Origin of the sequence: Kribbella albertanoniae, from assembly GCF_004348455.1 — a bacterium.
Lineage (GTDB): Bacteria > Actinomycetota > Actinomycetes > Propionibacteriales > Kribbellaceae > Kribbella > Kribbella albertanoniae.
The window spans coordinates 1-44,132 of record NZ_SMKA01000039.1; the positions used below are offsets into that span (position 1 = coordinate 1).

Genomic DNA, 44,132 nt, shown 5'->3' on the forward strand with positions numbered 1-44,132 from the left:
GTGCGGGGGTGCGGGTTAGACGGTGGCGGGGGTCCGGTGCCGGGGTCCGAGATCGCGGCATTGACCTCGGCTGAAAGCGTCCACGGTGGTTGATCGCCGCATCGGCCGACCAAAGACAGCCTGGCCGGCACTCCGACGGCTGAGGGGCATGATTGCTGCAGGCAACCGACCTGCGGGTCGCTTGGGGTTGACGGGCTGTGGTTGCTGCCGCAGGCTCATGCGGCTTGTAGCTGCACCGCCGCTGTGGTTGCTGCACCGGATCATGCGGCTTGCGGGAGACTTGTCGCTGTTGCTACAACCCCAGGGCACAGCTGACGGGTGGACTCGGCCGACGAGGTCCGCGGTGGTTGATCGCTGCTGCGGGCGACGAGGACGGCAGGCTGGGCGATGCAGTGACTGAGGGATCGGTTGCTGCGGGCAACTGCTTGCTGTTCGCGGGCTGTGGTTGATGGCCGGCTGATGCGGGCTGTGGTTGCTGCTGATCCACCGGTGCCTGGTGCCGCTCGGAATCTGCTGTCCCGTGATGGCTGGATCTGCTCCGAGCCGATGACATGCCATGTCCACGTAGGTCGGGGCGATGTGCATCGTCCGGAAGGGCTTGCCGCGCAGGTCGGGGTGTCCGGCTCGTGACTGTGCGGGCCATGGCATGCCGATCCAAGGGGCGGTGGCGTTGGCTGGGCGGCCGGTCGTGGACGTCGGCCGACATCGCTGGGCATGGGTAGGACCGCGGGCCGGCCTGGGGCCGGCTGCCGCGGTGGCGTGGGTGGTGGGTATTGGTGGTGGACCTGGGGCTGGTGGAGATTACGGCGGCCCGGTAGTTGGGGTGGTGTTGGTGCCCCAGGGATCGAAGTCCCTGGGTGCGTGAGCGAGCAGCTGGGCCCGGAAGGCCTCGCGCTCGGCAGCCCGTACCGGATCGGGAAGGATGCGGGCGGCCGGGAGCCGACCGGGGTGCTCGTGAGTCGGGTTGCTGCTGGCACGGGGTGTGCTTGCACCTGCGCTGTTGCTGATATCGGCCGTGCTTTCGCCCCAGCAGTTAGCGGCGGCGCTGTCCGCATCGTCGCGGCCCGCGCTGGAGTCACCGAGGTCGACACCGCCGCTGGCACCGGCGCTAGCGCCGGCACCGGTCGTGCTCGCACTGGCACCGCTGCTGGGGGCAGGCGTGACCCAGCCGATCAGCGCGGCGAGCGCGGCACGGTCGGGCACCGGTGGCGGGTCGGCCCAGGACGGGCGGGTGACGTGGACGCCGGCTGCGGTGATCGAGACCGCCCATTGACCGTCGTGGACCGCGCGGTGGTGAGCAGCGCACAGCAGCGCGAGGTTCTGCAGGCTGGTGGGGCCGCCGCTGGCCCAATGCACGAGATGGTGGGCGTGGCACATCCACGGTGGTGCCTGGCACACCACGCAACCCTTGTCCCGCTTGTTCAACGCGCGGCGGATGTAGCGGTTCACGAAGCGTTGTTCGGTGCCGACATCCAAGGGCTGGGAGTCACCGCCCAAGACGATCGGGAGGACCGCGGCGTCACAGGCGAGGAGCCGGACGGCGCCAGCGGACAGGTTGTCACCGAAGACCAGTTCACCCACCGCGCCAGGTCCGCTGGCCGTGCTGCCGCCGAACGCGGCTGGGGCTGCGGCGAGGGCGGCTTTGAGGTCGTTGAAGTCGATGGTGACGGTGATGTGCGGAACACCGGGGTGGTCGGGGTTGCCGGCGGCGGCGTCCATGGTCGCCTTCAACGCGTCGGCCTGCCGCTGGTCCTGGGTCCGCGGGTCACGTTCCCCGTCGATCGTCTTGTGTGGCTTGGACCCTTGGTGGATCTGGGTCTTGAGCTGTTCGCCGCTGGCACCGGCGAAGAACCCGGTGAACTTCACCCCACCCGCGGTCTGCCGCAGCCGCAGGAACTCCTTGCTGGCGGCTTCGTCCTCGGCCGGTTCAGGGCCGTCGGTGTCCAGCCTCGACAGGACCGTCTGGCCGAACTTGGCGAGTTCACGGGGGTTCGAGATGCGAGCCATCTTGACCAGCTGCTCCTCAGCCACAGCCAACGTCTCAACCGGCGTACTCGACGGCGCCTTCTCCAGCGTCCCCACGACGATCTCGGCCAGGTCAGAGCGCACGACCGCGGAACGCGTCGGATCGGCGGGATCAGCCATCGCGGCCGCCACCACCGGGTACTTACGCAGAGCCGCCGTGAACGCGAGATCTTTACGGACGTCGGCGCGGTCGAGCCGGTAGCGTTCCGAGACCAGCTCGACGGTGTCCCGGGCACCCATCTCCTGAGCTGCGCCCATCTCTTCCAGCCGGCCCATGGTCTGCAGCTCATCGGCCTTCAATAGGGCCTTGGCAGCCTGAATGGTGTCCAGACGCGTCAGCAGTTTCGCTGACACTCTGGGTGTACACCGGGGGCATCGCCAAGATCTCCATACCCCAAAGCCTAGCCACCCCCACCGACAGTTTTCGAGCCAAGAACCCTTATATACAAGAGATGTGTGGGCTGTTTGTGGGCTGGTTGCACACTCAACTTGCCCACACCTCAGTCGAGACACGCCTTAGTTTGAACGCACGCGGCCGGCTTCCGGCGAACCGGTCTCGGCCACGACGATGGCCACCACCCACAGGGCAAGCGCGATGACAGGCGCTCCGGTCCAGTGCACCTCGGATTCTGATGAGTCCGGTTTGAAGATCAGCATGAGGCCCGTGACCACCAGCCCCACAGGTGCACGAACGAGTGCGAGGCCGGTCGTCCGCGAGCTGACCAGCGCCATCACCACCAGCGCTATGTAGGCGATCAGCAAGAACAGTCGCAGAGCGACCATCGGTGAGCCGCTCCCTTCACTCGTAAACCAGCCGATCCCGCTGTACACGTCAAGGTGTCCCCCGTCGCGGACGGTCAGCCAGGTAGGCGCAAGGACGACGAGTTGCGCTGCCGCGACGGCAAAGCCCATCAGCCGGAAGTCCTGCGGCCTGAGCTTGTTGGCAGCAAGCGTCTCCCCAGCCTGCCGAGCGTCAGCATCGTCGGCTTGACTCACCATGATCTCCTCGTCACATCGGTTGCCCTCTCAGCGGGGCAGGGAGGCCCCAAAGCCGGTTGGTTGGTTGGGCAGTTCGGGGATGGCCTCAAGCCCAGTGCTGTCCGACAGCATTGGGGAGCGTTACCCCCCGAAAACGACCGGTAACACTCCCCAGCCTCACGCACCATGGCTCCCCGAACCGGTTTGGGGAGTTGATTGCGACAGCCTCGGGTGACGCCGGCCCAGGTCGCCCAACCGACCGGCCTTCGGGGAGGCCACAGCGATCGGTCAGCAGCCTGGACTGTCAGGTCGCGGCGAGGCGCTGCTTTTCTTTGGCGATGTCGAAGTCGGCGGCCGGCCATTGTGGGTCGAGGCCCTTCAGGGTCTCCAGGAGGAGGGTGGTGACGGCCCAGTTGCGGTACCACTTGCGGTCGCTGGGGATGACGAACCACGGCGACTGCTCGCTGTTGCAGCGCTCGATCGCCGCGTGGTAGGCGTCCATGTAGTCCGGCCAGAGCTGGCGCTCGTCGACGTCACCCGGGTTGTACTTCCAGTGCTTGGTCGGGTTGTCGAGGCGCTCCTCCAGCCGGAGCTTCTGCTCCTCCGGCGAGATGTGCAGGTAGCACTTCAGCAGCGTGACACCGCTCTCGGCGAGCTCGGCCTCGAAGTCGTTGATCTGGTCGTAGCGCTTGTCCCACACGTTCGGTGCGACCAGGTTGCGGACGCGCGCGATCAGCACGTCCTCGTAGTGCGAGCGGTCGAAGATCCCGATCATCCCGTGCCCCGGGACGGCCTGCCGGATCCGCCAGAGGAACCCGCGGCGCTTCTCGGCCGGCGTCGGGGCCTTGAACGAGGTGATCTTCAGGCCCTGCGGGTCCATCAGCCCGGCACCGTGGCGGATCACACCGCCCTTGCCGGAGGTGTCCATCCCCTGCAGCACCAGCAGCACACTCCGCTCAGCGCCCTTGCGGCCCTCGGCGAACAGCCGCTCCTGCCAGTCGGAAACCTCGGCGCCGAGCGCCTCCAGCGCCAACTTGCCGTCGTCCTTGACGCCGGTGAACCCCGTCGTCGCCCGCGGATCGTAGGTCGTCAGATCTACCGGGCCTTCAGGGACGCGCAACTGCTCGAGCAGCCCCCCGGCTGTCTCCGCCTTAGCCTTCTTCTGCTTCGCCATCTGCCCATCTTGCCCTATCGGTGCCGCGGTCCCTGGTAAGGACGACGGCGACGCCACAACACGAACTCGATCACGGCGATGGCGATCGCACAGACCACGACCGCGCCGGCCGCCCAGAACAGGCCACCCAGCACGGCCAGGCAGTCTCCGGATTCATCACCGCCGCACATGGTCCGGTCGTAGTACTCGATCCCGACCCGGAAAGTCCCGTACACCAGCACCGTCGTACCGAGGAGGTGGGCGACGAACCGCAGCCACCCGGCCGCTCCGGTGCGCGCCGCCTGCGCCGTGGCGACCAGCACGATCGCGAGCAGGAAAAGGATGAACTCGAAGGCGCCCAACTCGAACTCGTCGTGAGCCCAGACGAACCGGAATCCGCTGTTCAGGTTCCCCAGCACGATCAGGAGCACGCTCAGCACCGCGAGTTCGATCCCGAGCAAGGTGCGGGCCTTCGGCAACGGCCAGGCGGCGACCACCGCCGCGATCCCGACCACCGCCGCGACGTACCCGAGCGGCAGGTTCCACTCGAGGAAGCCGTGCCCGTCGAAGTCGTCGAAACGGATGAAGCCGCCGCCGGCCAGCAGCGCGATGCCGACCACGAGCAGAGCGGATGCGATGATTCCGCGGTCCTTGAGCATGGCCTCAGCGAAGCACGGCCGGAGGTTCAACAGCTCACGACGTGCGCGACAACGCGATCAATCGAGACAAAGCCCTGAGGTACTTCTTCCGGTAGCCGCCCTTGAGCATGGCCGCGGAGAACAACTGATCCAGCGGTACGCCGCTCGCCAGCAACGGCAGGTCCCGGTCGTACATGCGGTCGGCCAGCACCACCATCCGCAGGGCGACGTTCTCGTCGTCGAGCGGCCGGATGTCGGTGATCGCCACCGCCTGCACGCCGTCGAGCAGAGCGCCGTACTTGCTCGGATGCAGCTCGGCCAGATGGTGGTGCAGGTCGACGAAGTGATCGCAGGAGGTCGCCGGGCGCTCGGCCGCGGTCTGCTCGACGCGCTCGTCGGTCCACGGTTCGGGTGCTTCCGGGAGGCCGCGGTGGCGGTAGTCGGGGCCGTCGATCCGCCGTACGTCGAAGTTCGCGGCCAGCGCCTGGATCTCGCGGAGGAAGTCGATCGCCTGGAACCGGCCCTCCCCCAGCTTGTCGGGCAGCGTGTTCGAGGTCGCGGCGAGCCGGACACCGGCCGCGACGAGCTGGCCGAGCAGCCTCGTGATCAGCATCGTGTCGCCGGGATCGTCGAGCTCGAACTCGTCGATGCAGATCAGCCGGTACGACGAGAGCGCCTCGACCGCCGCCCGCAGCCCGAGCGCGCCGACGAGGTTGGTGAGTTCGACGAACGTGCAGTACATCTTCGGACCGGCCGCCTCGTGCCACAGCGACGCGAGCAGGTGCGTCTTGCCGACCCCGAACCCGCCGTCGAGATAGACCCCGGGCTTGCCGACCTCCGGCGTACGACCGCGCAGCCGCGACCACAGCGACGGAGCCTGCCGAGGCTGGGCCACGTGCTCGGCACGCTCGACCAGTACGGCGAGGGCTTCGGCCTGGGACGGCTCCTCCGGATTCGGCCGGTACGTCGCGAACCGGGCGTCGGCGAATCGTGGCGGCGGCACGCATTCGGAGAGCAGCCGATCCGAGCTGACCTCCGGCCACCGCTCGCTCAGCCGTATCACCATGCCGCCAACCCTAATGCCCTGCGTAGGGTTGGCCGCATGGACCTACGACCGCTCGGCACCACCGGACTGACCGTCTCCTCCGTCTGCGCCGGGGGCAGTGGGCTGGGCAGCATGCCCGCCGTCTTCGGGTACGACGTCTCCGCGGCGCAGGCGATCGACGTCATCCTGCGCATCTTCGACAGCCCGATCACCTGGATCGACACCTCGAACGGCTACAGCGACGGCGAGAGTGAACGCCGCATCGGCGAGGCGATCCGCCAGTACGGCGGCCTGCCGGAAGGGTTCCTGGTCGCCACCAAGGTCGACGCCCGCGGTTCCGACTACTCGGGTGACCGGGTCCGCGCCAGCGTTGCCGAGAGCAAGGAACGCCTCGGCCTCGACGACCTGCCGCTGGTCTACCTGCACGATCCCGAGTTCCACGACTTCGACTCCATGCGCGACGCCGTCGACACGCTCATGCAGCTCCGCGCCGACGGTGAGATCGGCCATGTCGGCCTGGCCGGCGGCAACACCACCGAGCTCGCCCGCTACCTGGACCTCGGCGGCTTCGAGGTTCTCCTGGTCCACAACCGCTGGAGCCTCGTCGACCACTCCGCGGCCGCGTTGCACCAGAGAGCGCTCTCTGAGGAAACCGCTCTCGTGAACGCCGCGATCTACGGCGGTGGCATTCTCGCCAACCCCCACAGCACCACCAAGTACGGCTACCGTGACGCGCCACCCGCCGTACTGCGAGCCGTGACCGCGATGGACAAAGCCTGCCGCGAACACGGCCTCGACCTGTCCACTGCAGCCCTCCGCCACTCGGTCGACAACCCGAACATCACCGGCACCGTCGTCGGCATCACCAAACCCGCCCGCATCGAGGCCCTCATCACCGCGCTGGAAGCCGACCTCCCCCAGGAGCTCGTCGATCGGCTCGACGCGCTGCTGCCGGATCCGCAGTACTGGCTTGACCTCAAGTGAAGTTGAGGTCATAGCTTCCTCCTCATGAAGACGATTCAGCTGCATGAGTTCGGGCCGGCGGAGAACCTGCGCTACGAGGAGGCGCCGGATCCGGTGCCTGGTCCTGGGATGGTGTTGATTCAGGTGGAGGCGGCCGGCGTGCACCTGCTCGACACGTTCCTGCGGGCCGGGGATTTCGAGGACAGTCCCTTCACGGCTCCTGAGCTGCCGACGATCCCGGGGCGGGAGGTTGCCGGGGTCGTGCGGGAGGTCGGGCCGGAGGTGGACGGCTCGTGGGTTGGGAAGCGCGTCGTGGTGCATCTCGGGATGGTGCCGGGTGGGTACGCCGAACTGGCGGTCGCGAAGGTGGAGTCGCTGTACGAGCTGCCTGATCACGTGGACGGCGTACAGGCTGTGGCTGCGATCGGGACCGGCCGGACCACTGCCGGGATCCTGGCGCAGGCGGCGCTCACCTCCGACGACGTCGTACTGGTGACTTCGGCCGCTGGTGGGATCGGCGCCTACCTGATCCAGGCCGCGCGCAATGTCGGTGCCACGGTGATCGGGCTCGCGGGTGGGCCGGCCAAGGTTCAGCTGGTGCGGGACCTCGGTGCTCAGTACGCCGTGGACTACAACGACCCGAACTGGGCCACAGCTCTACAGGACGAGATCGGCGGCAAGCGCCCGGTCACCGTGATGCTCGACGGCGTGGCGGGGCCGAGTGGGTTGCTAGCGCTGGACCTGGTCGCGGACGGCGGGCGGGTGCTGACGTTCGGGTGGTCCGGTGGTGAACCGCTGCCGGTGGACTCCCCTGATCTGTCCACCCGCGGCGTCTCGGTGACCGCTGCGCTCGGCGACATCCGCAGCCGGCTCCGGGAATTCGAGAGCGCGGCCCTCGACGAGACCGTCGAGGGCCGCTGGAGAGCGCTCTCGACCACGTTCCCGCTCTCCGAAGCACCCTCCGCTCATCGGGCGCTCGAAGAACGGCGAACCGTGGGCAAGGTCGTTCTCCTGCCTTGATCCGCACCACACCGTGGCCTTCTCCCACCTCATCAGGAGAAGGCCACGGTGTGTGGGACGGGCCGCGGAAGACCTGGTGGGTTCCTCCGCGGCCCCGCTTGTTAATAGATGGTGTAGCTGAAGGTCGCCTTACCCGTGGCGCCGCCGGAGTCCTTTCCGGTCACTGTTGCGGAGTAGGTGCCACGAGTGGTCGGCATCCCGGTGATCGACCCGGACGAGCTGATCGTCAGGCCGGGCGGCAGACCGGTGGCGGTGAAGGTGATCGGCAGACCGGCGCTCGACGTCGCGCGGATCTGGAGCGGGAAGCTCGACCAGCCGACGAACCCGAACTGGTTACCCGGGTTCTGCACGGTCACGGTGCCGGTCTGCGATCCGGTCACCGTCAGCCGGTACGTCGATTCGTGGCTGACCGCTCCGGTCCCCTTGACCACGAGGTCGTAGGTACCGGCCGCCGTCGACGCCGACGCGGCGATCGTCAGCGTCGACGACGAACCCGACGTCACGCTGGTCGGCGAGAACGTCGCAGTCACCCCGCTCGGCAGCCCGCTGGCAGCGAGTTGCACCGACTGCGGGTCACCACTCGTGGTGGCCGTCTTCACGGTCGTCTGCACCGAGTTGCCCGGGGCAACCGATCCGCTGGCCGGGTCGAGGCTCAGGCTGAAGTCGCTCCCCGTCGGCGGTTCACCGATAGCGAGCTTCCAGAGCCCGTACGCCGCCGCGTCGGCACTGCGGTCGAGCACAGTCGCCGCGATGTTCGTCGGGTACTTGTCACAGGCCGCGTGGTAGCAGGGGTCGTACGCCGAGCCAGCGGTGCCGCCCCACTTCTGTGCCTGCGCGCTCGTCTTGCGGGCACTGGCCCCGGAGGCGACACCGCTGGTCGGGATGCCGGCATTCTTGAAGGACGCGTCGTCCGAACGTCCCGCACCTTCGGTGTTCTCCTCGGGAGCCAGGTTCAGCCCGTCGTAGAACGCCTTCAGCACCTTGCCGGCGTCCGTGGTGATGTTGTTGACGAAGTAGCCGGCGTTCGTCGAGGCGACCATGTCGAAGTTCAGGTAGGCCTTGATCTTCGACCGATCCGCCGTCGGCAGCTGAGCGACATAGAACTCCGAGCCGTTCAGGCCCTGCTCCTCGTCGGTCCACCACGCGAACCGGACGTGCTTGACCAGCGTCGGCTGCTGCTGCGCGAGTGCCAGCGCCACCTCAAGAATCGCTGCCGATCCTGAAGCGTTGTCGTTGCTGCCCGGACCGGCGCTCACGCTGTCCAGGTGCGCACCGAGCATGATGACCTGGTTCGCGTCACCACCGGGGTAGTCGGCGATCAGGTTGTCCGACGGGTACTGACAGTTCGTGCACCGCTGCTTGGCCACCGTGAAGCCGGCATCGCGCAGCTTGCCCTCGATGTAGCTGACCGACGCGGTGTAGCCCGCACTGCCGGCCCGCCGGTGACCGCCGTTGTTGTCCGCCGCCGTCTGCAGCGCCTGCAGGTGTGCCTTCACCTTCTCGACGTCGATATTCGGTACGTCGGCGGGCGGGGCGGATCCGCCGACAGTCAGCCGGTACGTCGCGGTCCGGTCGACGTCCACACCATCACCAGTGATACGGACGTCGTACGCACCTTCCGGCGTACTCGACGTCGTACTGATCCTCAACGTCGACGAGTTGCCGGACTGAACCGAGGCCGGGTCGAACGACGCGGTCGCGCCGGACGGCAGCCCACTCGCGGTCAGCCGGACGGTCTGTGCGGAGCCGCTGCCGATCACAGTGTTCACGGTGGCGGAAACGCTCTCTCCGGGCTTCGCCGAGCCGCTCGCGGGCGAGACGGACAGGGTGAAGTCGTTGCCGGTCGGGGCGCAGGAGGCCTCGCCGGACTGGGCCGGGACCGAGACGGCGTCCCAGGCAGCCTTGACCTTGCCGTGCCAGGCGCAGCTGCTGTCCAGGTTCTTCGCGGCATTCAGGGTGACCGAGCGCCACTTGCCGTAGGACATCCCCGACGTCTTCGACAGCATCGCGTTGTAGAAGATCTTGCCGGCGTCCTTGATCCCGATCCCGGTCAGCGTCGTGTTGTTACACGTCGGACTGGTCGGCTTGCCGTTGCCGGGATTGGTGCCCTCGGCAAGCAAGTAGAACCAGTGGTTCATCGGTCCGGCCGCGGCGTGCACCGAGCTCGGCAGGCTGCTGGAGTTGCAGTCCGGGTGCCCGGAGACCTTCGACGGCTGGTACATGTACCGGATCGGGCCGTTGCCCTGCAGGTTGATCTTCTCGCCGACCTCGTAGTCGGGAGCGTCGTTCGGGTTGTTCAGGTACGCCTCGGTGAGCGCTCCCCAGATGTCCGCGACCGATTCCTGCGACGGGTGCCCGGAGATCCCGCCGGGGGTGTTCGCGTCCAGGCCGTGGCCGTACTCATGGGCGACGACATCGATACCGGTGATCCAGTTGTTCGCGTTGTTGTAGCCGAAGACGACACCGTCGGGGTTGTACTGCGAACCCCAGTAGGCGTTGATGTCGCCGAGCCCGACGAGTGCGTCGGCCCACTTGCCCTGGTTGTCCAGGCCGTTGCGCCCGTACCAGCTCTTCAGCATGTCCCACTCGCCGGCGGCGGTGTTCATGACATCGACACAACCGGCCTCGCGGTCGGTCTTCGACGTGCTGCCCCAGGTGTCGTCCGGGCCGGAGAAGGTCGTGCCGGTCGACTGGTTGCCACACCGCAGCGAGGGACGGGCCGGGTCGACCATCGTGTACGTCGATCCGGACTGCGTCGTACCGATGGTCAGGTTCGGCCCGTTCCAGATGCCGGTACCGGTGCCGGCCGCGCTCTCCTCGATCGCGTGGACGACCTTGCCGCTGCGCGCGTCGACGTACACCTTCTGGCGGGTCGCCTCGCCTTCGTCGCGGCCTTGGACGCGGGCCTCCCAGGCGAGCACCGGCTTGGCGCCACCGGCGTACACGACCAGCGTCGGTTCACCAGGAACCGGCTCGGCCTTGTCGATCGACTTCAGCGCGGTCTTCCGGGCGGCTGTCTTGGTGACCGTGGGTGTGCGGTCGAGGGCGATCGGCTGCTGCTGGGCAACGGTGATGCCCTTGGCGTTTCCGGCGGCGTCGGTGGTGATGACGAAGTCGCCGCCGATCACGGCCAGGTCCTGGTACGTGCGCTGGTAGGCGACGTACTGCAGACCCCACGGGGTGCTGATGTCCTGCTGGCGGATGAACCGGTCCCCAGAACCGGCCTTCAGCTCAGCAGCCCGGCCTTCGACCAGGCGGTCAGCGGTGCGGATCGCAGCGGCCCGTGGATCGGGCCTCGATGCGGCGGCGCTCGCGTCGGCATCGGCCGCCGGGAGCTTGGTGGTGATCACAGCGGTGGCCAGAAGCGCGAGACTGAGCACGCCTCCGACCGTCGCTGTACGCAGGGCAGTGCGTTTCACTGGGACACGTCCTCACTGGATGGGGGCGGGGACCCCGCCACCGGCCGCTGGGGCTGCAGTCCGGGCCGGCCGGTGGCGGAATGAAGAGGGCGTCGGCCGCCGGGCAGGGCGGGCAGGTGAACGTCCGATGTCCTCTGTCCGATGACATTGACACCTCTACGTGATGGCTGTGATATCCCAGCAGGGCATAACCTCGCCGCTATGGAGCTCGAACTTCGCCATCTCCGCGTGGTCTGCCGCCTTGCGGACACCGGCAGCGTCTCCAAGGCCGCCGCAGCACTGGGCGTATCCCAACCATCGTTGACCGCTCAGCTGCACCGCATCGAGGAGGCGGTCGGCGGATCGCTGTTCGAGCGCGCGTCGACGGGCGTCGTACCGACTCCGCTGGGCAAGCACGTGCTGAGCAGGTCGCGGGCGATGCTCGCGGACATGGACGAGCTGGTCGGCTCCAGCCGGCGTTATACCTCCGGATCCGGCACGCTCCGGCTCGGATCATCGCGCACGGTCATGTTCGGGGCCTGGCTGTCGCGGCTGGAGAGAGCGCTCTCTGACCGTGAGATCGCGACTCAGGTGGATTCCTCGAGCGCCGTTCTCACCGATCTGCTGGCCGCCGACGTACTCGACATCGCGATGATCGGACGCGCCGAGGACGCCTACGCGCCGCAGTGCCCGCCCGGGATCCGCGAGCAGACGATGGTCTTCCCGGAACCGTTCGCGATCGCACTCCCGGCCGATCATCACCTGGCCGGTGCCGACGAGGTGAAGCTCGCCGATCTGGCCGACGACGTCTGGATCTGCCCGCCGGCCGGCAAGGAGGACGGGGAGCTCGCCTATCTCCGCGAGGCCTGCGAGGACGCGGGATTCACCCCACAGTTCCGGTACGGGAATCTCGACACGACCGAGATCGAGCAGCTGATCGGGGCCGGGCGCGGGATCTGTCTGGCCGCGCCGACCGTCCGGGAACTCCCCCGCACGGTCGTGAAGCCGCTGGCCGGCCAGCCCCTCTCCTGGCGCCGTACCCTGCGCTGGCGCGTCGACAACGTCAGCCAGGAAACCGTGAACACGGTCCATCAGGCGTTCATCGACACCTACCGCGAGACCATCGCCGAGAACAGCTCCGCCCGCGATTGGTGGAGCGCCCACCCCGAGGCGCATCCGACGGTTATCGATCCGGACTAGGTACTCCGCGGCGCGTACATGATCACCACCACGCCGACGAGACAGATCGCCGCGCCGATCAGATCCCACCGATCCGGCCGGAACCTGTCGACCACCATCCCCCAGGCCAGCGACCCCGCCACGAACACTCCGCCGTACGCCGCAAGGATCCGTCCGAAGTTCGGATCGGGCTGGAACGTCGCCACGAACCCATAGGCGCCCAGGGCAACGACTCCCCCGGCGATCCACCACAACCCCCGCTGCTCGCGCCACCCCTGCCAGATCAGCCAGGCCCCACCGATCTCAGCCACCGCCGCCAGCACGAACAGCACGATCGACCGCAGCACGCTCACCGCGGCAGCCGATCGGCAAGCCCATCCAGTACGGCGGTCTGGGTCGGAGGGACCTCGATGCGCAGGTTGATCCGGCCGGTCGACTCAGTAAGGGTGAAGGTGAAGAACGAGCAGCAACCGCTCTCTCGGGCAATCAGATCAACCACGGAGTCGTGGGACTCGGCGCCGAGCACAAGGTCGAGGATCTGTGCATCGATGCGATCGGCCGCGACGAGGTGATCGGCGAACAGCTGATCGAACTCGGCAACCCGCAGCGGCTGCTCGGCGGTCGGAAGTGTGCAAGCGTCCGGAACCCAGGTCATGGATCGACGGTAACCCCGGACCTGGGTACGGATGTCAACTATTCGGGCTCGTCTGTCCACGTGAGGGTGAAGACGATGGCGCCGAAGCGGAGCTGGTCGCCCGGGCGGACGCGGACGGGCGTGGTGATCCGGCGGCCGTTGTGTTCGGTGCCGTTCATCGAGCCGAGGTCCCGGACCATCCAGCCGTCGCCAACATGGCGGAGCTCGGCGTGGTGACGAGAGACCGAGATGTCGCCCAACCGAAGCGTCGCGCCATCGCCGCGGCCGATCCGGACGGTCGGCGAGCCGGCCGCCGGCAGCGCGAGATTCGGCACCGGTACGGCGGGAAGCTCGCGCCGGGCGAGCGGGATCCCGAGAAAGTCCTCGAGCCGGCGCCAGACGTCGACCCGCTTGATCCGGCTGCGCGTGGTGCGCATCCAGCCGGCAAGGCGAGGTTCGGGCCGGGGCAGGTCGGTCAGCACCGAGTCGAGCTCACCACGGCTCTGCGCGCGCAGCACGAAGTTCATCCGCCGGATGAACGTGTCATGGGACAGCCGCCCCGACCCGGCCCCCTCCCGCAGCACGGCCAGCGCACGATCACGCTCCGCGTCGGACGGACGCGCGTTCACCAGCGAGAGCGGACCCATACCGAAATTGTCAACGCCGACCGGCTCACTGTCCACCGGCGGACCTCCCGGGTGGGTCAGAATGGCGGGATGGACCTGCCTGTGATGCCGCCGGTGAAGCCGATGCTCGCGAAGCCTGTGAAGGGGATCCCGCGCGGGGAGCTGAGCTACGAACCGAAGTGGGACGGGTTCCGGTCGATCATCTTCCGCGACGGGGACGAGGTGGAGATCGGCAGCCGCAACGAGAAGCCGATGACGCGGTACTTCCCGGAGCTGGTCGAGGCGATCAAGGCGAACCTGCCGGAGCGCTGCGCGATCGACGGCGAGATCGTGGTGATCGGCGAGTCCGGCGACCGGCTCGACTTCGAGGTGCTGCAGCAGCGCATCCACCCCGCGGCGAGCCGGGTGAACATGCTGTCCGAGAAGACCCCGGCCCGGTTCGTCGCCTTCGACCTGCTGGCGCTTGGTGACGACGACTTCACCGAGCGGCCGTTCAGCGAACGCCGTACCGCATTGCTGGCAGCGCTCGCCGACGCGAAGGCGCCGATCCACATCACGCCCGCCACCACCGACTACGACACGGCCGGGCAGTGGTTCGAGCACTTCGAGGGCGCGGGGCTGGACGGGCTGATCGCGAAGCCGCTCGACGGGCTCTACGTGCCGGACAAGCGGACCATGTTCAAGGTCAAGCCGGAGCGTACGGCGGACTGCGTGGTCGCGGGATACCGCCTGCACAAGAGTGGTCCCGACCGGATCGGTTCGCTGCTGCTCGGTCTCTACAACTCCGACGGGACCCTCGCGAGCGTCGGCGTGATCGGTGCCTTCCCGCTCGAACGCCGCAAGGAACTGTTCGTCGAGATGCAGGAGCTCGTCACCACCTTCGACGACCACCCCTGGGCCTGGGCCAAGCAGGAGGAAGGCACCCGAACACCACGCAACGCCGAGGGCAGCCGCTGGCAGGCCGGCAAGGACCTCTCGTTCACGCCGCTGCGCCCCGAGCGCGTGGTCGAGGTCCGCTACGACCACATGGAAGGCGTCCGCTTCCGCCACACCGCACAGTTCGTGCGCTGGCGTCCGGATCGCACCCCCGAGTCGTGCACGTACGAGCAGCTCGAAGAGCCGGTCAAGTTCGACCTGGCCGACGTACTGACGAGTGCGACCAGCTGATGAACCCTCTCTACGGTCTGTACACCCGGCGGTTGCGCCGCCAACTGATCGGCCTCCCCCAGCCGCAGCACGTCGCGATCGTGATGGACGGCAACCGCCGCTGGGCCCGCCAAGCCGGCCACGACGACGTCCGCCTCGGCCACCGCTTCGGAGCCCAGCACCTCGAACAGTTCCTCACCTGGTGCGCGGGTGCGGGCGTTCGATGTGTGACCGCCTGGGTCGCGTCGGCCGACAACTTCAGCCGCCGCGACTCGGCCGAGGTCGACTACCTGATGCAGCTCACCGAGACCGTCATCGCCGACCATGTACGGCGGGATCCCCGCTGGCGACTGCACGTCGCGGGGCAGCTGGACCTGCTCCCCGATTCGACCGCCCGCGCCCTGAAGGAAGCCGTCGACGCCACCCGCGACCGTGACGACGCCGGCGATCTGACGATTGCCATCGGCTACAGCGGCCGACTCGAGGTGGTCGATGCGGTCCGCGGCGTACTGGAAGAGGCAGCCTCCTCCGACCGTTCGCTCGCCGACGTCGCCGCCGACCTGACCGAGGACGACATCAGCCGCCACCTCTACGTCCCCGGCCTCCCCGACCCGGACCTGGTGATCCGCACCAGCGGCGAACTCCGCATGTCCGACTTCCTCCTCTGGCAAGCCACCCGCTCCGACATCGAGTTCTGCGACCTCTACTGGCCCGCCTTCCGCGAGATAGACCTCCTCCGAGCCCTCCGAACCTACGGCCGCCGCAAAACCACCCCCACCTGACACCCCGCATCCAGGGCCCGAGCTAGCCGAACCGGCAAGATCGGAAACTGAAACGATCCAGGTGGGCATGTGGGTGCCGAGTGGGGGCACTATGGATGCATACCGACAGGTAGTGACCCGGAGGTGCGCGATGTACGACGTCGTACTGCTCGTGGAACAGGAACTCTCGGAGCCGGACGCCAAGCGTGTGGTCGAGTTGCACGAGGACATGCCGGAGCAGGTGAGGTACCACGTGCTCGTGCCGTGCCACAACGCGGAGGCCGGAGTGGAGGCCTCGATCAGCGCACTGGGGACCGCGGATCTGTACGGGCCGGGGTTGGCCACTCAGCGGCAGGATCTGGCTGAGGCGCAGAAGGCGATCGACAGCGAGGCCAAAGGATGCAGCGGCCGGAGTGTGCAGCGGCTGCGTGACCTCGGGAAGGTCGCTGAGGGCGGGATCTCTCATGAGCGGCCGATCGATGCGCTGATCGCGACCGTCGAGGCGACGCACGGCCAGGAGGTCGTGATTCTGACCCGGCCGCATGTCGTTGCGGAGTTCTTCCACCTCGACTGGACGAACTCGGCCCGCCGGCACCTCAAGGTCCCGGTCCTGCATCTGCTCGAGCATTCCTCGCAGAAGGAGAATGCTTCCTAGTGTCTTAGGAGTGCTGCGTAGGTGATGCCGGCGGCGAGTGCGCCGATCAGCAAGGACAGCGACGTGCGCAACACGCGGTCGCCGACCTTGCCGTAGTGCTCGCCGTCTTCGGAATGGTAGGCAACTTTGTAGCCCGCGTACCCCGCCACCAGGACCAACGCCAGCTTGATCACGCAGTTGCCTCCCGTTCCTGACGTGTCAGATCAACGGTAGCGCGGTCTCTGCGAACTGGGTGTGATACAGATCGGCGTACTCGCCGTTGCGCGCCAGCAGCTGTTCGTGCGTGCCGCGTTCGACGATGTTGCCGTGGTCAACGACCAGGATGAGGTCGGCATTGCGGACCGTCGACAGCCGGTGCGCGATCACCAACGACGTCCGGCCTTCGAGCGCGGTGTCGAGCGCTTGCTGGACGTGCACCTCGGACTCGGAGTCCAGGTGTGCCGTGGCTTCGTCCAGTACGACGATCTGCGGTGCCTTCAGCAACAACCGGGCAATCGCCAGCCGCTGCCGCTCACCGCCGGAGAGCCGGTGACCGCGATCCCCGACAACCGTGTCCAGGCCGTCCGGCAACGAGTCGACGAGCTCCCACACCTGCGCCGACCGCAGTGCCTCGATCATCTCGTCATCGGTGGCATCCGGCTTGGCGTAGATCAGGTTCGCCCGGATCGTGTCGTGGAACATGTGCGCGTCCTGGGTGACATACCCGATCCGGTCGTGCAGGGACTGCAGCGTCACATCCCGTACGTCGGTTCCCCCGATCCGCACGGCTCCCCCGCTGACGTCGTACAGGCGGGCGACCAGGTTCGTGATCGTGGTCTTGCCGGCACCTGAGGGGCCGACGAGTGCGACCATCTGGCCGGGCTGGACGACGAAGTTGACGTCCTCGAGCACCTGAGCCGACACCCGCTTGTCGAGCACAGCGACCGACTCGAGGCTCGCCAGAGAGACCTGCTCGGCGGTCGGGTACGCGAACGTGACGTGGTCGAACTCAACACTCGCCGCATCGCGCGGGAGGTCTTGAGCGTCCGGCGCGTTCTTGATCATCGGCTCCAGATCCAGCACCTCAAAGACACGCTCGAAGGAGACCAGCGCTGTCATCACATCGACGCGGACGTTGGACAATGCGGTCAGCGGACCGTACAAACGGCCGAGCAGCGCGACCAGGGCGAGCAGGGTCCCGACGGTCAGGGTCTGACGGACGGCCAGGTTGCCACCGACGCCGTACACGAGAGCTGTTGCCAGCGCCGCAACCAGGGTCAGCGCGGTGAAGAACACGCGGCCCAGCATCGCGATCCGGATACCTAGGTCGCGGACCTGACCGGCGCGCTCACCGAACTCGCGGTTCTCGATCGCGGGCTGCCCGAACAGCGTCACGAGCAGGGCGCCGCCGACGCTGAAGCGCTCGGTCATCGAGGTCGACATACCGGCGTTCAGGTTCATCTGCTCGCGGGTCATCGCGGCCAGCCGCCGGCCGAGGATACGCGCCGGGATCAGGAACACGGGCAGCATCAGGATCGCGACCAGGGTCAGCTGCCAGCTCAGCACGAGCATCGCGCCGACGACGAGGATCAGGCTGATCACGTTCGAGACCACGCCGGAAAGTGTGGAGGTGAAGGCCTGCTGGGCGCCGATCACGTCGTTGTTCAGCCGCGAGACCAGCGCGCCGGTCTGGGTCCGGGTGAAGAAGGCGACCGGCATCTGCTGGACGTGCGCGAACACCTTCGTGCGCAGGTCGAAGATGAGGCCTTCACCGATCCGCGCCGAGAACCAGCGCTGCATCAGCCCGAGCACCGCCTCGACCACGGCGAGCCCGGCGACCACCAGGGCGAGCGCGGTGACGAGTCCGCCGTTCCCCTTGATGATGCCGTCGTCAACGATCTTCTTGAACAGCAGTGGCGAGGCGATCACCAGGAACGCCGCCACGATCACCAGCAGCAGGAACAGCGTGATCTGCAGTTTGTACGGCTTCGCGAACGCGGCGATCCGCCGCAACGTCCCCTTGGCCAGCTTCTGGTCCTTGACCGACGAGTCCATCCGCCGCCAGCTGGCGGCACCACCCATCGGCATCCCGCCGCCCATGCCCGACATCCGGACTCCTCCCTGTTGAACCTGCACAACACTTCAGGTCGCGTCGTTCTTCCAACCTGCAACTAAAGGTTGCACATCGCCGTCGGCTCCCCTAGAGTCATGTGCAACAAAAGGTTGCGAAAGAAACGGTGGAACCGATGACGCGAAGCATTACACGTGAGCTCCGGATCGACGCCTCCCCGGAGGTCGTCTACGAAGTGATCAGTACGCCGGAGCACCTGCGCGAGTGGTGGCCGGACGAGGCGGATGTGAAGGCCTCCCCCGGAGCCGTCGGCACGATCTCGTTCGGCGCGGAGAACGTCGTACCGCTGACCGTTGTCGAGGCCGACCCGCCCCGGCGGTTCTCGTTCCGCTGGGCGCACCCGGTGGACGAGGCGGCCAGTACGGCGAACTCGCTGCTGGCGACCTTCGACCTGATCCCGGACGGCGACGGCACGCTGCTGCGGTTCGCCGAGACCGGGTTCGACGAGGCCGGTCGCTCGGACGACGAGTTCAAGGAGCACACCACCGGCTGGGACTACTTCCTGCCCCGGCTGACGCCGTACGCCGCGCGGGTTGCCGGCGCGTAATGGCCGTCGACAACGAGCTCTGGTCCGCCATCGGGGATCCGACCCGGCGGGAGATGCTCGACCTCCTGCTGGCCTCCGGCGGCGGTACGGCGACGTCGCTCAGCGACCGGTTGCCGGTCACCCGGCAGGCAGTCGCGAAACATCTCGCCGTACTGGAACGGATCGGGCTCGTGCACGCCACGACCTCCGGACGCGAACGCGTCTACACGGTCGACGAAGACCAGCTGGCCCGCGCGGTAGCGCAACTCTCGACCGTCCGCGATGCCTGGGACGGCCGCCTGCAACGCATCAAGCGGATGGCAGAAGTCATCCAGAAGACACGGAAGAGGACATGATCATGGTGGACATCCTGCACAGAGTCGGGGCCGTGGGTTCGGTCGACGACGTCTACAAGACCCTCAGCACCGTCGACGGCCTGGCCGCGTGGTGGACCGAGGACACGACCGGCGACAGCGCGGTCGGCGGTGTGCTGAAGTTCCGTTTCCCCGAAGGCGGCTTCGACATGAAGGTGATCGAGAGCGAGCCCGGCAAGCTCGTGCTCTGGGAGGTCGTCGGCGGGCCCGAGGAGTGGATCGGTACGCACGTCCGGTTCGACCTCAGCCAGGAGGACGAGTTCGCGATCCTGATGTTCCGGCACGAGGGCTGGAAGGAGCAGGTGCCGTTCATGAACCACTGCAGCACGAAGTGGGCGACGTTCCTGATGAGCCTGAAGCGCCTCGTCGAGACCGGCACCGGCGAGCCCGCACCGAACGACGTACGGGTCAGCAACTGGCACTGAATGGTTGGCTACCGTTGGGGTGCATGGATCTCAACGAGCACTTCGAGCACGAGGGAGCCACCATCGCCTGCGGTCGCGCGGGCACTGGGCCAAATGTGGTGTTCTGCCACGGCACGCCGTTCTCGTCGCGGGTCTGGTCGCGTTATGCCGATGCGCTGACCGACAGTTTCACCGTGCACCTGTGGGACATGCCCGGCTACGGTCAGTCGTCCATGACGCCTGACCACCCGGTCGACTTCGGCGCCCAGGCCCGCGCTTTCGCCGCACTACTGCAGCACTGGAAGCTCGACCGGCCGCACGTCGTTGCCCACGACTTCGGTGGCGCTGTCTCACTACGCGCAGCCCTCTTCGAGCAGGCGGTCTACTCCTCGCTGATGCTCGTCGACGTGGTCGCGATCCCGCCGTCCGGCTCACCGTTCTTCCGGTTCGTCGCCGACAATCCGACCACGCTCGACGCAATCCCGCCGTACATCCACGAAGCCGTGCTCCGCGCCTACATCCAGAACGCAAGCCACCGCGGCCTGGCCGAGGACGACCTGCAGGCGTTGCTGGAGCCGTGGACCAGCGACAGCGGACACCCCGCCTTCTACCGGCAGATCACCCAGTACGACGAGCGCTACCTCGTCGACAACGAGGGCCGGCTTGGCGAGCTGGCGTTGCCGGTCCACGTCGTGTGGGGCCGCGAGGACGGTTGGATCCCGTTGCAGACCGGCCAACGGCTCGCGGCGCTCATCCCCGGCGCCGAGTTCACCGACGTACCCGATGCCGGTCACCTCATCCAGTACGACAACCCCGTCGTACTGGCCAACCTGATCCGGTCCTGGCTCAGCCGAACGCGGCCATGAGCTCCTTCAGCCGACGCTCCTGCGCTGCACCTTCCGCCTTGAGCTGATCGGCGTAGGTGCGATCGGCGGCACCGAGCAGCAGCGCCTTCGTCTCGCGGACCGCACCGGCGAGCGGCGTCAGTACGGCGTCGGTCAGATCCTTGACCGTCGCCGCCAGCTCCTCAGCCGGTACGACGATGTTCGCGAGACCGATCTCCTTGGCCTCGGCCGCCTCGACCCAGCGGGTGGTCGCGCAGATCTCCAGCGCCCTCGAGTACCCGACGAGCTGGACCAGCGGCTGCGTACCACCGAGATCGGGCACCAGCCCGAGCGCCGGCTCGCGCATGCTGAATTTGGCGTCGGGGGTGAGGACGCGCAGGTCGCAGGCGAGGGCGAGCTGGAAACCGGCGCCGACCGCGTGGCCCTGGACCGCCGCGATGCTGATGAGGTTCGGGTTCCGCAGCCAGGAGAAGCCGGCCTGGAACTCGGCGACGATCTCGTAGACCTCCTCGGTCGGCTTCGCGCCGAGGCTGAGCAGCGGCTCCTCGCCCAGGTCGTTATCGCCCATGATGAGCCGCCGGTCCAGACCGGCCGAGAACGACTGGCCCTCCCCCGACAGCACGACCACCCGGACGTCGTCCGGCAGCGACCGGCCGAAATCGGCCAGCGCACGCCACATCGCCGGGGTCTGCGCGTTGCGCACCTCCGGCCGGTCCAATACGACGCGCGCCACCGGGCCATCCACCGAGAACCGCAGTCCGAGATCAGTCATGCGCCGTACATTACCCGAGGGTAGCTATCGGGGCTGCCCCTTGGCTCAGGCGAGCGAGACCAGGTCGGCGTAGTCGTTCGTCCAGAGGTCCTCGACGCCGTCCGGGAGCAGCAACACGCGCTCCGGCTCCAGCGCCTGCACCGCGCCCTCGTCGTGGGTGACCAGCACGATCGCGCCCTTGTACGAGCGGATCGCGTTCAGCACCTCTTCACGCGAGGCGGGGTCCAGGTTGTTGGTGGGCTCGTCGAGAAGCAGAACATTGGCCGCCGAGACAACCAGCGTGGCCAGGGCCAGCCGGGTCTTCTCTCCACCGGACAGGACGCTGGCAGGCTTCTCCGCGTCGTCCCCGGAGAACAGGAACGCGCCGAGCACGCTGCGCGCCTGAGTCTCGTTGAGGTCCGGAGCGGCCGTCTTCATGTTCTCCAGAACCGTCCGGTTCACGTCCAGGGTCTCGTGCTCCTGGGCGTAGTACCCGAGCTTGAGGCCGTGGCCGTCGATCACCTCACCGGTGTCCGACTTCTCGATCCCGGACAGTACCCGCAGCAGCGTGGTCTTGCCGGCTCCGTTCAGCCCCAGTACGACGACGCGCGAGCCGCGGTCGATCGCCAGGTCGACGTCGGTGAAGATCTCCAGCGAACCGTACGACTTGGACAGCTCCTTCGCCATCAACGGCGTCTTGCCGCACGGAGCCGGCGACGGGAACGAGATCTTCGCGACGCGGTCGGAACGACGCTCGTCCTCGAGCCCCGACATCAGCTGCTCGGCGCGCTTCAGCATCTGCTGCGCAGCCGTCGCCTTGGTCGCCTTGGCGCGCATCTTGTTCGCCTGGTCGACGAGCTGGGTCGCCTTCTTCTCAGCGTTCGAACGCTCACGCTTACGGCGGCGCTCGTCCTGCTCGCGCTGCGTCAGGTAAACCTTCCAGCCGACGTTGTACACGTCGATCTCGGCCCGGTTCGCGTCCAGGTGGAAGACCCGGGTGACCGTCTCCTCGAGCAGGCTCACATCGTGGCTGATCATGATCACGCCACCGGCGTACGACTTCAGGAAGTCGCGCAGCCAGACGATCGAGTCCGCATCGAGGTGGTTGGTCGGCTCGTCGAGCAGCAGCGTCTCCGCCTGGGCGAACAGGATCCGCGCCAGCTCCACCCGCCGGCGCTGACCACCCGACAACGTGCCCAGCGGCTGGCCGAGCACCCGGTCCGGCAGGCCCAGGTTCGCCGCGATGCGAGCGGCTTCCGACTCAGCGGCGTACCCGCCGGCGGCGTGCAGATCCGCCTCGGCGCGCTCGTACCGGCGCATTCCCTTCGCGCGGACCTTGTCGTCGGCGCTGGCCATCGACTTCTCCGCGCTGCGCATCCGCCGTACAACCTCGTCCAGGCCACGAGCCGCCAGGATCCGGTCGCGGGCCAGCATCTCGAGGTCACCCGTCCGCGGGTCCTGCGGCAGATACCCGATCTCACCCGACTTCGTCACCGACCCACTCGCCGGCAACCCCTCACCGGCCAGGATCTTCGTCAGCGTCGTCTTGCCGGCGCCGTTCCGCCCGACCAGCCCGACCTTGTCCCCCGGCCCCACCCGGAACGACGCCGGGGAAAGCAGTTGCCGAGCACCTACACGTACCTCGAGATTGGAAGCAGTAATCATCGCGGTGGCAGATGTCCTCAGGCTTGGGGGCGTACGTCGGTGGCGGGTCGGCGGTGCGGTGTCACGACACGCCTGAATCCCCCGCTCTGAGGTCTAGTCTATGCGTTGTGAAATTCAATCCGGACGCGGATCTCGACACCAGCGGTATCGAGGACACCCGCGGTAGCGGCGGTGGACGCAGCGGCGGGCTGCCCGGCGGGATGATTCCGGTCGGCGGTGGCGTCGGTGGCCTGATCCTGCTCGTCATCATCGTGCTGCTGAACGGCGGCATCCCCGGCCTCGGCAGCGACGGCACCGGCGAGCCCACGAGCGAGAACACCGGCCCCGGCAGCCTGAACGCCTGCAAGAACGTCACCACGAGCAAGGAATGCCGCTTCGTGGCCGACCAGAACTCCATCGAGGGCTTCTGGGCGACCGAACTGCCCCGCCGCGGCAAGAAGTACATCCCGGCGCCGATGCGCGTCTTCGAGGGCCAGGTCAGCACCGGCTGCGGCCCCGCCACCAGCGCGGTCGGCCCCTTCTACTGCCCGCCGGACAAGCGCGTCTACCTGGAGCTCGGCTTCTTCCGCACCATGGAGACCGAGCTCGACGCCAAGGGCGGCGACTTCGCCGAGGCCTACGTGATCGCCCACGAGTACGGCCACCACATCCAGAACCTGTACGGCATCCTCGGCCGCATCAAGACCCGCTCCGGCCCCACCTCGGACGCCGTCCGCTCCGAGCTCCAGGCCGACTGCCTGGCCGGCATCTGGACCAACCACGCCACCACGGTCCCCAGCAAGAACGGCAAACCCTTCATCCTCGAACTCACCGACGAGGACATCGCCATCGGCCTCGACGCCGCCGCCTCCGTAGGCGACGACCGCATCCAGTCCAAGACCCAGGGCCAGGTCACCCCCGAGTCCTTCTCCCACGGCACCGCCGAACAACGCATGCGCTGGTTCAAAGCCGGCCTCGACTCCGGCGACATGACCACCTGCGACACCTGGTCCGCCACCACCCTGTAGTCAGCAATCCACCGCCCCCATCCGCCGTACCGCCAGCCCAAGCGCCCGCGCCACCAGTGGTGGCCGGAGACACCTTCTGCTGGCCGGAGACCTGTGGCCATAGCTCTCCCGCCACAGCTTCCTGTCTCAGGCCCCGACACCACAGCTCCGGCCACCACTGGTGGCCGGAGACCTGCAAAGCGGGCCGGGGACCTATGGCAACAGGTCTCCAGCCCCCACTTCCTGTCTCGGGGCAGCACATGTGGCCGGGGACGGGAAATGGGAACCGCCCTGCACCGGGTGGGTGCAGGGCGGGTTCGGTGCTGGGTCAGGCGACCTTGGCGGGGCGGTGGTAGCCGGGGAGGAGTTCGTCGACGAGGGCGTCGGTTTCGGACTCGGGGCCTCGGGGGCCGCCGTGTTTGGCGAGGGCGGCGTAGAGCTGGGTGGCTACGTTGGTGACATCCTGGGTGGTGCCGAAGTGGGCGGCCAGGCGGAGGGTGGCTCGCCAGAGGTCCTCGGAGGCCGGCGAGAAGCTGAGGCCGGTCTGGAGGGCTGTGCGGGCTGTGTGGCCGTCGTTGTGGGTCAGGCTGGCTTCGGCCAGCTTCAGCGCTGCGTCGACCACTGCCTCGACCATGCGGCGTTCGATGCCGGAGGCTGCCAGCCACGAGTAGCGGCCTGCTGGGATGTTGGCCCAGGCAGGGCCGTGGACGAGGCTGAGGGCGGTGGAGAGGGCTGCTCTCGGGTCCCCCTGCATCGTCGACTGCTTGGCGAGGGTGCGGAAGACATCCCAGTCGACGCGGACGATGCTGCGGTTCAGCATCCAGCGGCCGGACTCATCGGCGTACATGGCGTCGTTGCCGACCCAGCGGCGGGTGTGCTCCAGGGCGGAGTCACGCAGTTCGTCGCTGATGCCGCGCGGCCAGATGGCGCCGGCCAGCACGTTCGGGTGGACGCCGTAGTCCTGGCTGGACAGGAAGGCGATGATCTCGGTGGAGAGCGCGATCCGGCCGTCGTCGATCGGGCCGCGGGCATCCACCTCGACCGGGCCGAGCAGGTCGACCTCGACCGGCGCGGGCAGGCTGAGATCGGTGGTCGAGAACTCGTACGCCGGCATGTTCTGCTCGGTACGGCGCTTGTCCAGCGCATCCGACTCGGCCGCCTCGAAGAGGGCCACCAGGTCGCTGACCTGCTCCGGCGTGACCGTGTGCGCCTCGACCTCGAGGCCGAGCAGGCGGCAGACGGCCTGGTTCTTCTCGTCGACGACGAATCGCCACGGCGAACTGATCACGTCACCGACCACGACGACCGCGATGCCACGCCGCGGGTCCGCGGCGAGCCGGTTCAACTGGTCCTGCTCCTCCGGCGACGGCGGGGCCGAGACGAAGATGATCTCCGCGCCCCACAGCGCCGTGTCCGGATGCGAAGTGCGGGCATCGGCGACCGAGGCGACGTTCCGGCGTTCGCAGGCCTGGACCTGGGCGTCGGTACGGCGGGTCACCTCGGCGAGCGCGGTGTCGAGCCGGACCCAGTAGCTCAGGCGGCCCGGGGCCAGCGACGACAGGTCGTCACCGAACCCGACCATGCTCACGTGCGCACCCTCGGACCACAGGTTGGTGGCCAGCTCGACGGCCAGCGAACCGACCACGTCGCGGGAGGCCGAGTTGACGCCACCGAAGCTGACGATGCCGTTCGCGGTGTCGAGGTCGACGAGCACGGTCGCGCCGTCGGCGTTCTGACCGATGGTGACAAGCGTCGGGTACGGCGCCGGCGCGGTGATCTCACCGGTCGGGGCGTAGCCGCGGCGCAGCGTCCACCGGGTGCCCTCGGCGATGGCCTGCCAAGGACCGGGAGGCGCGGACTGCGCTTCGTACGGGTCGAGGACCAGCGTGAGCGCGCTCGTGGTCACCAGCGCGGCAACCACCTTCGGCATCGGACGGTTGGTCTTGGCCATGTCCGCGCCGAGCTGACGCAGCGCGGCGTCCACGAACTGAGCGGTCGGGATGTCGGACGCGAGTCGCAGACCGACCTCGGTCTGCCGGTGGCCGGCAGCCTTCGGGCCCGGACCCTGCGCCCAGCCCCGGCGGCGCTTGAGCGCCAGCGCGAGACCGGCGGCAAGCAGCGTGCCGCCGAAACCGTAGATCCCGGCCTGAGTGAGGTCGAAGCCCTGGTCAGCCGCGACCGGGACAACCTCGGGCACCTTGGTACCGCCCGCGGCCGGGTCGCCCGGCTGGGACTCCCCCACCTTCGGGTCGTGCGCGGGAATCCCGGTGTTCGGGTCGCCCGGCTTGATGTTCTTGGCGCCGGGATCGCCCGCGACGCCGCCGATCGTGACCGACGAGCCCTTCTCGATGCCCTGCTCGGCCCAGCGGCTCCCCTGCTCAGGAGTCGCGACCTTGGTGGGCTTGCTCACCGAGGTCTTCGTGACGGTCTTGGTCGGCTTGACCTCGTGGGACTTGCCGTCCTGCTCGATGTTGACCCGAACCGTGTGCACGCCGGCGCCCTTGGCATCGGCTGGCAGGCGCACCTGCCAGCCGGGCATGATCAGATCCGGATTCGTGAGGCGGCGGCCGTCCGGCTGCAGCTTGTTCTTGTTGAGGTCGTAGATCTCCTTGTACCGCCGCCCCTCGCCCAGATACCGCTCGGCGATGTCCCACAGGCAGTCGTAGTTCCGGCCCTGCGGCGGCTTGACCTCTGTGTACTTGACGACCTGACCCGTCTGGTCGTTGTTCGTCCGTACGCCGGTCGCCGTCTTCGTCGTCTGCTGCGTGGAACCGGACAGCACAGAGCTCCGCTGCTCGGTCTGGCGGAAGGAGGAGCCGGACTCGTGCTCACCGCCCTGTACGACGGAAACCGAGGTCGGAACCGTGCCAGGGCTGGTCGTGACCGCACTGGCCACGGGAAGGCTCACGCTGGCAGCACCGGCGATCAGTACGACGGTGGAGATCAGGCGACGGGCCACGGTCTGCGAACCGCCACCGAGCGGGATCCGTGGTGACAACCCGTGCCCACGAATCTCGGAGACCGCCTCCACCAGCAGGCAGACCACGAAGTGCAGCCATGCCACCCAGATGAAGAACGCGAAGATCCCGAGCACCGCCCGGATGTCCAGCTCGTCGAACAGGACGTTCCACTTCGGCATCTGGTCCGGCCACGGCGTCCCGAAGAAGCGCACCAGCACATAAGGCACCCCACCGACGATCGCCACGATCGCCAGCAGCGCCACGAACCCCTTCAGCCGATCCGCACCCGGACTGGCCGACCGCTGCTGCGGCAACCTCGCCGACCGCACCGGCTCACCGGTCTTCACCATGCTCGCTCCTCCGTCCCCGTCCCCACCACGTCACCCACCGATAGCCTGCACTTCCTGCACAGGCAACCGCTGCACAGCGTGGACGTCCGCCGACCCCAGCGGGTTCCACTCCGGCGGGCCGACCCAGTACGACACGTCCCACGTGATCGTCAGCTTCACCGTGTACATCCCGTCCGGCTGGCTGGCACTCGACTTCTTGTAGACGTGCTTGCACGTGCTCATCTGAGTGAACGGGTCACTCGTCTCGTCGTACCCATCGGTGTCACCGGCCGGGACCACACCCATCGGGCAAACGAACGGCGGTGTCCCGTCGCCGGGATCGACGATCATCTTCCCGACCAGCCCACGCATCACGAAGTCGTGACTACCGCCCCAGTACATGTCCTGGTAGTCCGGCCCGGACTGGTTCTTCAGGATGTACGAGGTGTCCGGAGTCAGTGAGAAGTACGCCGGTACGTTCACGCGTGGCGTGTACGTCGGCTTGACCTGCAGCACGGGGTCCGGATAGCTGTTGTGGAACTCGTCCCAGAACTCGTCCATGTACCCCCTGTCCGGGCACTGGTTCTGTTCTTCCGGGCCGACCGGGACGATCGCGCGCTCGATGTGGACATCCCTGCCGCCGTCTTTGCTGTTCAGGTTGTAGTCGACGATCGTGAGCCGCAGCCGCCACTTCTTGCCCTCGGGCGCCGGCGGCAACGCGATCCCCTGCGGCACGTCCAGATCGCGGCACGGGATGAACACGTTGTTCCCGAGCCGGTCCTTCCAGGTCGGAATGGGCTGGCCGCTGCCGTAGGTGACCAGGCCGTTGCTGCACCAGGCGCCGAAGCCGATGGAGTTCACGTACATGCTGCAGCTGCGAGTCCCCTGCTGCACCGTCTCGCCGTCACCGGCGGACGCGGTGCTGGCACCAGGGAAAATCAGCAGCGTGAGCACGGTACCCAGGGCGATCAGCCCGCGTCCCACGCGATTGCGCATTCTCACTCCAGAAGTCGTCCTAGCGGCAGATTATCTTCGACCGAGGGCATAGTGCCCGTTATCCGGTCCCCCGTCACCTATTCGGAATAACGAAATTCAGGTCTAGGCCGGATATTTCACACCGGCACAGCTGATCCCGGTGGACGGGCCGATCCGGTACGGCCGCCACCCCAGTCCCGTCTTGATCATGTCGATCGCCTGCGGCTGACCGCCAGGCGCCTTCAGTGTCCAGCCCTTGGCCTTCGGGTCCCAGTACTGCGTGGTCTGCGACCGGCAGGTCTTCACCCGGACGACCCCCAGCGGCTGGTTCGCGATCCCGCGCACGACCACGCTGCCCGGTGGTTTCATCACCCAGCCGTTGACCTTGGCATCGACGATGACCTGACCGGCGTCCGCGTAGAAGTAGGCGGGGAACTTGTTCTTCACGATGTCCACGTTCTTGGTGACCAGTGCTTCGTAGTACAGCGGCAGTGACTGCACGAGCCCTTCGACGGCGGGAGTGCTCGCGAAGTTCCCGGGAACGACGATGACGTTGACCTTCTTGGTCGCAGTCGACGTCGGGGCGCTGGGCTCCGTCGTCGGGGCTGTGCTCGGCGGCGTGGAACTGCCCGCGGACGGCGTCGGCGTACTGGACGACTCGGAGCCACCGCCGGCCGGGACAGGGCGGCCACCGTCGGTGGAGTTGCCGCCGCAGCCGGCCAGCAGCACGACGCCGGCCAGGGCGGCGACCGTCAGAGAAGCACTACGCACGGTCATGGTCCTTAACGTCCGAGGCTTGGTGGGAGGGAGTTCTGCGGCGGCATGAGGGCAGCTGGGGCGCCGCCACCCGGCGGCGTGCTGGTGACCGTCCCGGGCGACCCTGTCGGGCTCTCCTCACCGTCCGTCGGAGTCGGGCTCGGTGTCGGCGTGATGCTCGGCGTACAGGTCGCTGGGAACGGGATGGGCGGGAACAGGGTCCAGGTCGGTGTCGGCGATCCGATCGTCCACTTCGGGCACGGCACGTTCAGGGTCGGCGGGACCGCCGTACTCGAGATCGTTGCGCCGGGCCCCTGCGGGCCGGTGCTCACGAAGATCGGCGGGATCGTCGGGCTGTCGTTGTTCTTCTCGACGCCCTGTTCCGCGTGGGCGGTGCCGGTGCCGGTGGACTTGAGGGTGGTTTTGCCGATGAGGCCTAGGAACGTTGTTTTGTTGGCTATGCCGACGGAGATGTCCACCTGGTCGGTGGTGAGTTGGGTGGGGGCGCAGGAGGTCACGGTGGGGTCGTTGGAGGAGACCTGGGCGCAGAAGTCGGCGATGGCGATGGCCGCCTTCGCGGTGTCGATCTTGGCTTCGGCGGTGTTGAGCTCGATGGTGGCGGCGCCTACCCGAGCGGCTTCCTGCGCGTAGCCGACGGCTCGGGAGCGGGCGCCGAGCTGGCGGCCGCCGTCGATGACGAGGCCGGCCAGAGTGAAGATCATCACGGCCAGGATGGCGACGGCGGGGCTGAGAGCGCCGCGGGCGCGCACGTGATGGTTGTCCGGGGCATCGATGCGAAAGAAGTCGACGATGCGGGAGCGGTGGTTATCCGGTGCCATCACGGACTCCCCGGTACGGGTCGACGCTCGACGTGAAGCGTTTGGTGATGGTGGTGTCGCCGCCGAGGCCGAGGAAGCTGAGGTCGCGGTAGTCGATGGTGCAGGTGACCTCGACGGACAGTGGGGCGCCGGCGGCGAGGGTGGTGGTGATCAAGCCGCTGGCGGATTCCTTGCAGGACTTGACGGCCTGGCCCATGGTGCGGGTGACGGCGTCGTTGACGCGGACCTGGGCGTCGGTCTGGGAGCGGGACATGCTGGCGGCGCGAGCGCCGTCGCGGGCCGCGCTCTCGGCCAGAGCCGTGGTCTGGAAATAGCGGCCGGCGGCGAGCAGGAACATGAACAGGAGCAGCAGGATCGGCGCGAGCACCACCATCTCGAGCGCCATCGTGCCGCGGTCGCCGCGCCGGCAACCAGCGGCAAGGCGCGCCGACAACTGGGGCCGCCTCACTTGTCCGCCTCGAACTGCTCGATCGGCCCGGTCGCCGTCCGCTCCACGTGCAGCTCCAGACCGGGGACCAGCGAAACCGTGTCACCACTGACGGTGAACGAGACCATGCCAGCTGGGTTGTTGTACGTCGGTGAGGTCACCGACGCGTTCTGTAACGTCGTGCCGGCCAGCTGATTCACGTACGCCTCGATGTCGACCCGGACCTTCTCCCCCACCGCCGGGCTGTACACCGGCGGCTGCACCAGCCGCAGCCGGGAAACGCCTTCCTGGGCGGCGTTCAGCGCGACCGAGCGGCCGTACAGGTAGAGCGCCGTCTGGATCGAGACGAAGATCAGCGCCATGATCGTCGGCGCGAGGATGGCGAGCTCGAGTGAGCTCGCCCCACGCTCGGAGCGCCGCCTCGGGCGGCACCTCGATCGGCGGGCGCGCGCGGCGGTCGGGGGGCGGACCGGCACGATGGGTCAGCCGTTCTCGATCTCGCCGGTGCGCTTGTCGATGACACGCCGCACCACGAGGCCGATGGCCAGCGCGGCCGCGACCAGGATCGCCGAGATGATGGCCCACTCCAGCGCGGAGGCGCCGAGCTCCGTGCGGCCCTGCTTGGCCCGGGCCCGCTGTGCGTGCGCCCGGGCGACCGCGTAGCCGGTCATCGCGCGCCAGAACTGCAGTTCGGTGTTCATCCGTATGCCTTCCACTCCTTGAGGCCGGGGCTGGCCTCAGTATGCCCTGTACGACGGACAGAACTCTGCTCCGGATCCGTACCCGTTTTCAGCTGCCCAGGATCGCGATCGCGGCCGGGAATCCGAGGAACAGCATGAACGCCGCGCACATCACCAGCTGGGCGACCAGCATCGACTGCGACCGCTCACCCGCCTTGCCTTCCACATCGGCAAGCTCTTTGCGGCGCAGCGACGCGGCCCGGGCCAGCAGCGAGGCGCGGATCTTCGCGCCCTCGTCACCGGCCAGCGCGAGCGCCGACGCCAGGTCCCGCAGTTCCTCGACGCCCAGGTCCTCGCCCAGGCGGGCCATCGCGTCCCAGGGCGTGATGCCGATCAGGCGCGCGTTGGCCAGCGCCTGCCGGATCCGCGCCATCGCCCAGTGGTCGCCGATCGTGGACGCCGTCATCAGCGCCTCGGGCAGACCACGGCCACCGGCCAGGTTCATCGCGACCAGGTCGAGGAAGCTGCCGACCACGTGCCGGAAGTCCCGTCGCCGTGCCTCCGCCTCCTGGCGCAGCGCCAGGTCCGGCAGGAAGAACGCGAAGGCCATCGCGCCCAGCGTGACGATGGCCGGTGTCGCACCGGGGACGCCGAAGCCGAGCGCATCGAACAGGAACAACACGATCGGGATGAAGATCATCGCGCCGAGCGCGAAGAACACCTTGGTGGCCAGCATCGCGGCGAACGGCTGGTTCATCACCGCGAGGTCGCGGCGCAGTTTGCCGAAGGCCCAGCCGCGCGCGTTCGCTTCAGCCTCGAGCCGCTGGCCGAGCGTGTGCCGCGCCTTGTCGATGCCGCCGAGCACGCGCTCCCCGGCCGCGCTCGTGGTGACACCGCCACCGCCGCGGCCGGCGTCGATCCGGGCGATGGTCGAGAGCACGTTGGCCCGCGGCCGGATCAGCATCCGCACCAGCAGGTACGCGCCGAGCCCCACCAGGGCACCGGTGAAGAAGGCCCACATCATCCGCCCACCACCTCCATCCGCTGGTCGACCGGCTTCTGGCTGCCACCGATCAGGAATCGCTCCGGTACCTCGATCTTCGCCAGCCGGCGTAGCCAGACCAGGCCGACCGCGTAGAGCGCGATCACGATGAACAGCACGAACTGCCCGATGAAGCTCGTGTACGGCGCGACGTACGCCGGGTTGAACAGGACCAGCGCGGCCGCGACCAGCAGTGTGATCGCGACGACCACCTGGACCGACCGCCGGGTGGAACGCCGTTCGGCTGCGACCTTCCGCCGTACGTCGAGTTCCTCGCGGGCGGAGTCGGCCAGCGCACTGAGGACCTCGCGCAGACCGGGACCGCGCAGCCGTGCGTTCAGGACCAACGCGGCCACGATCAGGTCGGCGGACGGGTCGTCGAGGTCGTCGGCGAAACGCATGAGTGCCGAGGGCAACGGTTCGCGGATCCGCAGCCGGTCGACCAGCAGGTTCAGGCCGGGCTTGATCGCGGGGGCCGCGTTCACCGCGGTCGCGGGGATGGCCTGCTCCAGACCGACTGCACCGGCGATGGTATCGCGCAGAGCCTCGGTCCAGGTGGCCAATGCCTCAAGGCGCTCGATGGCACGCCGTTCCTCACCGGTACCGCCGAAGAAGCGGTCGGCCAGCGCGGCCAGCAGCCCGAGGGCCGCGGCCAGGACCAGCCACCGGGTGACAGCCAGTACGACGAGGCCGACGCCGATGCCGGTGCCGAAGCGGACGAGGTTCTTCCGATTGTCGACGCTCCCGCCACGGCGGAACATCGACGGCGTCTCGTCACGCGGCTCGGTACCGCGGATCGCGACGATGAGCAGCAGTACTGCGCCACCGACGACCGCTCCGCAGAGCAGGGCCAACAGGGTCTCGTTACTCATCTCGTCACGCCCACGTTCCGTGCACCATGGGCTGGTACCCATAGTGCTCGAGCTCGTCCATACAGGCGATCGGAGCGTGTGCCGCGGCCCGACCGTCCGGTCCCGGAGCAAACACCTCGCCGGACAACACCCGGCCGTCCCACCCGGTGACCTCGCGGATGCTCTCGACGTACCGGGTCAGCGTCCCGCCATGCTGGTAGTCGTTCTGCTTGCGGACGAAGACGACGAAGTCGAGCGCACCCGAGATCAGCATCTGGGTGGCTTCCATCGGCAGCCGCTCGGTCGCCTGGATGGCGTAGGTGCTGATCCGGTTGAACACCTCCATCGAGCTGTTCGAGTGGATCGTCGACAGCGAGCCGTCGTTACCCTGGCTCATCGCGTTCAGCATCGTCACGATCTCGTCACCCAGCACCTCACCGACGATGACGCGGGACGGGTTCATACGCAGCGAACGACGGACCAGGTCGGCCATGTGGACCGCGCCGACACCTTCGGAGTTCGGCAGCCGCTCCTCGAACGCGACCACGTTCGGATGCAGCTCCTTGAACTCGCCCAGACCGAGCTCGAGCGAGCGCTCCACGGTGATCAGACGCTCGTGCGGCTGGATCTCGTTGGCCAGCGCCCGCAGCAGCGTCGTCTTCCCGGAGTTCGTCGCGCCGGCGATCATGATGTTCTTCCGCGCCGCCACCGCAGCGCTCAGGAACGAGGCCACATCCTGGGAAATGGTCGCGTTGGCCACCAGATCGCGGAGGAAGACCCGGCCGAGTCGTGCGCGCCGGATCGAGACCGCCGGCCGCGACGTCACGCCCATCACGGCGGACAGACGCGAACCGTCAGGCAGCCGCAGGTCGAGCTGCGGGTTCGCGGAGTCGAACGGGCGGCTGGTCAGACCGGCATGGGCAGCCAGCACCTGGATCAGTTCGACCAGTTCGTCATCGCTCTCGGCGACCGGACCCGGCGTCTCCTCGCGACCGTCGCCGTACTGGACGAAGACCTGGTCGCAGCCGTTGATGTCGATGTTCTCGACCTCGGGGTCGTCGATCAGCGGCTGTAGCCGCCCGACCCCGAACAGTGCGGAGTGGATGGCGCCGGCGATCTGCGCGTCGTCGTCCGGGGTCGGCGGTGTGCGGCCCTCGGCCAGCTCGTAGCGGGCGTGATCCTCCAGCACCTGCACGATCAGCGACCGGGCGTACTCACGCTCGTCCTCGGCGCTCATCGGCGGTACGCCGTTCACCTGATCGCGACGGCGTTGTTCGTTCAGCCGATCGGCGACCTGGGAACGCAGTCGCCGGACCAGCTCCTGATCGGCGCTCATGCCGTCGGGAAGGCCGCTTGGGCCATGTCGAAGTCGTGAGGCGTGGCGACCAGCGCAGCCATCTCAGCCGTGATGTCAGTCGCGGACCGGATCAGCTGGGTCTTCTCGAGCCGGCCGTGTCCGCGTCCGTCGAAGAACGCCGCACCGACCGGGTCGTAGGCCAGGTGCCAGCGGTGCCGCACCGGCACGGACATGGCGTCCAGGACGGACCACACCTGCTTCACGCCGTCCCGCCGCTTCGGGTCGGCCACAACGATCACACCGAGCTGTGCGTCGACGTGGTGCACCAGTGCGGCCAGCCGCTCCCGCAGGTGCGCCACCGACGAACCTGTGGCCGAACACACCATCACGATGAGGCGTGCGGACTGGATGATCGGCAGCTGCGGCGAGGTGGCACCAATACGTCCACAATCTGCCAGTACGTCGGTCTGCTGCATCTGGTTGAACGTGATGCCGAGCGGATGCCACAGACCGCCCATGCCGCCGACCTGCTCGGGTGCACGCACACCAAGCAGTACGTCGAGCCCACCGTCCAGCTGCTGGCTGTGGGAGTGGATGACGTCGTCGCCGAGGCCCTTCCGGCTCGCAGCGGCCAGACTGACCAGACCGCGGTCGGAGTTGAGCGGCGTACCGCCAGGTGCGGTCATTCGGATCGCTACGTCGCTACCGGACGGGTCGCACTCGGCCAGCAGCACCTGCCGCGGCCAGAGCGCACCCAGCACCAGACCTGCGGTGGTAACCCCGGGAGACCCCTTGGCACTCGCAAGAGCTACGAGTGCCATCAGCCACCCCCGTTAGTACGCGGGACGTCCGTCTTCGTTGCCGGGTTCAGCTTGACCAGCACCAGCGTCTTCGAGGCCGCCGCGGCAGCGACAGCGGTCGCCTTGCCGGCCGGCACGAGGATGGTCACGTTGAGGGTGTTGACCGTGGAGCCCTTGTCAGCGACCACACCACCGGCTGCGGACGTCACTGCCGCAGCCGAGACCAGCGTGGCCGGGCCGACGCTGTCCTGGTTCGCCGACGGCACCCGGACGACCTGCACGATGTCGTCGATCTTCAGCCCGTCCGACGGAGCTCGGCCAGCGTCGAGCACCACGCCGACCTGGGCAGCGCCGCTCGGGATCGGAGAAACGTCCGTCACGTTCGACCCACCGATGTACTGCTCCTGGTAGAGCCAGCCCTTTGTGTACTTGCCGATGATCTTCTGCCGCTCGGACCACTTGGTCAGCGCGCCGGTCGCACCGGCGAGGTCGCCGCTGGTCAAATCCTCGGCGGTGATCTGATGGCCTGGCGGCAGGAAGTCTTTCTTGACCGCGACATAGCCCTCGCGATTACCGCTGTTCAGGGCGATGAGGGCGGAGCCGGCGGCGCCGAGCAGGATCAGGATGACCGCCAGGGCGGCCAGTGCCGGACGGCGCTCCCGGCTGTTCGGGAGGCGGTTCGCACCACCGCCCGCCGGCCGGCCCGTACCGCGGGCGTTGGGGGCAGGAGTACGAGTGGAGGACGAGAGACTCACGCGCCTACCGTAATGGCTGTCAGGTGCCATCCTCGCCAACCGGTGCGGCCTGTTACCGGCTCGCGACCCGGCTGCGCTCCTCCGACGTCAAAAGCTCGGTGAACGCACCCGGTCCGCCGTACAACTGGTCTAGGTAGGTGTAGAGCGCCTGCAGGGCCAGTCCTAGCTGCTGTTGCCAGCCCGCCGCGCTCTCCAGCGCACCTGCGAGTGCGCGGCCCTCCCCAAGCGTGACGGCAGAGTTCACCGGCTGTTCCAGCCGCTCCCCCGCTCCGGCGCGTCGTGACCGTTGCTCACGAACTGCTCCGGCCAGCCCAGCGAGCTCCTGATCCACCAGCAGTACGTCGAAGCCGTGGCCGCCGTACAGCTGATCCAGGTACTCACACAGGGCAAGGAACAGCTCGACGCCGTCGTACTCAGGGCCTTCGGTGGCGACGTGCCGCAGTTGCGCGATCACTCCGCGCGCTTCGGCCACTGTCCACCCGGAAGATCCCAGCTCGGTCATGGCTCGACCCTAGGGCGTAAATCGTTAACAGAACGGGTGCTTCGAGTAGCTGGCGAGTAACCGAAAGTTTGCTAGCGTCCCGGCCAGACGACCCTTCGGAGGTGTGGTGCCTGACCCGCAGAGCCGTGCCCGGACAGCGATTGCCACCGCGTTGGGGATCGCCTGGCCCACTGCTGTCCCGCTCCGCGACGGCAGCGTCTGGCTGACCAGCCGGTACGACGTCCTGCCGGAGCGGACCACCTCCGACCTGCAGGCGTACCTGGCCCGCCGGGCCACGGACAAGGTGCACGACGACCGGATGCTGGCCGAGGCGGTCGCACTGCTCGGCGCCGAGCGTGCCCGCAACCGTGACGAGGAGCCCGGCCTCGGTGCGGCCGCTGCGCTCGACCGGCTGCTCGCTGTGCCCGGATTGGACCAATCGCGTCAGGACGAGGCCCGCGCGATGCTCCGGGTCGCCCTGCGCAGTGCCGCCCAGACCTCACCCGAAGCCGCTACCCGGCTGGCCGCTCTTCCCAGCGGCCCCCGGCCCCCTTCGCTGACTGCGGCCGTCTCCGGCGCCGCCACCATCAGCCAGGCCACACGCAGTCTCGGTAGTGCCGTCCCAGTGACACCGCCTCAGCGCCGCCTCCATCCGCGCCGCATCCTGACCCGAGCAACCGGCACCCCTGGCCGGCCGGCCGACGCACCTCCCTTGACTGCTGACTCCGCCCTGGCTGCCCTCGGACAACTGCCCGACGCACCTGCCGTTGCCGGCCCCGGACTCGCAGTGATCGGCGGATCGCAGTACGTCCGCGTCGAGGTCGACCGGACTGTCGGCACACTGCTCGCCCAAGGCCGTCTGGCAGCCGGTACGGCGGAAGACCCGCACGTACTGCGGATCTCGCCCACCGTCGCCGACGGACAGCTTGCCCAGGTCTGGACGCACCAGCTCAGCCAGCTGACCCAGCAACTCGCTACTCCCGAGCCCAAGGGCATGTTCGGCCGGCTGAGGGCCCGCTTCGGCGTCGAGCAGCGCGACATCCGCACCCGCGCGGACTATGCGACGTACCAACTGCTCGCCAAGGAGTGGCGCGACCCGAACGGCACCCGGAGCAAGGCGGAGATCCGCACCGAGATCGAAGGTCTGGCCGGCGCGATCAAGCGCCGCGGCGGTGCGATGCCCGAGCTGCCCTGGTCGCCCGACGCGCGCTCGGCCCCGGATGCAATCGAACTCGGCCGCACAGCCGACCGGCTGCTGAGCGAATCAGCAACCCCGAACTCCCCCGCGGCACTACGTGAGCAGGTCGTCCGGCAGATCGACGAGTTGGAGACGGCCGTCGCCGGCTTCACCCTGCAGGCCGACTCCAAGGTGGCGTCGGCGGTAGCGGCCACCGTCGAAGCGGCCGACCTCGAAGGTAAAGCCGTTACCGAGCAGGGGCTGCGGGATCTGGGCGCCGCCGAGCGGGCTCGCGTGTTCCGTGTCGAGTCCGTTGCCGCTAGCAACAAAGCAGGCCGGCACACCCAGCTCGCGACCGGATACCAGCAGGTCGCTGACGACGCCGACCACGCGCTGACCGGCTACCGCGATCTGCTCACCGCGATCGACGCCGGTTCGCCCCAGGCACAGCTGGTCGCGCTCGCCGACGAAGCGACCGACCGCGTCGAGATCTACGAGGCCGCCAGCGCACGAGCCCTACCGGCCCCAGAGTTGATGGAGACCGGCGTACCGACCGGCGAGGCACTGCTCGCCCCGGTCGGCGACATCAACCGGATCATCCAGGCCCACGGCGGCAAGCAAGGGCTCGACCCCACCGCTCCCCGGCCGATCCCGACCGCTGAGTACCGGCTGCTGATGTCGGACGACGGCCTGGTGATCCCGGTCGGCGGCAGCCCCACCGACGACGTCAAGCAGGTCGGCCAGGTCCGGCTGCGGATGGAGCGGACCGACCTCAGCGAGATCGTCGACCGCGACCACGATCTGGCCCAGCAGATGAACGGCTGGATCGGCGCCGGCGGACAGGGCATCGGTAGGGCGAGCACTCGCTCCAGCAGTACGTCGTTCGGTGTGAACCTGCAGCCGATCATGGCGATGGCGCCTCCCGGCAGCGCGATGCACACAGCGAGCCAGGTCGCCGCGCCCAGGGCAGACGTGAACCGCGGGCAGTCCTTCACCCAGGGGTCGGGTCTGTCGACGCATGAGCAGGACGGCGAGGTCGACGACGCGCACGGCGAGTCCCTGCTCTACCGGTCGCAGTGCAAGTGGTTGATCGAGTACCGCAGCTCCCCCACCGCGGACTGGTCACCGGTCGAGACAGTCGATGCCGGTGAACACCTCACCTGGATCCCCAGTGCCTACACCGTCCAGGCGCCCACGGCGACGGTGACGCTGGAGCAGCTGGGCCGGGCCGACGAGTGCAGTCCGGAGTTCCCGCCGCACACCGTGACGCGGATCAACGGCGTACAGGACATCAGCGATCGCTTGACCAGGGAACTCCGGGACCGCGAGGGCGGGCTCGACCGGGTCGCCTACGACCACGTGAACCTGATGGTCACCCGTGACACCAGCAGGCTGCTGCACGAGTTCACCAAGCCCGGTGGGCTCACACGGCCGATCTCGATCGACGGACGGCCGGAGTACGAGCTGACCATCGAGGTCGAGCCGGTGTGGAGTACCGCGACGCTCAGCGGCGAGCCCAGCACCGAGGTGGGCAAGGAGGGTGTCGAGGTCGACTTCTCCGGGATCAACGCCTCCGAGACCTACGGCACCTCGCTGACCGGCACAGTCGGTGCCACCGCGCTAGGAGTGCCGACTGCTTCGGCCGGGCGCAACGTCAGTCGCTCCGGCGGCCAGAACGTCAGCAGCACCGCCATCACGCCGGTGGTTCATCGCGATCGAGGTTCCACGCAGGGTGTCATCGTCGACTTCAAGGTCCGGGCCACGCTGCGGAAGATCTCCGACCGCAAGGCCACGCCGATCGTGGTCGAGGACACCTGCAAGGCGCGACTCCGGGTCACCGAGAACGACCTGCTGCGCGCGGGCGGGCCGGCCGCGGCTGACGCCGTACAGCGGGAGGACGACGGCAGCCTGCGGTTGGACCAGGACAACCGGGTTCTGCTGCGCGGTGATCCCGAACCGCCGACCGGACCGCAGTCCGTGCCGCCCTGGTACGGCGCCGGGCCGAATCAGTTGCGCGGCCCGGGCAAGGCGCTGACGGAGAACCTGCAGGGCGCGGACCAGGCTCAGCGGGACGCGCTGACGAACCTCAGTCAGCTGGGCCTGGTGCCCCCACTCGACGCGCACTTCCGGCCGCGGATGGACGCGCTGTCAAAGGATCCGCTGCGGCGAGCCGGTCAGCTCGCGAACTACGACCGGGTGATCCAGAACATCACTGCGCACCGCATCCAGGCCGGGATCAACCAAGCCTGCCAAGGCGGTTTGCCGGTCACTCTGGTCGATCAGCACACCGGACGCACACCGCGCTACCGCCACTTCCGCCTGGGCGTGGAGCAGGACTTCGACGACCAGGACGGGCGCGGTACGACGCCTGCGCGCCACGTGGTTCGGCTCGGCATCACCTCGGACGCGACCAGTCGCAGTACGACGCGATCGACCTCCCTGCCGCTGTCCGCCGGCGCAACGGTCGGCGACGGCCCCGACCAAGGGCAGAGCGGGCCGACAGGCCGGGGCGGCCTCAAGCTCAACCGGAACGCGGTCGGGCGCAGTGTCACGACGACTACCGGCCGCCGGGTCAACCGCGTCGTGCTCGCCGAGAGCACCGAGCCGCTCGACGTGATCCGGCAGGGCATCCGGATCACGTTCGCGGAGCGCACCGGCCGCGGCCTGGAAACGCCGATCGCCGATGTTCACGGTTCGATGGACCTGTTCTACGCGCAGTCCGAGACGCGCGCCGAGGTGCCGGTCATCGAGGCGATCCCGAAGGCGCCGACGGCTGCCGCGGTCCGCGAGGGAATCACAGTGGCCCTCGATGCGAGGGATCCGGCCAACCAGATCTTCAGCCAGGTCAAGGCCTTCAACGCCGCCGCGCAGCTGCCCGCCTCCGCCCCGGACGAGGAGGTCGAGGAGGCCGACCGGGCCGACGCCATCACGATCGCGCAGCTGGACGCCGCCCTCTCCACGGACCGCCTGGTCGCGCGTCCGGACTGGATGAACGGCGACTTCGAGATCCCGGAGATGATCACGGCGCCGCCGGCGAACCTGGCCGAGGCGATCGCCGATCGCAGCGTGCTTCCCCAGCAGTACAAGGTCATTCTTCGCGGCCGCGCGGTCAGTCAGACCTTCCTGGCAGTCACCCAGCAGAACACCGCGGACATCAACCTCACCCTGACCGATGCCTCCTACACCTCCGGTACGTCGACCTCGGACGGGGCAGGTATCGAGGGCGGCGGCGGTCAGACCGATGCCGATGCGTCGTCGGTGGCCGGATCGGGCTCCATCGGCCGGAACGCCGGGTCGTCGCAGTCCACGAGTGTGAGCCGCGCGACCGGGCAGGAGTGGCTGCTGGTCAACACAGGCACGCACTACGAGTTCCTGGAGCGCTACGAGCTCGAAGCCGACATCATCGACTCCACCGGCACCGTCGTACAGACCGTTCAGCTCGACGACGCACTCGCTCAGAAGGCGATGGCCGAGCGGCGTGCCCTCGCGCTCTATGCGAAGCGCGAGCTCGACCTGCCGCTGCCGGTCGTGGCCGATGTCGCCGAGCGGTACCTGCACGATCGCGTCACGATGGATTCGCGGGTCGCGATCGGCTTCCTCCGCCGCTACGAGCTCGAACGGGCCGGGGTCACCACCGGCCTGGCCGCCGAGCACTCCTCCGAGCAGCTGGCCGCGAAGGTGTCCGAGAACGCCGGCATCTCGGCGCCCAGCCAGGTCGACGAGCGACTGCTCGCCACCGAGAAACTGGCTGCTCAGCGACGTGCGGTCGACCCGGGGCCGTCGTACCGGGAAAGCCTTGCGTCGGCTCAGATCGACTCGCTGACCGTCGCCGGTCCGGACGGCTTGCCGGTCGACCTTTTCGAGCTCGTCCGGCCGCAGTTCGAGGAGATCGCGCCGGGGGTGCTGACCGAGAGCAAGCTGCTGGCGCCGGCGCTACGGGTCAACCTGGCCGCGGACGCCCACCGGGGCGAGCTCGAGAACATGCTCGGTGCGCGTGGCTTCGTCGCCACGATCGAGGTGCCGATCCAGGGGCAGGAACGCCCGGATCTGTACGAGGTCCAGATCACCGCGGAGATGGTCGGTGAGTACACCGTCGACGGGACGCCGGAGATCCCCGGTGTCGAGGCGATCGGTCTCGACCAGGGCTACGGGTATCACGGGCAGGACCAGGTGATCGGCCACAGTACGACGTACTCCGCAGAGCTCGGCGGCAGCGCCGCGGCCGGTGATTCGGGCAACGTGGGCGGCAAAGTCGCCCGCGTCGGCTCGAAGGAGGCCGCCAGCAACACGACGAACACAACCGTGAATCGGACCGGGCATTTCGACATGTCCGAGGTGAAGCGCTCGATCGTCTACACCTCCAACGTCACCCGGATCCAGGGCGCCGGTGCCGCCGCGCTCACCAGCGCGCGTTGGAAGCTGGACCGGACGACGCCGGACGAGCTCTCTGTTGCGGCGACCCCACGGCAGCTGCAGGCCGAGCTCAGCCTGCTGGTGCCGAAGAAGCTACTCCGCGAGCCCGGGACCCGTCCGCAACTCGAGGACCACACCGAGCATCGACCGATCCGGGTCACCGAGAGCGCAGTCCCTGAGACCACCCAGCCGTACGGCCTCGGCGACTCGCGGACCAACCAGCTGTACGACGTCCTGAGCGCGGAACTGAGTGAGCCCAGGGTGCTCGGGCCGGCCGGGTTCGCCGAGCATCGTGGCGCGCTGGAGGGGCATCTCAAGGCTACGGCGATGAAGGCGTACTTCCACGAGCTGATCAGTGATGGTGGTCTGCGCCTGCCTCCGATGGTTGCTCGCGGCAACGGTAAGACCACGGTCAGCACCACGATCAGCGCGCGGATGACCGGTCTCGAGCTGGTCGAGGGCCCGATCGGTGATGCCCAGACCGGGGCGGTGTCGCGACGTGAGACCTCCGTCCGCTCGGGCAGCTCAGGGAGCCATCTCGGTCCTGGCACGGTGACTGCGGGTGCGGCGGGCGGTCCGATCTCGGTCGGTGGGTCGGTCGGTGAGCAGGTGAAGGAACAGAACTCCGACGCCTACGGCAGCCGGCTGGAGACCAGCAAGTTCGAGGAGGGCGAGGTCGTCACGATTCGGATCCCGGTGAGCTACGACGTCGGTATCGAGCAGGTGCGCGACAGCGGGCGCGGAACACCGGAAACCAAGCGGAGCAAGGAGATTCCGGACGTCGCGCGGGGTCAGTTCTTCGTCAAGATGCTCAAGCACGAGTACCTCGCCGCTCTGCAGGCGATGGAGACCGGCGTGACAGTCGACGCCGCACTCGCCGACACCCGGCTGATGGTCACACCGGACGGCCTCGGTCGGCCCGACATCGAAGCCACGGAGACGGTTATCGATGCTTCTGGCAACGAAGTGCATGAGCCGTACCGGCCGCTGGTGGCGGCGTTGGCCCAGGCACAGCAGGAGCGGCAAACACTCGTGGTGTCGCTGCGCGACCGCGACGACCACGAGCAGCTCTATCTCGCGGTGTACAACCCGGGCGACGGCACTGCACGGTTGGAAGGCGTCGCCGACGGTGGCTTCGGCGCTGCGCTCGGCAGCCTGGACGGGCGGATCGCGCTGATGGCCCAGGGGCGGGTCGACCTTCGGGAGCTGTACAACACGATGGGCCCGAACGACGACTTCGCCACGAAGGCCGCTGCCGCGCTGGTCCAGAACGGCGTACCGGCCAGCATGCTGAAGGGGCTCGACTACGGCTCGACGGCCCAGCAGTTCAACCCCGGTGTGGCACCGCCTCCCCCGCAGCCGGCGCCTGGTGTGACGACCGGGCGGGCGATGTCGCCGACCGGTCAGGGACCGGCGATCTCGGGACCATGAGCGGGGTAGGGTGCATGCGATCTCACGAACAGGAGTGCGGGAACTGATGCTGACTGCCAGGACCCTGATCGAGGCGCAGGTATACACCAGCGTCCAGACCGCGGCCGACCTGTCCGCCCCGGCGGTGCCGCCGGCGGATCTGCAGCCCGGTGTCAACGTCACCGAGGGCGAGACCGCCTGGACCTATGCGTCGGCATCCGGCGACATCGAGGTCCCGTATGCGAGTGAGGACGCTTCCCGCAAGGTCGGCGTACCGTTCGGGCTGGGTGTCTCCACGCTGATCGATGCAGCTCAGTGGGCAGTGCTGGCGGCGACGTTCGCCCGCCGCGCGCTGACCGCCGACATGGCGTACACGGGTCAGCCCGGCCAGGACCGCTCGGTCGTCGAGCTCAACTGGGAGTACGCCGCATACGCCGTACGGGAGGCGTTGAAGTTCCTGCCCGAGGATGCGGATGAGGTGCCGGAGTCGGCGATCTGGTCGGACTTCGGGCGGCAGGCGCTCGCCGAGAGCCCGCAACTCGTGCACCGTGCCAAGCTTCTCGACGACCTGCAGTATTACGAGGGCACGCTGTCGGACTTCCGCGCGCTCTACGACGGCCCGTCCTCCTAAAGGTCGGTCAGCTCTGCGACGGCCCGTCCTCGTCCTGAGGTTCGGTCAGCTCGATCCGGATCGCGCGCGCATCCACGCCCGCTGCCTCCAACACCTTCTGCTTCGGATCCGCCACGCCCAGAAACGGCGGCCGCACGAGCTTCGCGATCCCCTTCAGCCGCGGATCCTCCAGCACAGTCTCGATCGCCCGCCGGTCTCCCCCGCACACGAGCGCATCCAGCCGAGCCCCGGCCAGGATCCGTACGGCGACCTCCGTGGCCGCCGCGAACGCCTCCCGCGCCTGGTTGTCACGCCGCCGGGCGAACCGCTGCTGCGACCACCCACCAGCCTTCGTCGTCCCCTGCACATGACGTGACCCGACCTTCGAGTCCACCAACTTCGGCCCAACGAAAACCCCCGCGCCATACCCACCCCGCCGTACCAGCAG

At 68.2% G+C, this 44,132-nt stretch carries 40 protein-coding genes; 13 read left to right on the forward strand and 27 right to left on the reverse strand.

Going from position 1 to position 44,132, the window contains the following annotated elements; translation table 11 throughout:
- Window positions 1–801: 801 nt before the first annotated feature.
- The 5 genes from E1261_RS12075 to zapE form a co-directional block, all read right to left on the reverse strand.
- On the reverse strand, window positions 802–2,379 hold the full coding sequence (locus E1261_RS12075; protein WP_132405880.1) for an HNH endonuclease signature motif containing protein: 1,578 nt from the start codon (window positions 2,377–2,379) through the stop codon (window positions 802–804).
- Between the two features lie 162 nt (window positions 2,380–2,541).
- On the reverse strand, window positions 2,542–3,024 hold the full coding sequence (locus tag E1261_RS12080; RefSeq protein WP_132405882.1) for a hypothetical protein: 483 nt from the start codon (window positions 3,022–3,024) through the stop codon (window positions 2,542–2,544).
- Between the two features lie 283 nt (window positions 3,025–3,307).
- Window positions 3,308–4,177 carry a PPK2 family polyphosphate kinase gene (locus E1261_RS12085; RefSeq protein WP_132405884.1) on the reverse strand — a complete coding sequence of 290 codons (870 nt, stop codon included), beginning with the start codon at window positions 4,175–4,177 and terminating at the stop codon, window positions 3,308–3,310.
- A gap of 14 nt (window positions 4,178–4,191) precedes the next feature.
- Entirely contained in the window at window positions 4,192–4,815 is a 624-nt protein-coding gene (locus tag E1261_RS12090; RefSeq protein WP_132405886.1) for a hypothetical protein, read from the reverse strand.
- A gap of 34 nt (window positions 4,816–4,849) precedes the next feature.
- On the reverse strand, window positions 4,850–5,860 hold the full coding sequence (gene zapE / locus E1261_RS12095) for a cell division protein ZapE (protein WP_132405888.1): 1,011 nt from the start codon (window positions 5,858–5,860) through the stop codon (window positions 4,850–4,852).
- Window positions 5,861–5,896: 36 nt separating this feature from the next.
- Here zapE and E1261_RS12100 point away from each other — a divergent pair, with 36 nt between their 5' ends.
- Together E1261_RS12100 and E1261_RS12105 are read left to right on the forward strand one after the other, a co-directional pair.
- Window positions 5,897–6,823 (forward strand): aldo/keto reductase, encoded by a 927-nt coding sequence (locus E1261_RS12100; RefSeq protein WP_132405890.1) that lies wholly within the window; start codon window positions 5,897–5,899, stop codon window positions 6,821–6,823.
- Window positions 6,824–6,847: 24 nt separating this feature from the next.
- Window positions 6,848–7,822 carry a zinc-binding dehydrogenase gene (locus tag E1261_RS12105; RefSeq protein ID WP_132405892.1) on the forward strand — a complete coding sequence of 325 codons (975 nt, stop codon included), beginning with the start codon at window positions 6,848–6,850 and terminating at the stop codon, window positions 7,820–7,822.
- Between the two features lie 101 nt (window positions 7,823–7,923).
- Here the strand turns inward: E1261_RS12105 and E1261_RS12110 are convergent, their stop codons facing one another.
- Entirely contained in the window at window positions 7,924–11,241 is a 3,318-nt protein-coding gene (locus E1261_RS12110) for a M20/M25/M40 family metallo-hydrolase (protein WP_132405894.1), read from the reverse strand.
- A gap of 201 nt (window positions 11,242–11,442) precedes the next feature.
- Here E1261_RS12110 and E1261_RS12115 point away from each other — a divergent pair, with 201 nt between their 5' ends.
- A complete protein-coding gene (locus E1261_RS12115; protein ID WP_132405896.1) occupies window positions 11,443–12,420 on the forward strand; it encodes a LysR family transcriptional regulator in 978 nt (325 codons plus the stop codon).
- On the opposite strand, the gene E1261_RS12120 is transcribed toward E1261_RS12115, so the two are convergent.
- Genes E1261_RS12120 through E1261_RS12130 form a run of 3 tightly spaced genes read right to left on the reverse strand, consistent with a single transcriptional unit; the run spans window position 12,417 to window position 13,680 of the window.
- Window positions 12,417–12,752: a YnfA family protein gene (locus tag E1261_RS12120; RefSeq protein ID WP_132405898.1), complete on the reverse strand. Its 336-nt coding sequence runs from the start codon at window positions 12,750–12,752 to the stop codon at window positions 12,417–12,419. The two genes, E1261_RS12115 and E1261_RS12120, sit on opposite strands and share 4 nt — an antisense overlap.
- Window positions 12,749–13,054 carry a hypothetical protein gene (locus tag E1261_RS12125; RefSeq protein ID WP_132405900.1) on the reverse strand — a complete coding sequence of 102 codons (306 nt, stop codon included), beginning with the start codon at window positions 13,052–13,054 and terminating at the stop codon, window positions 12,749–12,751. The genes E1261_RS12120 and E1261_RS12125 overlap by 4 nt, the downstream gene beginning before the upstream one ends.
- A 38-nt stretch (window positions 13,055–13,092) precedes the next feature.
- The gene (locus E1261_RS12130; protein WP_132405902.1) at window positions 13,093–13,680 is read right to left on the reverse strand and encodes a DUF1707 and FHA domain-containing protein; all 588 of its coding nucleotides are present in this window, start codon (window positions 13,678–13,680) and stop codon (window positions 13,093–13,095) included.
- A gap of 69 nt (window positions 13,681–13,749) precedes the next feature.
- Here E1261_RS12130 and E1261_RS12135 point away from each other — a divergent pair, with 69 nt between their 5' ends.
- From E1261_RS12135 to E1261_RS12145, 3 genes are all read left to right on the forward strand, one after another.
- Window positions 13,750–14,826: an ATP-dependent DNA ligase gene (locus E1261_RS12135; protein WP_132405904.1), complete on the forward strand. Its 1,077-nt coding sequence runs from the start codon at window positions 13,750–13,752 to the stop codon at window positions 14,824–14,826.
- Window positions 14,826–15,587 (forward strand): polyprenyl diphosphate synthase, encoded by a 762-nt coding sequence (uppS, locus tag E1261_RS12140; protein WP_132405906.1) that lies wholly within the window; start codon window positions 14,826–14,828, stop codon window positions 15,585–15,587. Before E1261_RS12135 ends, uppS begins: the two co-directional genes overlap by 1 nt.
- Before the next feature lie 130 nt (window positions 15,588–15,717).
- Window positions 15,718–16,221: a hypothetical protein gene (locus tag E1261_RS12145; RefSeq protein ID WP_132405951.1), complete on the forward strand. Its 504-nt coding sequence runs from the start codon at window positions 15,718–15,720 to the stop codon at window positions 16,219–16,221.
- Here E1261_RS12145 and E1261_RS45225 read toward each other — a convergent pair.
- Both E1261_RS45225 and E1261_RS12150 read right to left on the reverse strand, forming a co-directional pair.
- Window positions 16,218–16,394: a hypothetical protein gene (locus tag E1261_RS45225; RefSeq protein ID WP_165952465.1), complete on the reverse strand. Its 177-nt coding sequence runs from the start codon at window positions 16,392–16,394 to the stop codon at window positions 16,218–16,220. The genes E1261_RS12145 and E1261_RS45225 overlap by 4 nt on opposite strands.
- A 25-nt stretch (window positions 16,395–16,419) precedes the next feature.
- Entirely contained in the window at window positions 16,420–18,300 is a 1,881-nt protein-coding gene (locus E1261_RS12150) for an ABC transporter ATP-binding protein (protein ID WP_132405953.1), read from the reverse strand.
- A gap of 146 nt (window positions 18,301–18,446) precedes the next feature.
- Between E1261_RS12150 and E1261_RS12155 the strand changes: the two genes are divergently transcribed.
- Genes E1261_RS12155 through E1261_RS12170 form a run of 4 tightly spaced genes read left to right on the forward strand, consistent with a single transcriptional unit; the run spans window position 18,447 to window position 20,501 of the window.
- Window positions 18,447–18,878 carry an SRPBCC domain-containing protein gene (locus E1261_RS12155; protein ID WP_132405908.1) on the forward strand — a complete coding sequence of 144 codons (432 nt, stop codon included), beginning with the start codon at window positions 18,447–18,449 and terminating at the stop codon, window positions 18,876–18,878.
- Complete coding sequence (locus tag E1261_RS12160) at window positions 18,878–19,213, forward strand: ArsR/SmtB family transcription factor (RefSeq protein ID WP_132405910.1); 336 nt, start codon at window positions 18,878–18,880, stop codon at window positions 19,211–19,213. Before E1261_RS12155 ends, E1261_RS12160 begins: the two co-directional genes overlap by 1 nt.
- A 2-nt stretch (window positions 19,214–19,215) precedes the next feature.
- Window positions 19,216–19,656, forward strand: a complete 441-nt coding sequence (locus tag E1261_RS12165) for an SRPBCC family protein (protein WP_132405912.1) — start codon at window positions 19,216–19,218, stop codon at window positions 19,654–19,656.
- Between the two features lie 23 nt (window positions 19,657–19,679).
- Window positions 19,680–20,501 carry an alpha/beta fold hydrolase gene (locus tag E1261_RS12170; protein ID WP_132405914.1) on the forward strand — a complete coding sequence of 274 codons (822 nt, stop codon included), beginning with the start codon at window positions 19,680–19,682 and terminating at the stop codon, window positions 20,499–20,501.
- On the opposite strand, the gene E1261_RS12175 is transcribed toward E1261_RS12170, so the two are convergent.
- Window positions 20,482–21,252 (reverse strand): enoyl-CoA hydratase/isomerase family protein, encoded by a 771-nt coding sequence (locus tag E1261_RS12175; RefSeq protein ID WP_132405916.1) that lies wholly within the window; start codon window positions 21,250–21,252, stop codon window positions 20,482–20,484. The two genes, E1261_RS12170 and E1261_RS12175, sit on opposite strands and share 20 nt — an antisense overlap.
- Window positions 21,253–21,297: 45 nt before the next feature.
- Window positions 21,298–22,896, reverse strand: a complete 1,599-nt coding sequence (locus tag E1261_RS12180) for an ABC-F family ATP-binding cassette domain-containing protein (protein ID WP_132405918.1) — start codon at window positions 22,894–22,896, stop codon at window positions 21,298–21,300.
- A gap of 107 nt (window positions 22,897–23,003) precedes the next feature.
- Between E1261_RS12180 and ypfJ the strand changes: the two genes are divergently transcribed.
- Window positions 23,004–23,903 carry a KPN_02809 family neutral zinc metallopeptidase gene (ypfJ, locus tag E1261_RS12185; protein WP_132405921.1) on the forward strand — a complete coding sequence of 300 codons (900 nt, stop codon included), beginning with the start codon at window positions 23,004–23,006 and terminating at the stop codon, window positions 23,901–23,903.
- 307 nt (window positions 23,904–24,210) lie between these two features.
- On the opposite strand, the gene E1261_RS12190 is transcribed toward ypfJ, so the two are convergent.
- The 13 genes from E1261_RS12190 to E1261_RS12250 form a co-directional block, all read right to left on the reverse strand.
- Entirely contained in the window at window positions 24,211–27,192 is a 2,982-nt protein-coding gene (locus E1261_RS12190) for a BTAD domain-containing putative transcriptional regulator (protein ID WP_132405923.1), read from the reverse strand.
- Window positions 27,193–27,222: 30 nt separating this feature from the next.
- Window positions 27,223–28,167: a hypothetical protein gene (locus tag E1261_RS12195; RefSeq protein ID WP_132405925.1), complete on the reverse strand. Its 945-nt coding sequence runs from the start codon at window positions 28,165–28,167 to the stop codon at window positions 27,223–27,225.
- A gap of 102 nt (window positions 28,168–28,269) precedes the next feature.
- On the reverse strand, window positions 28,270–28,923 hold the full coding sequence (locus E1261_RS12200; protein ID WP_238176160.1) for a hypothetical protein: 654 nt from the start codon (window positions 28,921–28,923) through the stop codon (window positions 28,270–28,272).
- A gap of 5 nt (window positions 28,924–28,928) precedes the next feature.
- The gene (locus tag E1261_RS12205; protein ID WP_132405927.1) at window positions 28,929–29,741 is read right to left on the reverse strand and encodes a TadE/TadG family type IV pilus assembly protein; all 813 of its coding nucleotides are present in this window, start codon (window positions 29,739–29,741) and stop codon (window positions 28,929–28,931) included.
- Window positions 29,728–30,189, reverse strand: coding sequence for a TadE/TadG family type IV pilus assembly protein (locus E1261_RS12210; protein WP_132405929.1), 462 nt, complete (start codon window positions 30,187–30,189; stop codon window positions 29,728–29,730). The genes E1261_RS12205 and E1261_RS12210 overlap by 14 nt, the downstream gene beginning before the upstream one ends.
- Window positions 30,186–30,644, reverse strand: a complete 459-nt coding sequence (locus E1261_RS12215) for a TadE family protein (RefSeq protein WP_238176161.1) — start codon at window positions 30,642–30,644, stop codon at window positions 30,186–30,188. The genes E1261_RS12210 and E1261_RS12215 overlap by 4 nt, the downstream gene beginning before the upstream one ends.
- A gap of 6 nt (window positions 30,645–30,650) precedes the next feature.
- Window positions 30,651–30,869: a hypothetical protein gene (locus E1261_RS12220; RefSeq protein WP_132405931.1), complete on the reverse strand. Its 219-nt coding sequence runs from the start codon at window positions 30,867–30,869 to the stop codon at window positions 30,651–30,653.
- Window positions 30,870–30,957: 88 nt separating this feature from the next.
- The gene (locus tag E1261_RS12225) at window positions 30,958–31,872 is read right to left on the reverse strand and encodes a type II secretion system F family protein (protein ID WP_132405933.1); all 915 of its coding nucleotides are present in this window, start codon (window positions 31,870–31,872) and stop codon (window positions 30,958–30,960) included.
- Window positions 31,869–32,762 carry a type II secretion system F family protein gene (locus tag E1261_RS12230; RefSeq protein WP_132405935.1) on the reverse strand — a complete coding sequence of 298 codons (894 nt, stop codon included), beginning with the start codon at window positions 32,760–32,762 and terminating at the stop codon, window positions 31,869–31,871. Before E1261_RS12230 ends, E1261_RS12225 begins: the two co-directional genes overlap by 4 nt.
- Before the next feature lie 4 nt (window positions 32,763–32,766).
- Window positions 32,767–34,077 (reverse strand): TadA family conjugal transfer-associated ATPase, encoded by a 1,311-nt coding sequence (locus E1261_RS12235; protein WP_132405937.1) that lies wholly within the window; start codon window positions 34,075–34,077, stop codon window positions 32,767–32,769.
- The gene (locus E1261_RS12240; protein ID WP_132405939.1) at window positions 34,074–34,859 is read right to left on the reverse strand and encodes a CpaE/TadZ family protein; all 786 of its coding nucleotides are present in this window, start codon (window positions 34,857–34,859) and stop codon (window positions 34,074–34,076) included. The genes E1261_RS12235 and E1261_RS12240 overlap by 4 nt, the downstream gene beginning before the upstream one ends.
- Window positions 34,859–35,593 (reverse strand): hypothetical protein, encoded by a 735-nt coding sequence (locus tag E1261_RS12245; protein ID WP_132405941.1) that lies wholly within the window; start codon window positions 35,591–35,593, stop codon window positions 34,859–34,861. The genes E1261_RS12240 and E1261_RS12245 overlap by 1 nt, the downstream gene beginning before the upstream one ends.
- Window positions 35,594–35,645: 52 nt before the next feature.
- Window positions 35,646–36,095, reverse strand: a complete 450-nt coding sequence (locus E1261_RS12250; protein ID WP_132405943.1) for a hypothetical protein — start codon at window positions 36,093–36,095, stop codon at window positions 35,646–35,648.
- A gap of 106 nt (window positions 36,096–36,201) precedes the next feature.
- Here E1261_RS12250 and E1261_RS12255 point away from each other — a divergent pair, with 106 nt between their 5' ends.
- On the forward strand, window positions 36,202–43,095 hold the full coding sequence (locus tag E1261_RS12255) for a hypothetical protein (RefSeq protein ID WP_132405945.1): 6,894 nt from the start codon (window positions 36,202–36,204) through the stop codon (window positions 43,093–43,095).
- Between the two features lie 46 nt (window positions 43,096–43,141).
- Window positions 43,142–43,705, forward strand: a complete 564-nt coding sequence (locus E1261_RS12260) for a hypothetical protein (RefSeq protein WP_132405947.1) — start codon at window positions 43,142–43,144, stop codon at window positions 43,703–43,705.
- A gap of 7 nt (window positions 43,706–43,712) precedes the next feature.
- Here the strand turns inward: E1261_RS12260 and E1261_RS12265 are convergent.
- The coding region (locus tag E1261_RS12265; protein WP_132405949.1) for an acVLRF1 family peptidyl-tRNA hydrolase at window positions 43,713–44,132 on the reverse strand (420 nt) is incomplete at its 5' end.

Bases quoted from the DNA above. Each gene is read 5' to 3' on its own strand.
- E1261_RS12090 (WP_132405886.1), bottom strand. From the start codon at position 4,815: ATGCTCAAGGACCGCGGAATCATCGCATCCGCTCTGCTCGTGGTCGGC.
- E1261_RS12150 (WP_132405953.1), bottom strand. From the start codon at position 18,300: ATGGGCGGCGGGATGCCGATGGGTGGTGCCGCCAGCTGGCGGCGGATG.
- E1261_RS12125 (WP_132405900.1), bottom strand. From the start codon at position 13,054: ATGACCTGGGTTCCGGACGCTTGCACACTTCCGACCGCCGAGCAGCCG.
- E1261_RS12130 (WP_132405902.1), bottom strand. From the start codon at position 13,680: ATGGGTCCGCTCTCGCTGGTGAACGCGCGTCCGTCCGACGCGGAGCGT.
- E1261_RS12190 (WP_132405923.1), bottom strand. From the start codon at position 27,192: ATGGTGAAGACCGGTGAGCCGGTGCGGTCGGCGAGGTTGCCGCAGCAG.
- E1261_RS12250 (WP_132405943.1), bottom strand. From the start codon at position 36,095: ATGACCGAGCTGGGATCTTCCGGGTGGACAGTGGCCGAAGCGCGCGGA.
- E1261_RS12220 (WP_132405931.1), bottom strand. From the start codon at position 30,869: ATGAACACCGAACTGCAGTTCTGGCGCGCGATGACCGGCTACGCGGTC.
- E1261_RS12230 (WP_132405935.1), bottom strand. From the start codon at position 32,762: ATGAGTAACGAGACCCTGTTGGCCCTGCTCTGCGGAGCGGTCGTCGGT.
- E1261_RS12235 (WP_132405937.1), bottom strand. From the start codon at position 34,077: ATGAGCGCCGATCAGGAGCTGGTCCGGCGACTGCGTTCCCAGGTCGCC.
- E1261_RS12225 (WP_132405933.1), bottom strand. From the start codon at position 31,872: ATGATGTGGGCCTTCTTCACCGGTGCCCTGGTGGGGCTCGGCGCGTAC.
- E1261_RS12145 (WP_132405951.1), top strand. From the start codon at position 15,718: ATGTACGACGTCGTACTGCTCGTGGAACAGGAACTCTCGGAGCCGGAC.
- E1261_RS12260 (WP_132405947.1), top strand. From the start codon at position 43,142: ATGCTGACTGCCAGGACCCTGATCGAGGCGCAGGTATACACCAGCGTC.
- E1261_RS12155 (WP_132405908.1), top strand. From the start codon at position 18,447: ATGACGCGAAGCATTACACGTGAGCTCCGGATCGACGCCTCCCCGGAG.
- E1261_RS12175 (WP_132405916.1), bottom strand. From the start codon at position 21,252: ATGACTGATCTCGGACTGCGGTTCTCGGTGGATGGCCCGGTGGCGCGC.
- E1261_RS12105 (WP_132405892.1), top strand. From the start codon at position 6,848: ATGAAGACGATTCAGCTGCATGAGTTCGGGCCGGCGGAGAACCTGCGC.
- E1261_RS12100 (WP_132405890.1), top strand. From the start codon at position 5,897: ATGGACCTACGACCGCTCGGCACCACCGGACTGACCGTCTCCTCCGTC.
- E1261_RS12080 (WP_132405882.1), bottom strand. From the start codon at position 3,024: ATGGTGAGTCAAGCCGACGATGCTGACGCTCGGCAGGCTGGGGAGACG.
- E1261_RS12195 (WP_132405925.1), bottom strand. From the start codon at position 28,167: ATGCGCAATCGCGTGGGACGCGGGCTGATCGCCCTGGGTACCGTGCTC.
- E1261_RS12170 (WP_132405914.1), top strand. From the start codon at position 19,680: ATGGATCTCAACGAGCACTTCGAGCACGAGGGAGCCACCATCGCCTGC.
- E1261_RS12165 (WP_132405912.1), top strand. From the start codon at position 19,216: ATGGTGGACATCCTGCACAGAGTCGGGGCCGTGGGTTCGGTCGACGAC.
- E1261_RS12180 (WP_132405918.1), bottom strand. From the start codon at position 22,896: ATGATTACTGCTTCCAATCTCGAGGTACGTGTAGGTGCTCGGCAACTG.
- uppS (WP_132405906.1), top strand. From the start codon at position 14,826: ATGAACCCTCTCTACGGTCTGTACACCCGGCGGTTGCGCCGCCAACTG.
- E1261_RS12160 (WP_132405910.1), top strand. From the start codon at position 18,878: ATGGCCGTCGACAACGAGCTCTGGTCCGCCATCGGGGATCCGACCCGG.
- E1261_RS12205 (WP_132405927.1), bottom strand. From the start codon at position 29,741: ATGGCACCGGATAACCACCGCTCCCGCATCGTCGACTTCTTTCGCATC.
- E1261_RS12200 (WP_238176160.1), bottom strand. From the start codon at position 28,923: ATGACCGTGCGTAGTGCTTCTCTGACGGTCGCCGCCCTGGCCGGCGTC.
- E1261_RS12085 (WP_132405884.1), bottom strand. From the start codon at position 4,177: ATGGCGAAGCAGAAGAAGGCTAAGGCGGAGACAGCCGGGGGGCTGCTC.
- E1261_RS12115 (WP_132405896.1), top strand. From the start codon at position 11,443: ATGGAGCTCGAACTTCGCCATCTCCGCGTGGTCTGCCGCCTTGCGGAC.
- zapE (WP_132405888.1), bottom strand. From the start codon at position 5,860: ATGGTGATACGGCTGAGCGAGCGGTGGCCGGAGGTCAGCTCGGATCGG.
- E1261_RS12240 (WP_132405939.1), bottom strand. From the start codon at position 34,859: ATGGCACTCGTAGCTCTTGCGAGTGCCAAGGGGTCTCCCGGGGTTACC.
- E1261_RS12135 (WP_132405904.1), top strand. From the start codon at position 13,750: ATGGACCTGCCTGTGATGCCGCCGGTGAAGCCGATGCTCGCGAAGCCT.